Source organism: Siphonobacter sp. BAB-5385, from assembly GCF_002261125.1.
In the GTDB taxonomy this organism is placed as follows: Bacteria; Bacteroidota; Bacteroidia; order Cytophagales; family Spirosomataceae; genus Siphonobacter.
The window spans coordinates 1-57671 of record NZ_NMPS01000252.1; the positions used below are offsets into that span (position 1 = coordinate 1).

The 57671-nt window shown below is 49.3% G+C and carries 44 protein-coding genes, 3 tRNA genes and 1 pseudogene (1 of these 48 running past the window's edge); 27 read left to right on the forward strand and 21 right to left on the reverse strand.

Annotation, left to right across the window (positions count from 1 at the left end; genetic code table 11):
* The first annotated feature begins 118 nt into the window (after positions 1–118).
* Entirely contained in the window at positions 119–328 is a 210-nt protein-coding gene (locus BWI93_RS26295; RefSeq protein WP_094816915.1) for a PhnA domain-containing protein, read from the forward strand.
* 66 nt (positions 329–394) lie between these two features.
* On the opposite strand, the pseudogene BWI93_RS26300 reads toward BWI93_RS26295, so the two are convergent.
* Positions 395–1185, reverse strand: a pseudogene (locus BWI93_RS26300) (queuosine precursor transporter).
* 106 nt (positions 1186–1291) lie between these two features.
* Positions 1292–2542: a pyridoxal phosphate-dependent aminotransferase gene (locus BWI93_RS26305; RefSeq protein WP_094816916.1), complete on the reverse strand. Its 1251-nt coding sequence runs from the start codon at positions 2540–2542 to the stop codon at positions 1292–1294.
* A gap of 263 nt (positions 2543–2805) precedes the next feature.
* Between BWI93_RS26305 and BWI93_RS26310 the strand changes: the two genes are divergently transcribed.
* Positions 2806–3888, forward strand: coding sequence for a Gfo/Idh/MocA family protein (locus tag BWI93_RS26310; protein ID WP_094816917.1), 1083 nt, complete (start codon positions 2806–2808; stop codon positions 3886–3888).
* 68 nt (positions 3889–3956) lie between these two features.
* Here BWI93_RS26310 and BWI93_RS26315 read toward each other — a convergent pair whose 3' ends face one another.
* Positions 3957–4754, reverse strand: coding sequence for an AraC family transcriptional regulator (locus BWI93_RS26315; protein ID WP_094816918.1), 798 nt, complete (start codon positions 4752–4754; stop codon positions 3957–3959).
* 101 nt (positions 4755–4855) lie between these two features.
* On the opposite strand from BWI93_RS26315, the gene BWI93_RS26320 reads away from it, so the two are divergent.
* From BWI93_RS26320 to BWI93_RS26330, 3 genes are read left to right on the forward strand one after another with little or no spacing between them, the layout of a single operon-like run.
* Positions 4856–6178 (forward strand): TolC family protein, encoded by a 1323-nt coding sequence (locus BWI93_RS26320; protein ID WP_094816919.1) that lies wholly within the window; start codon positions 4856–4858, stop codon positions 6176–6178.
* A gap of 3 nt (positions 6179–6181) precedes the next feature.
* Complete coding sequence (locus BWI93_RS26325) at positions 6182–7243, forward strand: HlyD family secretion protein (RefSeq protein ID WP_094816920.1); 1062 nt, start codon at positions 6182–6184, stop codon at positions 7241–7243.
* Positions 7244–7245: 2 nt separating this feature from the next.
* Positions 7246–8829 carry an MFS transporter gene (locus BWI93_RS26330; protein ID WP_094816921.1) on the forward strand — a complete coding sequence of 528 codons (1584 nt, stop codon included), beginning with the start codon at positions 7246–7248 and terminating at the stop codon, positions 8827–8829.
* 58 nt (positions 8830–8887) lie between these two features.
* Here BWI93_RS26330 and BWI93_RS26335 read toward each other — a convergent pair whose 3' ends face one another.
* The 9 genes from BWI93_RS26335 to BWI93_RS26375 all read right to left on the reverse strand — a co-directional run bounded on the left by BWI93_RS26335 (position 8888) and on the right by BWI93_RS26375 (position 22626).
* Entirely contained in the window at positions 8888–9787 is a 900-nt protein-coding gene (locus tag BWI93_RS26335; protein WP_094816922.1) for a hypothetical protein, read from the reverse strand.
* Between the two features lie 130 nt (positions 9788–9917).
* Complete coding sequence (locus BWI93_RS26340; RefSeq protein WP_094816923.1) at positions 9918–11447, reverse strand: glutamate synthase subunit beta; 1530 nt, start codon at positions 11445–11447, stop codon at positions 9918–9920.
* Between the two features lie 106 nt (positions 11448–11553).
* Positions 11554–16158 carry a glutamate synthase large subunit gene (gene gltB, locus BWI93_RS26345; RefSeq protein ID WP_094816924.1) on the reverse strand — a complete coding sequence of 1535 codons (4605 nt, stop codon included), beginning with the start codon at positions 16156–16158 and terminating at the stop codon, positions 11554–11556.
* A 557-nt stretch (positions 16159–16715) separates the two neighbouring features.
* Positions 16716–18128: a glycoside hydrolase family 28 protein gene (locus BWI93_RS26350; protein ID WP_094816925.1), complete on the reverse strand. Its 1413-nt coding sequence runs from the start codon at positions 18126–18128 to the stop codon at positions 16716–16718.
* Positions 18129–18242: 114 nt separating this feature from the next.
* Complete coding sequence (locus BWI93_RS26355; protein WP_094816993.1) at positions 18243–19190, reverse strand: ribonuclease Z; 948 nt, start codon at positions 19188–19190, stop codon at positions 18243–18245.
* 85 nt (positions 19191–19275) lie between these two features.
* Positions 19276–19719, reverse strand: coding sequence for an STAS domain-containing protein (locus BWI93_RS26360; protein WP_094816926.1), 444 nt, complete (start codon positions 19717–19719; stop codon positions 19276–19278).
* A 185-nt stretch (positions 19720–19904) separates the two neighbouring features.
* On the reverse strand, positions 19905–20849 hold the full coding sequence (locus tag BWI93_RS26365; protein WP_094816927.1) for a phosphoribosylaminoimidazolesuccinocarboxamide synthase: 945 nt from the start codon (positions 20847–20849) through the stop codon (positions 19905–19907).
* 116 nt (positions 20850–20965) lie between these two features.
* Positions 20966–21640, reverse strand: coding sequence for a hypothetical protein (locus tag BWI93_RS26370; RefSeq protein WP_094816928.1), 675 nt, complete (start codon positions 21638–21640; stop codon positions 20966–20968).
* Between the two features lie 23 nt (positions 21641–21663).
* Positions 21664–22626: a VWA domain-containing protein gene (locus BWI93_RS26375; protein ID WP_094816929.1), complete on the reverse strand. Its 963-nt coding sequence runs from the start codon at positions 22624–22626 to the stop codon at positions 21664–21666.
* A 100-nt stretch (positions 22627–22726) separates the two neighbouring features.
* On the opposite strand from BWI93_RS26375, the gene BWI93_RS26380 reads away from it, so the two are divergent.
* The 5 genes from BWI93_RS26380 (at position 22727) to BWI93_RS26400 (ending at position 23907) form a co-directional block, all read left to right on the forward strand.
* Positions 22727–22814: transfer RNA gene (locus tag BWI93_RS26380), tRNA-Ser, on the forward strand.
* A 17-nt stretch (positions 22815–22831) separates the two neighbouring features.
* Positions 22832–22905: transfer RNA gene (locus tag BWI93_RS26385), tRNA-Pro, on the forward strand.
* Between the two features lie 63 nt (positions 22906–22968).
* A tRNA-Arg gene (locus tag BWI93_RS26390) sits at positions 22969–23042 on the forward strand.
* Between the two features lie 251 nt (positions 23043–23293).
* On the forward strand, positions 23294–23473 hold the full coding sequence (locus tag BWI93_RS26395) for an Arm DNA-binding domain-containing protein (protein WP_094816930.1): 180 nt from the start codon (positions 23294–23296) through the stop codon (positions 23471–23473).
* Positions 23474–23646: 173 nt separating this feature from the next.
* A complete protein-coding gene (locus BWI93_RS26400; RefSeq protein WP_176454348.1) occupies positions 23647–23907 on the forward strand; it encodes a tyrosine-type recombinase/integrase in 261 nt (86 codons plus the stop codon).
* Here the strand turns inward: BWI93_RS26400 and BWI93_RS26405 are convergent.
* From BWI93_RS26405 to BWI93_RS26430, 7 genes are all read right to left on the reverse strand, one after another.
* Positions 23888–25084, reverse strand: a complete 1197-nt coding sequence (locus BWI93_RS26405; RefSeq protein WP_094816932.1) for a PQQ-binding-like beta-propeller repeat protein — start codon at positions 25082–25084, stop codon at positions 23888–23890. The genes BWI93_RS26400 and BWI93_RS26405 overlap by 20 nt on opposite strands.
* Positions 25085–25502: 418 nt before the next feature.
* Positions 25503–26270, reverse strand: coding sequence for a ferritin-like domain-containing protein (locus BWI93_RS26410; protein ID WP_094816933.1), 768 nt, complete (start codon positions 26268–26270; stop codon positions 25503–25505).
* A gap of 58 nt (positions 26271–26328) precedes the next feature.
* Complete coding sequence (locus tag BWI93_RS26415) at positions 26329–27060, reverse strand: ferritin-like domain-containing protein (protein ID WP_094816934.1); 732 nt, start codon at positions 27058–27060, stop codon at positions 26329–26331.
* Positions 27061–27454: 394 nt separating this feature from the next.
* A complete protein-coding gene (locus BWI93_RS26420) occupies positions 27455–28627 on the reverse strand; it encodes a Pycsar system effector family protein (protein WP_094816935.1) in 1173 nt (390 codons plus the stop codon).
* A gap of 50 nt (positions 28628–28677) precedes the next feature.
* Complete coding sequence (locus BWI93_RS29255; RefSeq protein WP_255158084.1) at positions 28678–29151, reverse strand: BamA/TamA family outer membrane protein; 474 nt, start codon at positions 29149–29151, stop codon at positions 28678–28680.
* Positions 29148–32408 (reverse strand): hypothetical protein, encoded by a 3261-nt coding sequence (locus tag BWI93_RS26425; RefSeq protein WP_255158085.1) that lies wholly within the window; start codon positions 32406–32408, stop codon positions 29148–29150. Before BWI93_RS26425 ends, BWI93_RS29255 begins: the two co-directional genes overlap by 4 nt.
* 17 nt (positions 32409–32425) lie before the next feature.
* Complete coding sequence (locus BWI93_RS26430) at positions 32426–34807, reverse strand: GAF domain-containing protein (protein ID WP_094816936.1); 2382 nt, start codon at positions 34805–34807, stop codon at positions 32426–32428.
* 1117 nt (positions 34808–35924) lie between these two features.
* Between BWI93_RS26430 and BWI93_RS26435 the strand changes: the two genes are divergently transcribed.
* From BWI93_RS26435 to BWI93_RS26460, 5 genes are all read left to right on the forward strand, one after another.
* Positions 35925–37787, forward strand: coding sequence for an HAD-IIIA family hydrolase (locus BWI93_RS26435; RefSeq protein ID WP_141217612.1), 1863 nt, complete (start codon positions 35925–35927; stop codon positions 37785–37787).
* 9 nt (positions 37788–37796) lie between these two features.
* Positions 37797–38879, forward strand: a complete 1083-nt coding sequence (locus BWI93_RS26440) for a glycosyltransferase family 9 protein (RefSeq protein WP_094816938.1) — start codon at positions 37797–37799, stop codon at positions 38877–38879.
* Positions 38880–38917: 38 nt separating this feature from the next.
* Positions 38918–40681: a carbamoyltransferase C-terminal domain-containing protein gene (locus BWI93_RS26445; protein ID WP_094816939.1), complete on the forward strand. Its 1764-nt coding sequence runs from the start codon at positions 38918–38920 to the stop codon at positions 40679–40681.
* A 96-nt stretch (positions 40682–40777) separates the two neighbouring features.
* On the forward strand, positions 40778–41746 hold the full coding sequence (locus BWI93_RS26450) for a glycosyltransferase family 2 protein (RefSeq protein ID WP_094816940.1): 969 nt from the start codon (positions 40778–40780) through the stop codon (positions 41744–41746).
* 204 nt (positions 41747–41950) lie between these two features.
* The gene (locus BWI93_RS26460; RefSeq protein WP_094816942.1) at positions 41951–42976 is read left to right on the forward strand and encodes a glycosyltransferase family 9 protein; all 1026 of its coding nucleotides are present in this window, start codon (positions 41951–41953) and stop codon (positions 42974–42976) included.
* A 249-nt stretch (positions 42977–43225) separates the two neighbouring features.
* Here BWI93_RS26460 and BWI93_RS26465 read toward each other — a convergent pair whose 3' ends face one another.
* Entirely contained in the window at positions 43226–44170 is a 945-nt protein-coding gene (locus BWI93_RS26465; RefSeq protein ID WP_094816943.1) for a glycosyltransferase, read from the reverse strand.
* Between the two features lie 231 nt (positions 44171–44401).
* On the opposite strand from BWI93_RS26465, the gene BWI93_RS26470 reads away from it, so the two are divergent.
* The 12 genes from BWI93_RS26470 to BWI93_RS26520 all read left to right on the forward strand — a co-directional run bounded on the left by BWI93_RS26470 (position 44402) and on the right by BWI93_RS26520 (position 56775).
* Positions 44402–45118 (forward strand): hypothetical protein, encoded by a 717-nt coding sequence (locus tag BWI93_RS26470; RefSeq protein WP_094816994.1) that lies wholly within the window; start codon positions 44402–44404, stop codon positions 45116–45118.
* Positions 45119–45488: 370 nt separating this feature from the next.
* Positions 45489–46280 (forward strand): SRPBCC family protein, encoded by a 792-nt coding sequence (locus tag BWI93_RS26475; protein ID WP_094816944.1) that lies wholly within the window; start codon positions 45489–45491, stop codon positions 46278–46280.
* Positions 46261–46722, forward strand: a complete 462-nt coding sequence (locus tag BWI93_RS29260) for an alcohol dehydrogenase catalytic domain-containing protein (protein WP_255158086.1) — start codon at positions 46261–46263, stop codon at positions 46720–46722. Before BWI93_RS26475 ends, BWI93_RS29260 begins: the two co-directional genes overlap by 20 nt.
* Entirely contained in the window at positions 46608–47495 is an 888-nt protein-coding gene (locus BWI93_RS26480; protein ID WP_255158087.1) for a zinc-binding dehydrogenase, read from the forward strand. The genes BWI93_RS29260 and BWI93_RS26480 overlap by 115 nt, the downstream gene beginning before the upstream one ends.
* A gap of 48 nt (positions 47496–47543) precedes the next feature.
* The gene (locus BWI93_RS26485) at positions 47544–47846 is read left to right on the forward strand and encodes a hypothetical protein (RefSeq protein WP_094816945.1); all 303 of its coding nucleotides are present in this window, start codon (positions 47544–47546) and stop codon (positions 47844–47846) included.
* Between the two features lie 44 nt (positions 47847–47890).
* Positions 47891–48469 (forward strand): fasciclin domain-containing protein, encoded by a 579-nt coding sequence (locus tag BWI93_RS26490; RefSeq protein WP_176454349.1) that lies wholly within the window; start codon positions 47891–47893, stop codon positions 48467–48469.
* 380 nt (positions 48470–48849) lie between these two features.
* Positions 48850–50391 (forward strand): response regulator, encoded by a 1542-nt coding sequence (locus tag BWI93_RS26495; protein WP_369679230.1) that lies wholly within the window; start codon positions 48850–48852, stop codon positions 50389–50391.
* 52 nt (positions 50392–50443) lie between these two features.
* Complete coding sequence (locus tag BWI93_RS26500; RefSeq protein ID WP_094816947.1) at positions 50444–54055, forward strand: response regulator; 3612 nt, start codon at positions 50444–50446, stop codon at positions 54053–54055.
* A 44-nt stretch (positions 54056–54099) separates the two neighbouring features.
* Positions 54100–54465 (forward strand): response regulator, encoded by a 366-nt coding sequence (locus BWI93_RS26505; protein WP_094816948.1) that lies wholly within the window; start codon positions 54100–54102, stop codon positions 54463–54465.
* Positions 54466–54479: 14 nt separating this feature from the next.
* A complete protein-coding gene (locus tag BWI93_RS26510; protein WP_094816995.1) occupies positions 54480–55289 on the forward strand; it encodes a protein-glutamate O-methyltransferase CheR in 810 nt (269 codons plus the stop codon).
* Positions 55271–55852, forward strand: coding sequence for a chemotaxis protein CheB (locus BWI93_RS26515; protein ID WP_094816949.1), 582 nt, complete (start codon positions 55271–55273; stop codon positions 55850–55852). Before BWI93_RS26510 ends, BWI93_RS26515 begins: the two co-directional genes overlap by 19 nt.
* Before the next feature lie 98 nt (positions 55853–55950).
* Positions 55951–56775 (forward strand): alpha/beta hydrolase family protein, encoded by an 825-nt coding sequence (locus tag BWI93_RS26520; RefSeq protein ID WP_094816950.1) that lies wholly within the window; start codon positions 55951–55953, stop codon positions 56773–56775.
* 57 nt (positions 56776–56832) lie between these two features.
* Here the strand turns inward: BWI93_RS26520 and BWI93_RS26525 are convergent, their stop codons facing one another.
* Positions 56833–57671, reverse strand: the 3' portion of a protein-coding gene (locus BWI93_RS26525; protein ID WP_094816951.1) for an MraY family glycosyltransferase. Its footprint extends 337 nt past the window's final position; the window shows 839 of its 1176 coding nt (coding positions 338–1176); its start codon lies off the right edge, out of view; the stop codon is at positions 56833–56835.

Genomic DNA, 57671 nt, shown 5'->3' on the forward strand with positions numbered 1-57671 from the left:
GCGATGCCCGGCATGGAATGCATACGGACTAAAAGACCAGCCGTCTCAGCAAGACGAATAACGAACCTGTGATTGAATAAAACAAATAACATTTTACCTAACTTAAACAACAAATCCTATGAGTGCAGTTGACAGTAATGGCAACGAATTAAAAGATGGCGATTCAGTAGTCGTGATTAAAAGTTTGAAAGTAAAGGGTACCTCCATGACGCTGAAACAGGGAACCGCTATCAAAAATATTCGCCTGACCGATGATGAGGAAGAAGTGGAATGTAAAGTGGAGAAAACCAAACTGGTCCTGAAGACCTGCTTTTTGAAGAAATCTTAACGAAAGCACCTCATACAAGAGCCCGCCCGGCATTTCTACCGGGCGCTCTTGTATAAAGCAGTAATCTTACAACGATACCGGTAATTCCGTTGCGGCGTCGTCCGCAATCTGGCGGGCATTTTCCGTACCTAGCCAGCGATCAATCAGATAATGGACGAGGTACAAAATGGGGATAGTCAGGAGTGAGATAATGAATTTGTACAAGTAATTATTCAGGGCTACCGAAAGAGCCTGTCCCGCCGACCAGTTACCAAAAATATAAAAGGCTACAAACACCACCACAAAGCTGTCAATGAGTTGCGATACTATCGTGGAACCCGTCGCCCGAATCCAGATGTACTTGTGACCGGTATGCTTGCGGAGGTACTGAAAAACGGTAACGTCTAGAAACTGAGCTAACAAAAAGGCCGTAATCGAACCAATGATGATGCCTAAGCCCTGACGGAAAATGACTTTGTAGGCGTAGTCGATGTTGAAATTGGTGGTACCCCTGTTAACATCAAGCCAGAACTGGGCCGGAGGTAAGGTCGTAGCCGCGTAGATGATGAAGAAGGAATAGACAATGAGTCCCGCCGTCAGAAACGACAACCAGCGAACCCCTTTCGGCCGAAATACTCATTGATCATATCGCCAATGATGAACACCAGTGGCCAGTTAAGAGCCCCCGCTGCCTGGTTGAACGACCACTTGTCGCCCCAGGGGGTCGGGATGTTAGCGGAGGGTAAGCCCAGTACGCCTTCCACGGAAAAAATTTTACCGCCAATGATCTCGGCTACCAGGGCATTCGCAATAAAAAAGCCAGACAATACAAAAAACAGAATCTGCCGTTTGGAGGCAAATAAAGGTTGATCATTCATACGGAAAGGTACGGTTTTGAGTGAAGGAGCGGCACCCAAACATATGTATTCAAAGGGGGAATAGACGAAAAAGTCAGATGCTTTGCGAAACATCTGACTTTCGGTTTTATTGCGGCAGAACCACCAGGGGTTCTTCAACGGTTTTCTTTTCAGTACCCTGCTCCAGGAACGTTTCGATCCGGTCAATCGCCACGTTGAGCTGCTCGACGGGCGGGAGGGTTACGATGCGGAAGTGGTCGTCTTTGGCGTAGTTGAAGCCGGTACCGGGAACCAGCAGTACCCGCTGTTCCACGAGCAGTTCGTACACGAACTGTTCATCGTTTGCGAAGCGGAATTTTTTCAGATCCAGTTTCGGAAACAGGTACAACGCTCCTTTGGGCTTCACGCAGGTAATACCCGGAATGGCCGTAATCCGGTCGTAGGTAAGTTGCATTTGTTTGTACAGCCGTCCGGTAGGAATCACCAGGTCGTTGATACTCTGATAACCGCCCAACGCCGTTTGAATAGCAAATTGAGCCGGAACGTTGCCGCACAGCCGCAGACTGGCCAGCAGGTTCAACCCTTCAATGTAGGATTTGGCCCGGTGCTTGGCTCCACTCAGAATCAGCCAGCCGCCGCGAAATCCGGCTGCCCGGTAGTTTTTAGAAAGCCCGCCGAACGTCAAACAAAGCGTATCCGTGGCCAGGGTACCCATGGGGTAGTGAATGGCTCCGTCGTACAGAATCTTATCGTAAATCTCGTCCGAAAACAGCATCAACTGGTGCTCTTCGGCAATCCGGGCAATGCGGGCCAGTACGTCCTTGGAATATACCGCTCCCGTTGGATTGTTGGGATTGATCAGGACAATGGCCTTGGTACGACGCGTGATTTTGCGTTCAATGTCCTGAATATCGGGATTCCAGTCCGAAGCTTCGTCGCAGATGTAGTGAACGGGCTTACCACCCGCCAAAGCTACCGAGGTCGTCCAGAGCGGATAATCGGGTGAGGGGATCAGTACTTCATCCTCATCGTCGAGCAGGGCCTGCATGGTCAGTAGAATCAGCTCACTCACGCCATTGCCAATGTACACGTCGTCGATGGTAACCCCCGGGATACCAATGCTCTGCGTGTAGTGCATGACCGCCTTGCGGGCCGCGAACAAACCCCGGGAATCGGAATAGCCCTGAGCATCCCGAATATTTACGATCATGTCGTGGATGATTTCGTCGGGAGCATCAAAGCCAAACGGAGCCGGATTGCCAATATTTAACTTGATGATTTTATAGCCCTGAGCTTCAAGTTCCAGAGCTTTTTCGTAAACGGGACCACGAATTTCGTACCGTAAACTGTCCAGTCGCGTCGATTTGTAAAAGGCCATAGGCGTCGGTCACCCCTAATTTTTTATAAGCAAAAAACTACCCCTTCGAGAAACTAAAAAATTTTAAAATATGTCATGGTATCCTCGGTTGGGGTTTGCAATTTCGCGTTATTTGGGAAAAGATGGAGTGATTTCAGCAGATTATTCTGTTTCCGAACAAAAATCAGATTCTTTTCGCGGGGGAATCACCCCTTTTTTCAACCGATTCAATTATTAATCAAACCGGAGAGCTTGGGTCTCAACGGATTACCTCTACCATTTTCATGACACTTACATCCAACAAGGTACGCGTTCTGGTCGTAGGCTGTGGCAATATGGGAGCCTCCCACGCCCTGGCTTACCAAAATCTGGACGGGTTCGAAATCTGCGGGATTGTTTCACCCGGAAAAAGCAAGGAAGTGCTTAACGAGAAATTAGGCGGCGGTTATACGCTGTTTAACGATTATGCAACGGCTTTGACCGAAACCCAGCCCGATGCCGTTTGTATTTCTACGTATCCCGATACACACGAGCCGTACGCGATCATGGCCCTGGAACAAGGAGCCCATGTGTTTATCGAAAAACCCCTGGCGGATACCGTTGAAGGTGCCAAACGCGTTGTAGCGGCGGCCGAAAAAGCGGGTAAGAAAGTGGTGGTAGGGTATATTCTGCGGCACCATCCGAGCTGGGAGAAATTCGTGGAAATCGCTCAGGACATGGGTAAGCCACTGGTAATGCGGATGAACCTCAACCAGCAGAGCCACGGTACCATGTGGACGGTACACCGGAATCTGATGAAGAGCCTAAGTCCGATTGTGGACTGCGGCGTACACTATATCGACGTCATGTGTCAGATGACGCGTTCGAAGCCCGTTCAGGTAAACGCCATCGGGGCTCGACTTACCGACGAAATCCCGGATTCAAATTACAATTACGGTCAACTGCAAATCCGTTTTGAGGACGGTTCGGTAGGCTGGTACGAAGCGGGTTGGGGACCGATGATGAGCGAGACGGCCTTCTTTGTGAAAGATGTGATCGGACCGAAAGGTTGCGTATCCATTGTGGCTAAGGAAGCCGGAGCGGCGGGTAAATCCGATAATGTTGATTCGCATACGAAAACGGAATCCTTACGAGTACACCGGGCTAAACTCAATCAGGACGACCAGTTCGTACAGGCCGATGAGTGGATTAACCTAACCGACGAACCTGATCATAATGAGCTGTGTCAGCGGGAACAGCAGTTTTTCCTGAAAGCCATTCAGGAAGATACGGACCTGACGGATCACTTACAGGATGCCGTAAATAGTCTGCAAATTGCCTTCGCCTGTGACGAGTCCGTACGGACGGGGCAGCCGGTGATGCTGTAGATTTATGGATAACAACGGATAGATAATAGAGATTTTGACTGCCAGCTCGAAAGCTGGCAGTTTTTGTTTTATACGGATTTGGCCGTTCGAAACTCCGCAGGCCGTCGGTTGACCAGTTGCAGAAAGGTATTACTAAACGTCGATAAGCTGGTGTACCCCACGTCATAAGCGATTTCAGTAATGGATTTATCCGTTTGTAGCAACTCCTCAATAGCTCGTACAATCCGGTACATCTTGACGTATTGTAAGAATGAAAGTTCCATTTCCTGCTGAAAAAGCCGCGATAGGGTACGGGCACTCAGCCCGAATTCGTGGGCAACTTCCGGTAAGTGCAGAGGCTTGGATACGTGCTGTTGCAAATGCGTGATGATGGGTAGCAAACGCTCGTTGTGCGTCGTGGGAATGGCAATCGGCAAGGGATGCTGACCGATTTCGGGCAACAGGTACTTGAGCGTACGCAGAAAATCATAAGCGTAGACGCCGGGTCGAACCATACCCTGCCAACGTTCGGAAAAGAGAATCATTTCCAGCAATAAATCCGTAACGGGGTAAATGCCCATTTTACTAAAAAACGGATGCGTCAAATCGTTTTCCGAAGGCAGGTACAGATTGGTTACGCGTAACGTTGACGAGGTATGGAGTACATAGTGCTCCAGCTCGGGCGGAATCCAGATGAAATGGCGGGCGGGAAGAAAATAGGCTTTGTCGCGGGTATATAGATAGGAGATACCACCTTCAATATACGTAAATTGTCCTTTTTGGTGAAAGTGGTACGGAAACGTCTCTTCCTGCTTTTTATGAATAATGAATATTGAATCTTGAAATTGATCAATAGTCTGCAAATACTCCCTTGTATACGAATTCATAAAAATAACGTATGGCTGAAATTGACAAATAATTGGCAATTTATATAAAATGGCTCAATTTGTATTATTCTAATTTTGTGTTTGTCAACGAGTAACGCAAAATGAAACGATGCATACGGGCTATACTGCTCGGAATCAACCTGATCGGAGTAACGCAGGCCCAAACCATTCCACCAGAAACCCATCAGACGCTTACGCTAACAGAAGCCTGGCAAAAGGCCGAACAGTTTAACAAAACGCTTCAGGAACAAAACCTTCGCATTCAGATCAGTCACGAAAAAGTGCAGGATACGAAAAGCGAACGGCTGCCCGAAATCGGAGCCAGTACGCAGTACGCCCGCATCACGAATCTCCCGATTTACGAACGGGGTATCCTGAATACGCCAACGCAGTATCCGGTTTTGCACAACATGTTTCAGTTGAAGACCGAAGCCTACTTCAACCTGTACGAAGGAAAGAAACTGCAAACGAAAATCAAAAGCGAGGAGACCGAGCACGAACGGGTTGAGATTCAGAAAGAAGAAAACGTATCGCAGGTAAAGCTACGCGTTGCGGCGGTGTACCTGGATTTGCAACGAAGTTTGATATTCAAAGATTTAACGCTGAAAAATATAGAAGAAGCCGAAAAACGGCTGACGGAAATCCGTGAACTGCACAAAAACGGGGTCGTCATCCGGAGTGACCTCTTACGGGCCGAGCTTCAGTTATCCCGCCAGAAGATGGCCTTACGGGAAATCGAAAATTCCATCGCCATCACCAGTCAGAAATTGAATCTGATGATCGGGCTGTCCGAGACCATAACAATCCAGCCCGTAGCTCTGGTAGAGGGAGATTCGCTCAATCGGAGCTATGATTCGTACCTGGATGATGCCTTCGACCATGCCCACCTGCTGCGGATTTCGGAGAAAGAACAGGAATTAACCGGTTTACGCTTGAAAGAAATACAAGCCGAGAATAAACCTAAAGTGGGGCTTTTCGCCGAGTATCAGTACGGCTACCCGCAGATTACTTTTTTTCCCTACACCGGAGCTTTATACGGTTTTGGCATGGGTGGCCTGAAGGCTTCGTACGCACTTTCGTCGCTCTACCACAACAAGCATAAAATTCAGGCCGCGGCTATTGACGTGCAACGTCAGGAGGTGATTACCTCCGATCGCCAGGATCAGGTCAAACAGGCCGTGAAGGAAGCGTACGTGCGATACGGCGAATCCCTCCAACGGATTCAGGTGGCCGAGCTAAGTATCAAGCAGGCTGCCGAAAACTACCGGATTGTGAAGAATACCTATTTCAATCAACTGGCCTTACTCACGGATCTGATCGATGCCGATACCCAACTGCTGCAAAGTCAGTACGATCTGGCGGCGGCCCGATTGATGGCTCGACTTCAATACTATCAACTCTTACATACGACTGGAAATTTATAAGCCATGAACCCCTCATCCAAACAAACGCGAACCGATCGACTCATCACCCGGGTAACGGCCTGGGTGGCTTTAGTGATTCTGCTGGGATTAGCCGTCTGGGGCGGACAATCGCTCTGGGATCTGTACCATTTTGAAGCAACCAACGATGCCCAGATCGACGAATACATCAACCCCGTGACGAGCCGCGTGACGGGTTACGTACGGGAAGTCTACTACAAAGACGATCAGGAAGTGAAAAAAGGCGATACGCTGGTAGTCATCGATGACGACGAATACCAGATTCAGAAAGCCGAGGCCGAAGCGGCCCTGATGACGGCAAAGGCTCAGATTGGCGTGCTGCACAGTAATACGATTACGTCCGATAAAAACGCGGTGGTCAATCAATTACAGATCGGAGCGGCCAAGGCCAAGCTCGTCAAACAACAGCAGGATTATGACCGGTACGAGAAATTGCTCGCCACGGAATCCGTCACCCGGCAGCAATTTGAGAACGTGAAGATGGCCCTTGACGTAGCGAAATCGGAGTACGAGGCTTTACAGAAATCATACGAAACATCCTTGTCCAAAACCGATGACATTACGGCTCAGAAGGCCGTCGCTCTGGCGGAAATTAAACGCCGTCAGGCCGTGCTGGATGAGATCAAACTGAAGATTTCCTACGCCGTCATTCGGGCTCCGTACGACGGAAAAATGGGCAAGAAAAGCATTCAAAAGGGCCAGTTAATTCAGGCGGGGCAAACGCTTGCTTTCATGGTGGATTCCGAAGAAGGAAAGTGGGTCGTTGCAAACTACAAGGAAACCCAGTTACAGCACATGCACATCGGTCAGCCCGTGAACATCGAAACGGATGCCTTTCCCGGACAAGTTTTTCACGGTGAAATTGTCTCGCTGTCGGCCGCCACGGGTTCCCGCTTTTCGTTACTGCCGCCCGATAATGCCACGGGAAACTTCGTGAAAATCATTCAACGCGTGCCAATCCGGATCAAACTCACCGACGACGCGAATACAACCAAAGGATTACGGGCGGGTATGAACGCCGTTGTAACCCTTAAGAAAGGAGCCTAACGATGGAAACCCTGCCCATATTCAAACGCTGGGTACCCGAGTGGTTCATTCGGGCTACGCTGTTCATCGTACTGATGCCGGGGCTATTTCTGCTGGGTCTATATGCCGGAAACGTCAATGAAACCGTCGGCTATTACGGCATTGAGCCTGCCGACGTGCAGTTTTCCATTCTGGTGTATTACGTGGCACTAGCGAGTTTCTTTTCGCTCGAACAACGGCTGGTCAGCTATTTTGCGGCGAAACATTACTTTCTGCTTGGCCTTCTGCTAACGATCCTGATTAACCTGGCCTTATACCACGTGCGTCAGCCACACATTCTGTTTGTCCTTCGGTTTTTCCAGGGAATCTGTATCAGTGGGATTATCGCTACTTCCATGAACCTGATTTTCTCGCGGATGCGTACGGAACGGGTTCGTATCATGGGCTACACCGTGTTTTACGGACTGCTGCTGGTCTCGGCTCCCTTGTCGTCGCTGGTGGTTTCCTGGGCCTTGCAGTACCTGGAATTCAATGCCTTGTATATGCTCATGATTTATATGCAGCTGCCCGGAGCCATCCTGCTGTTGCTGATCATGAATCACGTACGGTTGAAACGCCACATACCCCTGTATCAGGTGGAATGGATCAGTTTCGTACTGATGGTTCCGGCCTTGCTGATGTGGGCGTACATGATGGTATACGGACAACAGGAAAATGGCTTGGATTCACCCAGGATCTGGTTCTGTTTGCTCGGGAGTCTGGCTTTGGCGACCTTGTTTATCTTACGGCAGCGGTCCTTGAAACGTCCGTATATCAATCTGAGCGTCTTTAAAAGTTCGTCGTTCGTGCTGGGACTGCTGATCCTGCTGGTGTTTTACGTATGCCGGGGGGCCTTGGGGTTAAGCTCAACGTACTTTGCCACGGTATTAAAAATGGACCCGATTCACGTTTCTGAACTGATGCTGGTCAATATGGCAGGCATTGCCGTGGGGTCACTGGTCGTATCCCGATTCGTCATTCTTAAAAAAAGCCTGCGACTGATTTTACTGACGGGCTTTGCCTTTCTGGGGATATTTCACGTCTGGATGTACAGTTTGTTTTCCAACCAGGCCGAACCGGTCTATTACGTCATTCCGCTGTTTTTTCAGGGACTAGGGGCTGCCACCCTGATGGTCCCAATCATTAACTTCTACGTATCGGCCGTACCGGCGTCGATCAGTAGTTCAGCTTCGGCGGTGGGGATTCTCGTGCGATTTACGGGTTTTAGTTTAAGTATGGGGATTTTGAATTTCACCCGCCTGTTTTCAAAAAGTCTGCACTACCATCATTTACAGGATGAGGTAACTGCCACCAACCCGTACACGCTGCAACGCTTAGCCCAGTACAGGGAAATGCTGATGCACCAAGGTATGGCGGGGGATCAGGCCAGTCTGGCGGCGAACAAGTGGTTGAGTCAAACGGTAGATCTGCAAACCCAGCTTCGCTACTCGATGGATTATTACCTGATCGTGGCCGCTGTCATTGGCGTAACCATGCTGGCGATTGCCTTGGTACCTTACCTGCGGACGAAGCTTCTCTTTACGCGACAACCGCCGATACCGTTTTGATATACAAAAAGCCCTTTCAGTTTTACTGGAAGGGTTTTTCGTTGAATGAATAACGGTTCTATTGTTTAGCTTCTAGCTTTTCTAGTCGTTTTTGCATCAATGCAAGCAACGTTTTTAACGCTGCATTTTCCTTTTGCAAGGCATCGGTTTGCTTTTGCTGTTCAATCGCGTGTAACGTAAGTTCTTCAATTTTTCGTAGTAAGGTAGCGTCTATTTGGGCGGCATCAATGCCATTGGCGACTACTTCTTCCGCTGAGGGTACATGGGGTAAATGGCCATTTTTACGAATGAAGCGTTCCGTCTCTACCAAAGACATCGGCTGGTAGGAAGGAAGAAATACGTAATCGGCCCATTCATTAGTAGAGGCAATTGGGTACCGCAGACTGGAAGAAATTTCTACTGGGAAACGATGACCGTTATCACCACCCAAGGTTAATTTCTCTTCATTGATATTTAGAAAAGGATCGTTTTGAAAACGAAAGGTACTGGCGGATAAAAGGTTTAAATGACCTCGAACAGTAAGCCGATGATTAGGAAAAGCAGTACCAATGCCGACTAATACATTGCTGGTGTCGCCCAGAACCATACCATAACTTACACCAACCATAGCGTTAGCTCCGAGGGCCGTAGCACTTTCGTAACGCTTACTTCGATTGCTTACAAATCCTGCTTGGTGTCCTAGAAAGGTATTGTTGTCACCAAAACCATTGACTCCCGTTACGGCACCATAATAACTATTACCACCACCTATAACAGGATAGTTTGCATAAGTACCTGTAATGGTATTTAACAAATCAGCATTTGCTCGCAACTGGGTAGGCTTTTGTGTAGAATTAGAAGCTGGCGTATCGTTTCTGGCGAACAGTACGGGCTGGGTAAGGTCCTGACTTAATACAGGGAAAATAGTAAGGGTAGCTAAGGCTAGAAAGCTTAGGTAAAAACGTAAAGAAAGGATCATAAATGAGGGGGATAAAATTCGGTCAAAAGTAAACGTTGGTATGATAAAACAAAGCAAAGAAACCGAACATATATTCAAAAAAGCCTTCTGATTGATTTCAGAAGCTTTTTGAATATATTAATGCAAGTACTTAAACCACCGCAAACATCGACTTGGCTTTTGCCTCCAGTTTCGAAGTTCCACCGTTGAGGTAGCAGTCAGCAGCCCGGGCGGCTTCGCGACCTTCACTGATGGCCCATACCACCAGCGATTGTCCGCGACGCATATCACCTGCTACGAATACTTTGTCGATACCCGTCTGGTAATCATCCGAAAGTACGTTGCCGCGGTTGTCAAATTCCAGTCCCTGTTCAGCCAGTTGCGACAACAGGCCTTCGCGTTGGGGGTGGAGGAAGCCAGCGGCAATCAGAGCGAGATCGCAGGGAACCACGCGTTCGTTCTGTTCTACGTTCTGAGCTTTGCCATCCACTACTGTCAAGACGATATCGGCAATACGCAGGTGCGTCAGTTTGTCACCGTCACCGATAAATTCTTTCACGGAAATACTCCAGAAACGTTCGCAACCTTCATCGTGTGAGGTGCTGGTCCGTTTCATGTTCGGCCATAAGGGCCAGGGCGTACCCGGGTGACGTTCTTTCGGAGGTTCGGGCATTACTTCTACCTGCGTAACCGAAGCCGCCGAATGACGATTGGATGTACCGATACAGTCAGAACCCGTATCGCCACCACCAATAACCACCACGTGTTTACCCGTCGCGAGCAGTTCACCGTTTTTATAAGCCATACCGCGATGATCGTGTACGCGATCAATGTTGGCATTCCGCTTGTTTTGCTGACTCAGGAATTCCATCGCCGGGTGTACGCCTTTGTTCAGATACGTATCCCAACCAATCACGTCTTTTCCATCCCAGGTTTTATTGATACCCCGGGCCACGGTCGAACCACCCGAAAGCATGACCAGATCATACTGATCGAGCAGTTCCGAGCCGGAAATTGCTTCGCCCACGTTAACGCCCGTTTTAAAGGTGATGCCTTCAGCTTTCATCACTTCCACGCGGCGGTCGATGGTCCATTTTTCCAGTTTGAAATCGGGGATGCCGTAGCGTAACAAGCCACCCACCTGATCGGCCCGTTCGTAAACGGTGACCCAGTGACCCGCTTTGTTGAGCTGAGCCGCCGCGGCCAGACCCGCAGGTCCGCCACCGATGACGGCTACTTTCTTCCCCGTACGGTCTTTCTCATCGATTTGCAGGGGCTTCACGTAACCGTTCAGAAAGGCGTACTCGATGATGGATTTCTCGATGTACTCAATCGTAACGGGGGGCTTGTTGATACCCAGGACGCAGGAAGCCTCGCAGGGAGCCGGACAGATACGACCCGTAAATTCCGGGAAGTTGTTGGTCGAGCTCAGAATTTCGTAAGCCAGACCCCAGTTGTTTTCGTAGACGGCGTCGTTGAATTCCGGGATGATGTTTCCCAGCGGACAACCGTTGTGACAGAAAGGAATACCGCAATCCATGCAGCGGGCGGCATTGTGGGTCTGTACTTGTTCAAAAGACAGATCAATGTCAATTTCCTTGTAATCGAGTTTACGCTCAGCTACCGGACGTTTGCTAGGTAATTCTCGCGTAAATTCCAGAAAACCAGTTGGTTTGCCCATTGTACGTATGAATAGTGACTACCCGAAGGCAGTACAAATGATCGAATTGGAAAACTTGAAAGGGAGAGTGGAGAGGATTCCCAGGGGCGGGAATCCTCCCGAATCATTATTTTGCCAGCACGTCTGCTACAAAGTCACCGTATACGACTTCTTTGTTCGCAATCTGATCGCTCAGGGCAATGCCTTTGTTGGCCAGAGCCTGCTTAAAGTCGGTCGGCATCACCTTCACAAACTGATCGGCAATGGTATCCCAGTTATCGAGTACGATGGTTGCTACTTTCGATTTCGTGTACGACTGGTGTTTCTCAACGTACATCCGAACGATGTTGTGATCTTCGCTGCTGAGTTTTTCCAGAGCAATCATTTCCGGATTGACCTTGTCAGCAAAATCACCGTTTTTATCCCAGATGTACGCGACACCGCCACTCATACCCGCACCGAAGTTACGTCCGGTATTACCCAGAATGATTACTAAACCACCCGTCATGTACTCGCAACCGTGATCGCCAATACCTTCGACGACTACTTTGGCACCCGAGTTCCGAACGCCGAAACGTTCGCCGGCCATACCCCGGATATAGGCTTCACCGGAAGTGGCTCCGTAGAAGCACACGTTACCGACGATACTATTCTGGGAAGGGATAAAGTCTGGTTTGATGTTACGGTCGGGGTAAATGATCAGCTCCGTACCGCAAAGGCCCTTGCCTACGTAATCGTTGGCATCGCCTTCGAGTTCCAGTCGCATCCCGTGGGTACCAAACGCTCCGAAGCTTTGTCCGGCCGTACCCCGGAATTTGAAGTGAATCGTTCCGGCGGGCAAACCTTTGGCCTTGTACACCTTCGTGATTTCGTTGGAAAGCATGGTACCTACCGTCCGGTTCACGTTGATGATGGGGAATTCGCCCGTTACTTTTTCCTGATTTTCCAGAGCCGCTTTGGCCTTTTCAATCATGGCCCAGTCGAGCTGTACGTCCAGTCCGTGATCCTGCTCTTCTACTTTCACCATCGGCTCGGTATCGTACATCGGATCGCGGTACAGAATGGCTCCCAGGTTTACCGACTTAGCTTTCCAGTTCTGAACGCCTTCGCGTACTTTCAGACGCTCGACGTGACCCACCATTTCGTTGATGGTCCGGAAACCAAGCTTCCGCATGTACTCACGCACTTCGTTTGCCAGGAATTGGAACAGGTTCACCACGTGATCGGCATCGCCCGTGAACAGAGCCCGTAAGTCCGGATTCTGCGTGGCAACGCCCACCGGGCAGGTATTCAGGTGACACTTCCGCATCATGATACAACCCATCGTGACCAGAGCTGCCGTGGCTACGCCAAATTCTTCGGCTCCAAGCAGGGCTGCAATGACAATATCACGACCCGTTTTCAGCTGACCATCCGTCTGAATGGTGACGCGACCCCGTAAGCGGTTACGTACCAGCGTCTGGTGCGTTTCGGCCAGACCCAGTTCCCAGGGCAGACCCGCGTGACGAATCGACGACAGGGGAGAGGCTCCCGTACCGCCATCGTGACCAGCAATCAGGATATGATCAGCATGGGCTTTCGCTACACCCGTAGCTACCGTACCCACACCCGCTTCTGATACCAGTTTTACCGAGATACGAGCCTGACGGTTCGCATTCTTCAAATCAAAAATCAGCTGGGCTAAATCTTCAATCGAGTAAATATCGTGGTGGGGCGGGGGCGAAATCAGACCTACGCCGGGCGTCGAGTGACGCGTTTTTCCAATCCAGGCATCTACTTTATGACCGGGCAGCTGACCACCCTCGCCGGGCTTGGCTCCCTGAGCCATTTTAATCTGTAACTCCTGAGCGTTCGTCAGGTATTCCATCGTCACCCCGAAACGTCCGGAAGCTACCTGCTTGATGGCCGAGTTCATCGAATCACCATTGGGCAGTACCGTATAGAAACGCTTCGGATCTTCACCGCCTTCGCCCGTATTCGACTTACCGCCGATCCGGTTCATGGCAATGGCCAGCGTGGAGTGAGCTTCCCAGGAAATGGAACCAAAGGACATGGCACCCGTCGCAAATCGCGTCATGATGCTCTGGATGGACTCCACTTCTTCGTCTTTCAGCCACTCCGATTGGGGCAACAGTTTCAGATCCAGCAGGCCGCGTAAAGTGGCCGTTTTCTGGGTCTGGTCGTCGATGGCTTTGCTATATTTCTTGAACAGCTCGAAATCGTTCTTCTTCGTCGATTGCTGAAGGGCGTGAACCGTTTCAGGATTGAAGAGGTGGAATTCACCCCGGTGCTTCCACTGGTACACGCCACCCACTTCCAGACGCGGATTGCCCACGTGAGCCTCCGGGAAGGCCTGATGGTGACGAATCAGTACTTCAGTTTGAATACCGTCCAGGTTCAGACCGCCAATCCGCGTAACCGTTCCGGTGAAGTATTCATCCACCACTTCTTTCGTAATACCCAGAGCTTCGAAAATCTGAGCTCCCTGGTAACTCTGAAGCGTGGAAATGCCCATTTTCGAGAAGATCTTGAGCAACTCACCGTTGACCGCCTTGATGTAATTCTGGCAAAGTTTATCGAAATCGTAGGGAACCGATACGAGGTTTTTATCCCGCATGTTCGAAATCGTTTCGAAGGCCATGTACGGGTTCACCGCTGCCGCTCCGAAACCGATCAGGGTAGCAAAGTGATGCGTTTCCCAAACATCACCCGCTTCTACGATCAGACCCACTTTGGCCCGTAAACCTTTGCGGCTCAGGTGCTGGTGGACGGCTGAGGTAGCCAGCAATGAAGGGATTGGAGCGTGGTTGGAATCCACGCCACGGTCGGAAAGCGTAATGATCTGGTAATCGTCATTGACGGCGTATTCCGCGTCCTCGCAAATCCGTTTGAGGGCTTTTTTCAGAGCACCCACGCCGCCGCTAGCCCGGAAGGTCGTGTATACCGTCTTATTGGTGAAATGCCGGGTGTCAATGTTCCGGATTTTTTCCAGTTGTGTATTGTCCAGCACGGGCTGACGTAATTCCAGCACTTTGCAGTGTTCCGGTGATTCCGTCAGAATGTTTCCGTAACCACCCACGTAGCTGATCAAGGACATGATCGTACGCTCCCGAATCGGGTCAATGGGCGGGTTGGTTACCTGGGCAAACAATTGCTTGAAGTAATGGCTCAGGTGCTGGCTCTGGTCGGACAGAATCGCCAGTGGCGTATCTACCCCCATCGAACCGAGTGCTTCCTTACCAGTTTCCACCATCTGCGTCAGGATCATCCGGATGTCTTCCGACGTCATGCCGAATACCTGTTGCTTGGTGATGAGTTCCTTATCGTAAGGCGTATTCCACTCCGTTTTGGGTTCGGGCAGATCGTTCAGCGTGATTTTATACTTGTTCAGCCATTTCTGATAGGGCTGAGCCGCACAAATTTCGGATTTCAGTTCTTCGTCAGGAATGATGCGACCCTGCTCCATGTCCACTACGAACATACGACCGGGTTGCAGACGACCTTTCGAAACTACTTTCGACTGATCGATGTCGAGTACCCCTGCTTCCGAAGACAGGATCACGGTATCGTCGTCGAGTACCCAGAAACGGCTTGGACGCAGACCATTCCGGTCGAGCGTAGCACCGATGATTTTTCCGTCAGTAAACGAAATTGACGCCGGACCATCCCAGGGTTCCATCAGGGCCGCATGGTATTCGTAGAATGCTTTCCGTTGCAGATCCATTTCCGTGTTACCATCCCAGGCCTCGGGAATGAGCATCATCATCACATGGGGCAACGAGCGACCTGCCAGGTACAGTAATTCGATGGCGTTGTCGAGGCTCGCCGAATCGGACTGACCCGCCGGGCAAAGAGCCTCACGAATGATCTTCAGTTCCTCGTCGGAGAAAACATCCGATTTAAACAGGGCTGACGTGGCTTTGAACCAGCTTACGTTTCCTTTAACCGTATTGATCTCACCGTTGTGAGCAATGAAACGGAAAGGCTGAGCCAGTTTCCACTCGGGGAAGGTATTGGTAGAGAATCGGCTGTGAACGATGGCAAAAGCCGAGGTCACCGATTCATTCTGTAAATCGAGGAAATAAGGCAGGGTTTGCATCGTCGTGAGCATCCCCTTGTAAATGATGGTACGCGTCGAAAGCGACGAGAAATAGAACTTCTCGTTCACGCCCCGTACGGCTTCGTTCACGACCCGCGTTACGAGTTGACGGAATACGTACAGCTTCCGTTCGAAATCCAGTTCACCCGTCAGGTGGGCCGGACGGCGAATGAACAACTGTTCCATCTGAGGTTCAGAGTTGCCGGAATCGGCTCCCTGAATATCCGCATTGTTCACGGGAACGACGCGGTAGCCCAGAATTTCCAGGCCCAGTTCCAGGGCCTGACGATGAATGACTTCCTTGCATTCCTGACGTACGGCGGAATCTTTCGGGAAGAACGTCATTCCTACACCGTAATCCCCGGCGGCGGGCAGACTAATGCCTTCCTTGGCACATACTTTCAGGAAAAACTCGTGGGGAATTTGCAGCAGAATGCCGGCTCCGTCACCGGAGTTCGGATCGCATCCACAGGCACCGCGGTGATCCATGCGTTCCAGAATCTGGATGGCATCGCGGACGGTACGGTGCGACTTGCGGCCTTTCATATTGGCAATGAAGCCAATGCCACAGGCATCGTGCTCAAATTCAGGGCGGTAGAGGCCCAGAGGTTGCTGGTTAGGCTGGTCAGACATATTCCTAACGGTTTGCTCGGTAAAAATTCAAAATTCGGTAATGCAATCAGATGGAAAATCTCAGAACAAAACCTGTATCAAGGGAGAAAAGAACAACAGATTTTAAACTGGTCTGCTAAGATACTACAAAAAATAATTGGTTAAAAATCGTATTAGCCATAGAATATTTGGAATCCTTAAGATTTAAAGAAATAATTAAATTTAGTGTTAACTTTTTTATATTCCTAATAAAAGACAATTAATCTTGAAAATTTAATAATTAACTAACTAGGTTTCTATTTCGCTGATTCAGAAAAGAAAATTTCAGGAACCGTCTGTTGAAGGTTTCAAAAATCGTTCATCGCTTGTGGAAAATGTAAAAAAACCGGTTTTAAGGTTTTGTTAAGTTTCAAAATGAATTTTTAATAAAAAAAAGATGAAACCTGCTGGGAAATGCTAAAACGGAAAACAAAATCTAGGCAAACCGGCCTGAATGGCGAACAAATGGGGTATTCACAGAAAAACCGTACAGCTTTCGGGCCATACGGTTTGGGAAAAGGGCAGGGAGGGCAGATTACTTATTTGAGTCGTTCCTCGTCTTCAACTCCACCTGTTTTCTTTTTAGGCTGTTTTTTACCGATTGATAGTTTCAACTGATCGAAATGCCAGTCGCTCGTGTACTCCATCACGCCTAGTTCCTGGGCCTGGATGCTGCTCTCGGTGAAGACAAAATTCTTCAGGGATGATTGCTCCAGTCCGGTAGCGACGAAAGCCGTCTGGGCGTTGGTTACTTTGACGTTCTTCACGTAGATATTTTTAGCGTAGGGAATTCCCTTTTCCGCCGGAGTTACTTTCTGAAGCATTGCTTTCCAGTGAGCGGGGATCGTTTCATGGGTATAGCCCGCGGGAAGCGTGGAGTAGCTGTAGGCCGGATACCAGTTGAGGTTAAACTGGAAAGCCGTATTCAGCGAATCCATTTCCGTATTCTGAAAGTAAATGTCCTCAATGGTACCGCCGCGGGTCGTGGCTGACTTGATGCGTAAGCCGTTATCGGTGTGTTTGGCGTAAAGATCGGTCGCCAGTACGTGGCGGATGCCGCCGGAGGTTTCGCTACCCAGCGTGACTAGTCCGGCCCCGCGGCGGGCAATGCACTTGCGAATGACCACGTATTCCGTGGGCTTATTCACCCGCAGACCATCCCAGTCGCGACCGGCCTTCAGGCAGAAATTATCGTCATTACAATCAATGTCACAGTTTTCGATCAGTACCCAGGTCGAGGAATCCACGTCCACGCCGTCGGTACTTGGACCGCTGCCGTCTTCATTATTCCGAATTACGACGCCATCCACGGTCAGGTGATCCGAATACAGGAGTTGTACCGTCCAGAAACCCGCGTTTTTGAACGTAAGCCCTTTCAGCGTAATGTCGCTGGAATTTTGCACCAGAAAGGTACGGACGCGTTTCACATCGTAATCCACGATCCAGCGTAGGCCTTTGGTATCGTATTCCTTGCGGGTTTTCCAGTATAGATCCCAGTTAAATTTTCCCCGGGCATTCACTACGCCTTCACCCGTAACGGCTGCATTTTTGGCGTCCATCACATTGAACAAGGCGGCGGGCCACTTCATTTCAATCCCGGCCACGCGGGTATCGATGTCGGGGTAATCTTCCAGCTTCTCACTGCCCAGAATCAGGACGTCTTTATTGATCTTTAAATGTACGTTCGATTTTACAAACAAAGCCCCCGTTACGTAGCTGCCCGGCTTGAACGTGACGATACCGCCGCCTTTTTGAGCACAGGCATCAATGGCTTTTTGAATGGCTTTGGTGGCGAGCGTTTTGCCGTCGGCTTTGGCTCCGTAGGCATTTACGCTAAATTCCTGGGAAGCCTCGGGGAAACGGCGGGCACCCGTCTTGGTAACCCAGTCCAGGTTTTGAGCCTTCGTATGCAGGCTCAACAGCAGAAAAAAGAGAAGCAAGTGTTTCGTCATAGTGTATTAGGTCGTGTGTTAGTAAAGAACCACGGCTTGTAAACCAATGACGAAAGAACCACATTTCTTTCAGAAACGAGGTTCCGGGCAGGAAGCTACAGGATAGTGTGAGCCCTAGAAAGGCTGATGCTCGATGCTCTGGGGATTGATCCCGACGGCATACGTATGTCCTTCTTCGGCCAGAAACGTGTTCGCAAACACTGCACGGGCTTCGGGCAAGAGGTGGTCTACTTCCCGGTACCGCGACGAGAAATGTCCCAACAGCAACTGACCCACCTGAGCATCGCGGGCAACCTGAGCCGCCTGTCGGGCCGTGGAATGGTTGGTCCGTACAGCTCGCTCAAGCAAATTGTCCGCAAATGTGGCTTCGTGGTACAGCAAATCCACTTCCTGTACGTACTGATACAGTTCGGGCAGATAAATAGTGTCCGAACAAAACGCGTAGCTGCGGGGCGTGGGCGGCGGAGTAGTCAGATCCTCGAAACGGTATTTTACCTGGCCGTTTTCATCCAGTACGTCTTTTCCGTGTTTCAGCTGAATCAACTCGTTCGGATGAGCCTCGGGGGGCACCAGCCCACGAATCAGATTCCGATCCCGGGGTTTTTCCCGGAAGATAAAACCGGTACAGGGGATGCGGTGCTGCAACGGAACAGTATCGACGGTCAGGTGCGGGTGATCCAGAATGCGTTCAACCTGGGTTGGATTGGTGGTGCGAAATTCCAGCGGATAGGTCAGTAACGTATTGGAGTATTTGAAATGCGTGGTAATGATTTCATCCAGACCGTGCGGACCGTAAATCACGAGCGGTTCCAGCCGCTGGGCCAGACTCATACTCGTCAGAAGTCCAAACAGTCCAAAGTAATGGTCACCGTGTAAGTGGGAAATAAAAATGTGGTGCAGCTTACTCAGCCGCAGTTTATACCGCAGAATCTGTAGCTGTGTACCTTCGCCGCAATCCAGCAAAAAATGCTCATTGTCATACGTAATCCACTGAGCCGTAGGATTTCTTTGCAGGGTTGGCGTAGCGGAACCCGTACCTAAAATGGTGACTTGAAATTGCAAAGCTTTGTAAGGTTTGTGTTTACGTGGGAACGGAAAAGAATTATTCCTCATCCAAAAAAAGCCAGCCCTTAGGCCAGCTTTTCGTTTAATATTCTTCGTCTTTGCTGGAAGAGCTGCCGCCTTCTTCATCGGCACTTCCGCCGTAATCGTATTCATCGTCTTCTTCTTCGCGGAATTCGCCTTCGAGTTCGTTCATGAATACGGCGTCCACGGCTTCTTCGACGGTCGGCAGAATCGTCAGATCCCGGATTTTGGCTTCATCCAAGCTTTCGATTAAGTCCTCGTCCTTGCTTACCAGTACCAGCAGACCGCCGTCCCGCAGACACAGTTCGTTGGCTTTACGCAGTACCGAAAAACCATCCTGCTCGATCGTTTGTACCTTTTCCAGATCAAACACCATGTTCGTGTAGCCTTCTTTCCAGAGGGAGGCTACGGACTTGGAAATGCCCTGGGAAACTTCCGTATCAATAGTCGCCGTATTCACGTCGATCAATACGTACTGCTGGCTTTTTTCTATTTTAAACTCCATACGTTTACAGTGGTCCTTTATGATTTTTAGTTTCGGTTGATAGTCTATGCAGTGTTGTTGGTTGATAGTTGTTGGGGTTACTGGTCAGGAGATTGCTGAAGCTCTACAAATGTTCAGCTGATTAATCTAATGGAACTAGTGGCACCATTTTCAACTAAAAATCTATTTGTAAAAACAACAAACAACTAGCTATTTCTCGCCGCCAGCAAGGCCTGCACATTGGCTTCAATACGGGCCAGAGCGTTGGGATCGGGGGTTGGAGCAAACGTACGGCCCGTCACTTTTTCAAACAGCTCGATGTATCTATGCGATATTTCCTGCGTCCATTCTTCCGACATGGCGGGAACAGTCTGACCTTCTTTTCCCTGGAATCCATTAGCAATGAGCCACTCCCGCACAAACTCTTTGGAGAGTTGCCGCTGGGTTTCGCCCGCCGCCTGCCGTTCGGCGTATCCGTCGGCGTAAAAATAGCGGCTCGAATCGGGCGTATGAATTTCATCGATCAGGTAAATCTCCGTACCACGCTTCCCAAATTCGTACTTTGTGTCAACCAGAATAAGTCCCTGATCGGCGGCCATTTGGGTCCCCCGTTCGAACAAAGCCAGGGTATACTGCTCCAGTTGCGTATATTCTTCTTCAGAAATCAATCCCTGCCGGAGGATTTCCTCGCGGGAAATATCCTCATCGTGCCCTTCGTGAGCCTTCGTCGTGGGTGTAATGATGGGTTGAGGCAGTCGGTCATTTTCCTTCAGTCCTTCGGGCAGGGTTACGCCGCAAAGCTCCCGTAATCCGGAACGATACGTACGCCAGGCGTGACCTGCCAGATAGCCTCGAACGACCATCTCAACGGGATACGCTTCACATTTCCAGCCGAAACTAACGTTGGGGTCGGGTACTTCCAGTAACCAGTTGGGAACCAGGTCTGACGTCGCCTGCAGGAAGTGAGCGGCAATCTGATTAAGCACCTGTCCTTTGTAAGGGATAGGACTGGGCAATATCACGTCAAATGCTGAAATACGGTCGGAGGCAATGGCCAGCATCGTATCGTCAAAAAAGTATACGTCACGAACCTTGCCGTGATACAGGCCGGTCTGACCGGGAAATTGAAATTCGGTACGGGAGATAGGCATGAACCTTTGTATAAGTTGCGGGTGGCAAAATTAACGAGCTTCCGTACAAATGCCAACTTCTGGCTTCAATGAGTACGCACAAGCGGAAAGACCGTTCGAAGTTGAAAGATGAAGGGTTACCATTTTTCCTTCGTCTCTACCGTATTCTCGGCCCGGTGCGGGTGTTGCTGGAGGTACTGAATCTCCTGGTTGCGGGAAGATTCCAGCAGGCGTAAGGCCTGTTCTTCCGAAAGATTGACCTGATTCAGGGACTTTAGAATTTCTTCTTTCCGGGTGGAAGCCTGTACTTCGGCAGCCTGGGGTGGGGGCGTACTGGACGAGGAGTTGGGGGGCGGAGGCGTCGTGGGCATGTCAGGGCGGTCAATGTGCCGACGGCGAACAAATTCGTAATTAAAACGGGCCTGTTCGTTTTCAGAATTCCGCTCCAGGGCTCGCTGAAATTGTTCCTCCGCTCGTAGTGTATCGCCCGAAGAGCAGGCCAGAATCCCCAACTGATTGAGGGCAGCGGACGCAATCCAGGCATCAGATACGCGAATCAGCCGACTATACTGTTCCAAAGCCAAAGCCGTGTCTTTTTGAGCAAAGGCCGCGTGAGCCATGTTCAGAATGATGTACGGATCGGGTACGAGTTGCGTCCGCTCCAGGTATTCGTAGTATTGAATGGCCTGATCGTATTTTTTCTGACGATAGGCCTCTTCGGCCATGCGTTTGGCCTGATTTCGCTGGATAATTTGACTGGGCCAGCCCAGAGTTGTCAGCCAGATGGCAATTTTTAACCAGAAAATATTCATACACAAGCTCGACTCGGAGCGGATTACAAACGAAACGTACGCACCGTGATCAAAATATCCAGACTCAGTAATACCAGACCCAGAATGACGAAATAATAGTAGCGATTGGACGTAATGGCTATTTTCCGCTGGTCAATCAGCCGCCCGGCTACCTGCTGGATGCTTTGGGTCAGTTGCGGGAAATCGTTGCGTACGGTGGTGATTTCGTAATAGTCGCCGCCGGTGGTCGCAGCCATTTTCTCCAGCGACTCGGATTGCAGATACGTACGTACAAAGGTACCGTCCTCGCCTTTGATGAACCCATTACCCGAGGGAATGCGGCTACCCTCGCGGGTACCAATGCCCAGACAAAAGAGCTGAATCCCCTGTCGGCGAATGGACCGGAGCGTTTTGGTAGCGACGCCGTTAAAATCTTCACCATCGCTGATGAACACAATGACTTTCGAAGCATTAGCTCGCGTATGCTCGCCCGACTGTTTATCCAGGGCCATTTGTAGGGCCGGTTCGAAGGCGGTCCCTTGGTCGGTCAGCATGCGGGTATTGAGTGATTCAATAAAAACGGTCAGGGCGTTGCGGTCAAAAGTCAGCGGGCACTGTAGGTAAGTGCCCGAGGAAAAAACGATGAGGCCGAAGCGATCGTTGGGAAACTGCGTAATGAGTCGATTCAGTTCAAACTTGATGCGTTGCAGGCGGGAGGGCTGAATGTCCGTCGCATCCATGGAGCTAGAGACATCGACTACCAGAAAAATATCCTTGCCCACGGCCTGCACATCCCGTTCGGGATCGCCGAAGGAAGGCTCCAACAACCCAATGACCAGAGCACCCATGGCCGCCGAGCGAAGAAAAAACTTCAGGGCGACGGAGCGGGCAGAGGTATTGAGCCGGTGAGCGTACCAAAAAGTTCGACCCAAATAGATGAGGTATAGAATACCGAATAAAGCAATGAAAATCAGCTCCGTTCGTCCCCAATCACGATTAAAAATCATACTGCTATCAACGGTGAAAACTGCAAAAAACGAATTTTTTTTCGAAAAAACTTGTGTTTGGGGTTTTTAAGAGCCTATATTTGCGAACCGAAACGGAGAAGGAGAGGTGCCTGAGTGGCCGAAAGGAGCAGTTTGCTAAACTGTCGTACGTCTAAAGCGTACCGCGGGTTCGAATCCCGCCCTCTCCGCACAGTTTTGAATTTTTCGGGGTGTAGCGTAGCCCGGTATCGCGTCTGCTTTGGGAGCAGAAGGCCGTCAGTTCGAATCTGGCCACCCCGACTACTAAATTGACCAGTGCCCGTTCTCAGAATTCTGTGAACCACGCTGAAACCGGCTGAGTCTGGTCCTATAGCTCAACCGGATAGAGCAACTGCCTTCTAAGCAGTAGGTTGCAGGTTCGAGTCCTGCTGGGATCACTTATCAACACGCTGGCAATGGCTGGCAATCTATAACGCCCTAGAAATCACGTTTCTAGGGCGTTTTGCTTTTATCTGCGTTCGTCAGCGTTTGCCACAGTTTGGAAAAAGTTACACCCTAGTCTTACACCCAAACCTGCAATCTTCATGAGGGATATATCCATCACACCCGAATCTTAAATTACGAATTTCTTAAAGACCACACTCAACAGATTCAGCTTCGAATTACGCAGAATAAATAGCATCGCCGTGTGGCTACGGAATACAGTGTACACGAAAATTTCTGGAACACTGATAAACACAAGGTGCGTAAGGAGCATCCCATCGCGACAGCTATTAACGCCGCTATTCGGGAGAAGGTCAGCAAGCTCATGTCCGAAATAAGTAAGGCGAATGTGCAAAACACCAGCCTATCGGCTCGCGATCTTTAGCGGAAAGCTCGTAAAGAGGTAGTAAGGGAACTTCTTTGATTTGCAGATAAGCACATCAAACGTATTACAATTCTTTCCAGAACAAAGTAATTTCCGTAGTGAATAAGCTCCGAAAGGACCGGCAAGGAATAAGATATCCTTATTAGAGCTGGCCCGCTGAAATCAATGGTTTATTGAAAGAATCAGTCAGGCAAGCCGGTATAGACAAACCCATCAGTACGCATGTTGCCCGACATAACTTTGCTGAAATGACTCGTGAACTGACGGGCAATGATATTTATTTCATCTCGGCGGGTTTAGGTCATAGCTCTGTGAGTATCACCGAAGGGTATTTCAATAAAGAATTGAAAACGGGAGCTGACAAACTATCGCAGATTGTCGCTTCCATTGCTAATCGTAACGAATCGGATTCATCTACTTCATGGGAGAGATAGATGGATAATGTCCCTTACTTTCTGAATCAAGAACTATGGAATACTTTGAAACAGAAATAGTATGCTGTTTGAATGAAGTGGACCAGTTCAAATGACCATTTAGGGCATTTATTGAATGGAGGGAATCATAACTGAGGAAATAAAGTGTCCCGTTCGCTGAAGTAGGTATCTTTTCTCCTCTAAAATCCTTATTATCTATCTCCCATTTAAGTGTTCCATCACTTCTGTTATAAGCAGATAATTTTTCACCTACGGTATAAATTAGATTCTTATCCATATTAAGGGAAATAGACCATTCAGAAGCTTTGACTTGCCAAATTACCTTCCCGGTATTAGCTTGTAAAGCAAAGAGATTACCTCTCATATCTCCTGCATAGAGTATATCGTCGACTACTTCTAGCGTTGTGCTATTTTTTATTTGATCATTCGCCCAGGCTTTACGTCCCGTCCGGGCATCGTAAGCTATAACTGATGAATTATAATTAGAATCATGCCGGGATGTATAGATATACTGTTGATAGCTCGCTGGTTTAGGTCCTCCAATTTCAGAATAGGGAAAATCTATTTCCCATAATTTGTTGCCTGTAGAAGCATCTAAAGCTAAAAAACCTAGGGAAGTTTCTATGTACAAGGCATTTCTATGAAATTGAGGATGACCCAGAGGAATATAGTCTTTTGTTGTCCCATCATAAGAACGGGGTGACATTTCATAAGACCATCTAATCTGACCATTGCTTATATCAATAGCTAGAATACTAAAGTTGGTGTTGTTGTAACCGAATCTTTCTAAGTGGTCCTTGCGTTGAAAAGCCCCATAGATAAGTCCATCTCTAATAACGAGAGAGTTGAAATTAGTAAAAAGGTTAACGTAAGGCGTCTGGTTCTGATAGGGAGAAGTCAACTGACTTTCCCATACCTTTTTACCCGAATGCACATGGTATCCGTAGATTTTGTTGCGAGCCGTACGAACATAAATAGTCGAGTCAGCTAATACTGGACCTGCAAAAAGGCTATCATTTTCTGTAACCCATACAATCTTACCCGTTTGTGTATCAATAGCATATAAATTAAGATCGCTCAAGACCATAAACGCTTTATCGTTTCGAACAGAATTTTGTTTTTGAGCATATCCCAGAAAGCTGTACAACAAAAAGAACAAGAGGGGAAGTCGTTTCATAAAGAGGAGTACTCAATCAAGAAGGCTTATTGTTGGTAAAAGTAGATCAGTTGCTTAGTATCCTAAGCAACTGATCTACAATAATTAATCAAACGTACTCTAGCCAGCCATAGCCCCGTTCCGGCTAATCGCGTCTGCGAATACACTCGGCTTGGCATTGATACTCCAGAGAGCACTGTTGCTTTCACCCTATAGTTACAATAAGCGGCGATCAAATACCGCTAGCATTGCTGATCCAATAACCCCTCGTTAAAATTGAAGCGAATTATAATCGTTGGGACCTGACAAAGCCAGCGTTTACGGTTTTGGCTGTATTGGACACCCTCTAAATGATATAAGAAAACAAACTCGATCCCTATAAAACCAAAAAACCCAAGCCCTAAGACCCAGGTTTTTTGATAAACGGATACTTTCGAATCTACATTACAATCAACGGAGACACAATCGCGAGTACCTGCTCTTTCGTTAGGGGCTCGTCGAATGCTTCGGAGACCACGATGTCCGAGAATCCGGGGCCCAGTTTGGTTACGTCCACTTTCTGTACCACGTTTTCCTCGCCGGCGTATACGGCAGCAGGGGCTCCGTCCGGTTCGTTTTTGGTGATCCAGACGCGGCCTTCGCGAATGCGACGCACTTCGGCGGCATGACGGGCTTCAACCGCGTGAATTTGCAGGGCCGTGGTCAGTACCGCCTGTTTGTACAGTTTCGGAGCCTGTCCTTTGTAGGCCCGAACGCCCGTATCTTCAAAGGCCTGCGAAACGATCAGGAAGGTTTGGTAGTCCGAGAATACGTTCGGAAATACTTCTTCGAATTTGAACATCTTGGGTTTGGCTACCGCAGCACTGCCCAGGACTGATTTCAACAACTTGACGTGGGCGTCCTCGTGCTTGCTGATTTGCTCAAATACGGGTCGATCCCCACCAAACGACAGGCTAGTGCTCAATGCTTTTTTGTAGAATTCGTCTTCCAGGTATTCCAGCGTCAGAGCAAAGTTCAGCACTTCCTGTACTTCAGTGGACTGAGCAAAGGCTTCCTGTGTGACGCTGGCCAGGGCGAGAGGTAGGGCGGCCGCTGTCGCTGCCTTCGTGCCCTTGCGGAGAAAATAACGACGCGAGTAGAAGGATAAACGCTCCGTAGCGTCGCCATCTATCTTTTCAATATCGGAAAAAATCTGAAAAATATTCATGGATTGAATCGAAGTTCGAGAGAGAGTCAAGTAGTAAGTAGATAGAAAAAGGCCGATGCTATTGAACGGGAATCCGCTCCGCCGTGATTCGCTCTTTGATGTAGGGCTGAGCCAGTACGACCACTTGTTGCGGGTACAGGGCCCGATCCAGACCCGTATCGGGCGTGATGATGTCATCGCCGGCAAAACTGCCTGGCATGTTGGATCGTGGATGCAGCAGATCGCGGAGCAGAGCCGCATGGCGAGCTTCTACGGATACGATTTTACCCGAAAGATTCAACAGTTCCATATCCGTTACGAAACGGCCCGCTCCGTTCAGAGCGGCAACGCCCAGGTCTTCGAACGTATGACCCGTTTTCAGAATTTCTTCACGCGATCCAATCTTGATGTTGTCGAAGTTCGGCGTCAGCATTGGAATGGCTTTGTCTCCCAGCAGATACCGGAACAGCTCCAGGTGCGTACGTTCCCGGTCACGGAGGTCCACAAACAGGGCTTTTTCTTCCGCCGACAGTTGATTAAACGCGGGACTTTCAATCACGGTTGAATAAAACGCTACTTCCAGTTGCTCCTGGGCATACGACAGGTTCATAATGCCCACATCGCCAAATCCTAAATCAATGAAGTTAGGATCATATACGATGGGTTTGTGGTCTTCACAGGCTAACGTGGTTAACGTAAGAGCTGAAATAGAGGACAAGCCGGCAAAACGGAGAAAGGTGCGGCGACCTACAGCAGTGGTACCGTTGTTCGAGCCGCCCGATGCGGCTGAACCCTTAGAAAGTTGATTCATAGAACGGTTAAAAAAAGATGAAAAAGGACAAATACTCAAGGTTCAGGCACATCTTTCAACTTCGTACGCGAAAACACCACCTCGGGTGGTTCGGGCACGACTGAACACATGCACAAGCATTCACTTTTATTAGAGTAACTGAGTAAAATGTGCTAATGGCGGTACGTCTACGGTGCGGTTTTTCCCTCCACAGTTTAGGGCTCGTAGAGGAAGCCTCGACGTACGGTTTTTTGTAAGGGGCAACAAAAAACGCTGGTATACTTCTAAAAAAAGGTATACCAGCGACCCAACGAAGGTGAATAAACGTTATTAACTATAGGTAAGCTGGAGCGTGCGAAATCTAGTACCGTAGGTTAACCATAGGAGACGAACCTATCAGGGATATACGCAAAGGCTAATCTTCCAGGAACGTGAATACAATCAGATACGATAAAATGGATACCACAAACCCGAACATAAAAATGTTATAGGCGATGCGGAGGAGCTTGTATTTCTTGCCCAGTACTACGCCCAGGTGGTAAATGTCGCGGGTCATGCTGCCGTAGAGAAATTCGCTGTCCTTCATCATGGCGTCGATGCCACGTTCGTAGTCTTCCAGGGTCATGTTGTAAAAATTACCGAAAAAGAGCAGGTTGGCTTTCTTCTGCCGAATGTCATCCATACTCACCGTGCCCCGGGTAATGTTCGGTCGCGTGGCCAGTACGGCAAAAATGATGGTCAGGACAGCCGTAAGCAGAAAGATGGCCGTAGGCGGAATCAATTGCGGGTGATTTTCCAGCCGGTGCGACAAGACCGATACCACCACCGAAACCATGATGGAATTGACCGAAATCATGATGTTGGCTTTGCTGTCGGCAATTTCACTCAGGCGTAAATGGTTGGTGGACGTCGTCCGAAACATGGTTTCGATCCCGCGTTCGGGGTCTTTCTTTTTCTTTTCCGCGACGAGTGGCTGCGTAGGTGCGTCGGTTTTTTCGGCCTGCTTATCCAGGAGTCGCCGCAGGTTTTCCGCTTTCGTTGCGTCAAACATTTTTCGGGCCATCGGTGTGAAATACTGATGCGACTGGATGAATTCAATATTGCCCATTCGCCAGAGGTTTCCCGAAATCTGGATGCCTTTCATGGCCTCTATTTCTTTCCGCAAAAGTTTGGTTTTGTCCTTGTAATCGACGCTACCCAGGTGCGACAGATCCGCATCGCAGACAATTTCCTCCAGTAAATTGTGGGGCTTTTGGGGCATGCGAGTGGCCAAAATGCAACCTTCTACCTGTGAAATTAGCTCGGCGGACTGGCCTTCACTTTGCAGGAACTCCGTCGCCAGCTCGGCACTTTTTTCCTCGTGTTGCATCTTCGGGCTGAATAAATAGCCCGCATCATGAAACCAGGCGGCCACGAGTACCGTCCGGTACTGCATGTCGTTCAACTGATACTGATGACTCAGGGCCTCAGCAGCCTGCACGACCTCCTGTGTGTGGGTAAGCGTATGGTACGCCAGTGAAGGCGTGGGATGTTCGTCGTACAGACGCAGCACATGAGCTTCCGCTTTCGATACTAAGGGATCAGTCATTACGACTCGGTTTAGAAAAATACGGGCTGGTAATATAAGTCAACTTTTGCTTAAAAGCGGAATCCTACGGAAACGTAGGGTAGGGTTCCTTCCCTCGAAAATGCTACAGATGCGTTGAAAATGAGTAGACTGGCTGGCGAAACGTACAGCCCCGCCCCGTACCCATCGTGCCAGCGTTGGGAGTTTTCGTTTTTCACCCAGACGCGTCCGAGGTCGTTGAAAAGCGTGAGTCCAACAGTGCCCGGAAACAGGTAGGAGTTGAAATTAAACAGCTTCGTCCGGATTTCGAGGTTATGATAGACCTGTTTTTCCCCCGCAAAACGGTACTTCCGGAAGCCCCGCAGGTTGTCCTGTCCACCCAGGTACTGCAACTGATAAAAGGCCGGGTTGCCGTAGGTTAGTCCCCCGCCAATCCGATTGACAATGACGATACGAGCGGCGTTCGAGAAACTGGCATGAACGGTCAGGTCGGTACTCAACTGCGTCATGTGGTTTCGCTGGTCGCCAAAACCCTGTAGAGTCATCGCCGTCGTATTCCAGTACAGGCTCGGGTAGGAAGGGTAAGATTATTCCGGTTGTCGATGACGACACTCGCCTGCAAACCGCCGTAAAACTGTCGCCGTAAAAAGGGTGCATTGGTTTCAGCCAGATACCGTTCGAGGAACCGTCCCTGATTATCCTGCATATCTACGTTGAAGTACTGAAAAACCGGACCCGCCATGACTTGCAGGTGCTGACCCAACCGACGTTTGAGTAGGGCCGATACCGTACTTAAATCGTAGCGGGTGCGGTAATAACGAATTTTCCGCCCTTTTTCGTAGACCGTTTCGTTACCAATGCCGAAAAAGTTGGTCACGTTGTCAGGAGCCCGCAGATACGCGTTGATCCAGAGGTCGTTTTTGCCCAGCAAATGCGTAAAAATACCGTCGTACTTGATGGCCGTCGCTTCCGTAGCCAGGGCGTGGCTGATGAGCAGCCGGTTCATGGACGCGTAGGGCGACTTACGGAAGCCGTGTTTGGTAAACTGAAATCCGGCTCCAAGCAGGATACCGTCGTCCAGGTTAAAGCCCGCCGAGGCCAGCGGAGCCAGGCGGTTGTACTGGAAGGCGTGGTTGTCGTAAGCGTTAATGGTGGGATCGCTGGAGGCGTGTATTTGAGCCGTTTGGGGCTCGGGCCAGACATTGGCTTCCGTACGAAGGTCGTACACCTGGGTCTGCCTTTTTCGCGTATCCTGAAGGGCAAATCGGTCGATGCCTTCGCCACCGATGAGGCGTATTTTTATACCGGAAGAAGCCGTACCCCGCACGACAAACTGGTCGGTACCCGCCTGACCGTACAAGCGGATTTCCTTCGTCTCGGCGGGATCAAATACGCGGTGGTACAGTTGCTGTTTCAGCGTACTATCCTTGCCGATTTTGTACACCCGGACCGACACGTGGCCATCCGGCTGATGGTCTACCTCGAAACGCTCGGCTTTGTTACTGCCGGGAATATCGACCGCCCGGGCCAGGAAACGGTAATAGGTGAGGCCTTCACTGAGCAGATTGGCCCGACGGGCTTTGAGGGTCGCTAGAATGTCGGCTCCGAAATTTTTCTGAATTGGATCGGGAAACTGCCGGACGGCGGCTTCGAGTACGGCATCGGTCAGCTTGCCCTGCAGAGCGGTGATTTCTTCCTGCCAGTCCTGCTGACTAAGCTCCTGTAAGAACATCCGGTCGAAGTACCGGGCGTTGTACATAAATCCATTCACATTATGCAGGTGGTCGCGAAAACCTTGGAATTTGGGCTGTAACCATGAACGGGCAGCAATGTAGGGAAACAGTCCACCCGACTTGAAAAAGACCTGATCGCGATCGCGGGGAATGGGTTCGTACACCTTGCCGTTTTTGGTTTTTCGACTGCTCCACCGCCACTGATCTTCGTGTCGATCCCAGTCGCCCATCACTAAATCCAGCATACGGGCCCGAACGACGGCCCGCTGATTAACGCGGTCATCGTTGTCTTTTTGCAGAGCATCGATCACCTTGGGCGTACTGAGACTTTTTTCGGTAACGGGATTGCGTTCTTCGAGCAAACAGACGGTCCCGGCAAAATCAACGCCATATACCCCCAGAGCCGGATCGTCGGGTACATAGACTATTTTGGGGTTGGCATGCGGTACGTCAGCGGCTTCCGCCAGCGTGGATACCGCCAGGGGGGCGAAGGGGAAGGCCGCCGAAATCTGATCCTGAATAATGTCTTTCGCCACGGTTTGCCGCAGGTACGCAGGCAGGGCTTTTTCGGGAGCCTTCTGAATGGTACGGAGCACCCACTCTTTTCCCGAAGCATCTTCCAGCCGTAGGGATTTGGTTTGTTGCCCACCGCCGCGTTGGAGAATCTTAAAGCCTCCTTTTTCTTTGGTAATGTCGAATACCGGCAGGGTGACGGGGGTCGCCCAGACTTTGCGATAGTTTTCTCCGAACAGTCGGCGGTGCAGGGTACTCACGCTATCGTAATCCGGAGCAATGGCTACGGTCACGGAATCAGGCCAGGATTTTTCCCGAATTCGGGCATGATCTGGCGTGGTCTTGCGGTCAATTTTGTAGATCGGGGCTGTATGGGCCAGGGTGGCCTGAGCCGCTTCATCGACGGTGTAGAACGCGGCCTGTACCCGACCGTCCCGTAGTTCGTCGAGGACTACGTACCCCCATTCACCACTAACGAAACGAGCCTTCTTGCCCTTTTTGACCCGTTCCCGATTGATACCTGATCCACTGACAATAAAATTCCGGTTCCCATCTACAATATGCTGTAAAGCATGGTCGTGTCCCGAGACAAAGACGACGTTAGGGGCAGGCTGGGTTGCTTTCTCCAGTACCCGAGCCATGTGTTTGTAAATCGGATTGGGCAAGTCCTGTACGGTACCGAATACACCCCGGGCGATGGGATAAATCGATCCAATGACCGGTAGTGGAATATACAGGTGAGGGTTAATATCGGTAAAGGGAAAAATATGCTGCTTGAGCGTATAATAGCCCCCGTGAATGCCGTAGCTGCGGAAGGGTTGGTGCGTCGCCAGAATGATTCCTTTGTCACGGTTGAGGTATACCAACTCCGAGAGTCGCGTGACGACTTCATCTTCGGTTTTGCAGGCACAGTCTGAATCTCTGCCGGGTTTATCGTTGGGATGTAGCCACCACTGCGTATCAACGATGATCAGAACCAGATGATCGTTTAGCTCCACCAGTTCAGGACCAGGACAGCCGCCCGCGGGAAGCAAACGGATGTTGGGCGAATTCAGACTGTCGAGCCATCGACCCTGGCGTTTGATTTTCTCCCAGCCGTCGGGATGGTCCTTGCTCCAATCATGATTCCCCGGTATGAACAGTACCTGAGACGCTTTCCCAATGCCAAGCTGGGCCTGGTAACGCAGAATGGTCGTCAGGGAGTCGTAATCCGGACTAGCTTCGTCGGACAATCCGTGCGGGTACACGTTATCGCCGAGGTACAGCATCGTTGTCTGCGGATCGTCGAAGGAATATCGGGCCCGTACCGCATCTACCACCGGATTTTTGCCCTTGTACAGGCGTCCGGCGTCCCCAATGAGTACGAGTCGATGCACGACGGAGTCGGGTCGGGCCTGCTGGGCCCGTATCGGAAGTATTCCACCAAAAACCAGCAGCAGAATCAGGCTTCGGCGGAGGAAGAAGAACGTACGCATAAAAGAATGACAGGTGAAACACAAGAGCGGCACCGCTTCGTTGTCAGCAATGAAGGGCCGTCCCGAACCCGGAACGGCCAAAGCTACGGTTTATCTATTTAGGATTGAGCGACCAGCAGTTCCTGCTCAGGTACCCCCAGGGGTTCCGCGTATTGAATGGCCAGCCGAATGGCTTTTAGTCCAACAACGCCCTGCAAAGGCTCCAGATCGAGGTATTCCAACGTAGGGCTAATCCGGTTCTGTTCCTGTAATAAAGTGATTAAAGGAAGATAATCCGCGATTTCCTGCTGATGGGTATACACCAGGGCAATGTGGTCGGGTTGCGTCAGGCGTTCGTTGGTACCACGCACCAGGGCCTTGTCGATCCGTTTTTTAATGACTTCATACCGGATGCTGTAGGAGCCTTCCACGTCAAAGCGGTGTTCATCCTCCCGGAAACTGATGTTCACGGGCTGGGAATGAGCCAGAATCAATTGCGTCGTTTGCAGGGGCCGCGGCAGGTGCGGTAACAGACGATGCGTGAGTTGAGCCAGATCCACCATCGACGTCAATTGCCAGAGTCTCAACCGCCGTAAGTCATTGGCTACGAAAGGATTTTGCGGGGAAATCGACTGTCCTACGTAGATATTGTACTCCATACCGTCGGTCCGGTACTTCTCAAAATAGTGCGGATAAACGGCCTGTAATTGCTGTTCTTCCTGCTCAATGTACCCGTTAACGGCCGCGTTGATCCAGTCCAGACTGCGTTCATAATTCCGGGAAGCCTGGTGGAAATGGCCCGTTTGTGGATCGGTTTGCTGAAAATAATACTCAAGGGATGGTTCCAGTGCTTTGGAATCGAGCTGCAAACGGCGGAAGTAAGGCGTAACCTGCTGCGACAAAAACAGGAGAATACTTTCTTCGGTATCGGGCGTCAGATCGTCGAGCAATAACTCCTGCCAGTACCGGGTTTCCACCTGCAATTGCTGCGATCGCTCCGAAGCTACACTAGGTTCCTGCAACAGCGAAGCAGCGGCAGCCAATTGATGGCTCAGGTCCGTACGGATGGCCCAGTGCCGTTCCAGCGACGAATTCCGAATGTCGATGGCTCCGTATAAGGGATACACCTGCGGAAAACGAATGCGGGCAGTTTCCCGGTCCGCCGGTTTTTTGCCACCAGCCCGCAGATACTGCCAGGCTACTTCGTTGAATTTCCATTCAACGGCCGGTTGCAGGGTCGTGAATTTTTGCCGAATCAGTCGTTGAATACGTTTATTGAATTCACTGATCTGGAAGAGTAATAATTCCCGAACGAGCGGAATGACGCGTTCGACCTTGAAGAGAATTTCGTCGTCCAGAGCGTCGGCGTTGGGGCTGCCAATTTCGAGTACACCCACGACCTGATCCGCCGCTTTAATGGGATACAGAATAAAACTTTGCAGGCCGTTAGAAACCAGCCGCTGTAACTCGGGCTCCGAAAACTTGTTCAGGTTACAGAAAACGTGCGGGTAATCGTGTTGAGCGAGTCGCTCGGCAATGCGTTCCTGCATGGTCTGCTGACTGCCTTCCACCCAGGCTTCGCCGCAGGTTTTCTCAAAATCGGCCATCGCCAGTACCACACTACGACTACCAAAATCGGGGTGAAAAACGTACTGCTGATTGATTTTGATGAAGGGCATCAGACCAATCCGGATGTCGGGTTGTCCGCACAAATCCCGCATGGCTTTCTCGAAGCGGCGGTAGATCATCTCCTCCGAATCACTCTGCAAGTGTACAAACACCTCTTTGAGCTGCTGAATGGTCTTGTCCTCGGTAATGTCTTCAATCAGAAAAACGCAAAATCCTTTGAGAACAAACTCGCCGAGGGGCAGGGGCGAAGGCACGCGATCCAGGGTACGATGACCTTTAGCGAATTCCGTCCATTCGGGCTGTAGAGGCGGCAAGGCAGAGCCCTGATGTTGTGGCTCAACGAAATTGACGTTTATCGTTAAACGATAGAATTTCGTAACGCCATTGACGACCCGCTGAAACGACAGCGAAGGCGTAAGTTCCTTGATAAAATGAACGCCGTAGCACTTATTCAGAATCAGCTGGTACAGAAACCGTAGTTTCTCTTTGTGATTATGAGCCTCGTCCACTTCCAGCCCTTCGTACGTATGCAGGAGAGCGTTGAACGAATCCGAAGCGTGAAATAAGTCCAGCGGAATCGGCAATCCAAAGCCATAGGGTATTTCCTTTTCGTTACTCAGTAAGGGTAATACGCTCAGCTTGAGTAGCTGAGCCATGTCTTCCAATTGCTGTGGCGTATACGTTTCATCAATAGAGTCTTCGGAAATGAGTGGCGTAAATTGTTGAAGTAAGTAATCAAATACGTGCGAGCGGGCAGCACCCGTGGACGTAGAACCCTTTTGCTGCTGTAAGTACGCAATAAAGGGTTTAAAGGATAACCTGAACTGTACCGGGAACTCGGCTACTTCAGGGGGTATAGCGATGGTATCCATGCGATATGGATGATTAGTACGTAAACAAGGAGTTAATCTTGAAGTATATAATCTAAACTTTTGACTTTGGGTTCAAATATTTCCAAAATATCGTGTGGATCGTGCGAAAGGAGGGTTGAACGGTTTGTACTGCCAGGGAATGGAAAAGGTGGAATAACAAAGGTAGGAGCATTTTCAAAATCCGTTTATGCACTTTAAAATTTCTTTGCTATAGAAAAGTTGAAAGTTTATCTTGAAATTATCTTATATCAAAGTAGTAGGTTGAAGTGAGGGATCTATTTAAGTACTAAAATAGCGTTTATTACGTAGTTGAATGCCCCTAATTTTAACGGGTTTATTTCAATTAAAATCAATACTATTTATTGATAAGAATGCTGTTTAGTAGGTATTTAAAAATGCATGATTTGATGAATTGAACAAATACATCATTGTTTTAAAGTATTGAGGAAGTTTAATGCGTTTTGAGTAATTAAAATCTCTTTATACGCCTTTGATTCCTCATTCTGTTGACGGTAGTCTACATTCAATAAAAGCCAGTTATGCAATAACCCTAAAATTTGTGGGTGTATGAGCTGCTTAGATTGACCAACACGAATGAGTAGCCTTTAAGATAAATACCAATGTATTGTGAACTTATAAAATGAGTTAGTGTCAGGTTGATTGTGTTTCCAGGGGTTGGGAAGCTATAAATCTAAAATTGAGATTAAAATTTAATTTTGATCCTAAGGCGGTAGTGGATTTATGTATAAACAGAAAATACATGAACAGCCAAGAGTTTTAGCTGTCGTGATCCATGAGTAATGCTAGCTAAGGAGAGTTGAGGAAAGCCTTAATTTTGTGTCTGTCAATCCTTTTTGATCGGGATAATGGATGCATGTATTTACTTATATTAGTCTGGTTTTTGTATAAATGAGAAAATAATTTTCATGTTTTAATGAAGTGAAAATGAATCGTAATGAGAAGTAAATACGAGAAGTAATTCCGGAATTGGTATGGGTCTTTTCCGAAGTAAATCCTGTCTGATAAAGTCGTTTTTCATGTCAGTAATTCTAAGAAGTAAGTCGCCCGCCGGAATTTGCTTTTGGAAGGTTTTGCGTACCAATCTCTGCTCGCATTTATGGAACTCAAGTACAAAATTGCACTCATCAGTGACCATGCTTCTCCATTGGCCATTTGCGGCGGCGTCGATGCCGGCGGGCAGAATATAGCCGTAGCCGAGCTGGCTCAGCACCTGGCGGATCTGGGTTATTCCATCGACATCTTTACCCGCTGGGCGGATGAAAAGCTGCCGCAGGTGATTCAGTGGCAACCGCAAATTCGGGTCGTGCACGTAAAAGCGGGCCCGAAGACCTTTCTGCCGAAAGAAGAATTTTTACCCTATATGCCGGAATTCACAGCGGATGTACTGCGTTTTTCTAAACGCGAAGGGCATCCGTACCGACTCGTGCACGCTCATTTCTTTCTCTCGGCAATGGTCGCCGCTGATTTGAAGAAAATGCTCGGTATTCCCTTTGTCATTACTTTCCATGCCCTGGGAAAAGTCCGGCGACTGATCCAGGGTGATAGCGATACATTTCCCGCTCTACGGTTTGATCTGGAAGACCGGGTCATTCGTGAAGCCGATCAGGTGATTGCTCTCTGCCCACAGGACCGCGACGATCTGCTGACGCTGTACAACGCCGATCCGAACAAGCTAACGATTATCCCGAATGGCTTTAATCCCGGCGAATTTTTTATTACCGATCAAAAGCGGGCACGGGCTAAAGTAGGCCTCCCCGCCGACGAGAAAATCATTTTACAATTAGGGCGTATGGTACCACGCAAGGGGGTGGCTACCGTCATCGAAGCGTTGGCTCGCCTGAAAAAGCAGTACGGTCAACAGGCTCGTCTGGTGATTGTGGGCGGGGAATCGGATGTGCCTGATCCGGTCATCACGCCCGAAATGGGTCGGTTACAGCAACTGGCGGAAACCGAAGGAATTGCCGATTCAGTAACCTTTGTGGGCCGGAGAGACCGGGCTCTGCTTCGGTATTACTACAGTGCCTCGGATGTCTTCGTAACCACGCCCTGGTACGAACCCTTCGGTATTACGCCGCTGGAAGCCATGGCCTCGGGTGCTCCGGTCATTGGAGCTAATGTGGGTGGCATCAAGTACACCATCACCGACGGCGAAACCGGCCTGCTGGTACCACCCAAAGATCCCGAGGCTCTGGCCGAAAAATTAAACGAGGTTTTGTCGGATAAAATGCTGGGTACTTCACTAAAAGAAAAGGCTTTACAAAACGTACACGCTCACTTTACCTGGGAGAAAGTAGCCCGGCAAACGGCTCAATTGTACGAACAATACGCTCTGCCGACCTTTCGTCCGTACCGTCATAGTCAGAAGGCTATATTTCTGGACAAAGACGGAACGCTCATTCCTGACATTCCTTACAACATCGATCCCCGGAAAATCCGCCTGTACTCTGACGCGGGAGAAGCTTTGGCTCGCCTCCAGCGGGCCGGATACCAGATTTTTGTAGTTTCAAATCAGTCGGGTGTGGCGAAGGGATTTTTTCAGGAAGAGGCCTTGACGGGCGTGGAAAGTCGCATTCGTGAACTGTTACTGCCCTGGGGCGTGCAACTGAGCGGATTTTACTATTGCCCGCATTCGCCGCAGGGTTCGGTACCTTCGTACGCCATTGACTGTACCTGCCGAAAACCCTTGCCAGGAATGATTCTGGAAGCGGCCCAGCAACACGGCATTCACCTGTCCGAATCCTGGATGGTGGGCGATATTCTCAACGACATTGAGGCGGGCCGCCGGGCGGGTTGCCGTACCGTGCTCCTCAATAACGGCAACGAAACCGAATGGGTGCCGGGGGAATTTCGGACGCCCACGCACACGGTTCAATCCCTGAAAGAAATGGCCGATACCATTCTGAATCCAGTCGTGATTCCGGTGGCACCGCGACCGCTGCAACGACCCATTCAAGCGTAGGACAAGGCTATGACAAAGACGTGGCAAAACGCTCGCAACTTGTTGTGCATCCGGCTGGATAACATGGGCGATGTACTGATGACGACGCCCGCGTTTCGGGCTCTGAAAGAAGGGCTCCCGCAGGTTCGGCTTACTTTGCTGACTTCCTCCGTAGGGGCGGCCATTGCTTCGTTCATTCCCGAGGTCGATGAGGTAATGACCTTCGATGTTCCGTGGATGAAAGGGGCTTTGGGAGAAGCTTCCACGGCTGTAAACGACCTGGTTGAGCAACTAAAAGCACGGAATTTCGACGGGGCCATTCTCTTTACCGTACAAAGTCAGAATCCCTTGCCGACCGCTCTGATCTGTTACCTGGCGGGTATCCCGCGATTGTTGGGCTACTGCCGGGAAAATCCCTACCAGCTGATGTCGGACTGGGTACCGGATCCTGAAGTGCTGTACGCCACGCGTCACGAAGTGGAACGGCAACTGCATCTGGTCGCCCGGATTGGTTGCATTACCGAAAATCAACGTTTATCGGTTAGCGTTAGTGAAAACGTCCGACCACGGGTTCGGGCGTATCTGGATCAAATCGGTCTGCAACGCGACGAACCCTGGCTGGTCCTGCACGCGGGTGTCAGTGAAGAGAAACGTCGCTATTCGGCTGAAGGCTATCTGGAAGCCTGTCAGGAACTCATGCAGGAGCAGGGTTTTCAGGTGGTGTTGACGGGAAATGCTTCCGAAAAAAGCTACGTCGCCACCTTACAACAAACCCTGGGTGACCGGGCTTTTGCCGTAGCGGGCGATCTATCGCTCGAATGGTTTCTCGCCTTGATTGCCGAGACTCCGGTGTTGGTTTCCAACAATACGGGGCCGGTACATATCGCCGCTGCCCTCGGGACACCGGTGGTGGTTTTGTACGCCATGACCAACCCGCAACATACCCCCTGGCTGGTCGAGAACCGGGTATTGTATTTCGAAGTGCCCGAAGCCCTTCGTTCCCGAAACGTGCTATTACAGGAATTCCCCGGCACGGCCGAGCCGAAGGCTTCGCCCCAACGCATTGTCGAGTCGGTACGGGCTGTAATGCGTCCCGTAGAAAAGGCGGTATAACCGCAGCGACTCAATCCATCTAAACCCATTTTTAATCCATGTACACACTAGGAATCAACGCTGCGTTTCACGATCCGGCTGCTGCTCTCGTCAAAGACGGAGTAGTGCTGGCCGCTGCCGAAGAAGAACGCTTTACGCACATCAAACACGGTAAACGGCCCATTCCTTTTTCTACCTACGAACTTCCGTATCATGCCATTGATTTTTGCCTGAAGAAAGCTGGAATCACGCTGGCCGAAGTGGATCACATCGCTTATTCGTTTGATCCGTATATTCAACTGGGCGAGCAGTCGCAGGCCGAAACGCTACTAATTCCGCTGAAACCTACGGCCTCGACGGGTGACTGGCATAATCCCTGGGATTCGCTATTTCTGGCGTCCATCGTCAATGCTCCGGGGCATTTGGTGGATGGCGTACCGCTGCACCTGGCGGCCCGATTTAAAGGAGCTTCCCGACTGGGACCGTACCAGTGGCATTTTACCAATCATCACTTATCCCACGCGGCGAGTGCCTTCCTGCCCAGCCCGTATACGAACGCGGCGGTACTGGTACTGGACGGTCGCGGGGAGGTGGCTACAACGAGTTACTGGCACGGGCAGGGCAATCAGATGACTCTGCTTGGGGAAGTAATCATGCCGCATTCCCTGGGACTGATGTACGAGCAGATGACGACTTATCTGGGCTTTTTGCACTCCTCGGATGAGTACAAGGTGATGGCTCTGGCCTCGTTCGGTAACCCCGTCTACAAAGATTATTTTAAAGGACTGATTCATTTAAAAGAAGAGGGTCAATACACCATCGATCCGCTCAACCTGGAAGCCACGTTTGGCCCGGCCCGCGAGAAGGGTGGTCCACTGGAGCAGATGCATTACGACATTGCTCATTCGGTGCAGGTGGTGCTGGAAGAAACGGTACTCGAATTGCTTCAGTTTTTGTACGAAAAAACGCAAGCGGATTCGGTATGTCTGGCCGGTGGCGTAGCTCTGAACTGCGTGATGAATGCTCGTCTGCGGGATCGCGGGCCATTCAAAAACATCTGGGTGCAACCCGCCGCCGGGGATGCCGGTACGGCTCTGGGAGCAGCAATGTGGATTGACGCCCAGCAACGCAAAACCGACGAGCGGAACTACGAAATGGAACACGTATACCTCGGTCCCAGCTATTCGGACGAGGAAATCGAGCAGTTTCTGCAATGGTCGAAACTGCCTTACCGCCGCCTGGACAACGTAGCGGAAGAGGTAGCCGAGTATCTGGCCGAAGGAAACATCATCGGCTGGTTCCAGCAGGGGATGGAATTTGGTCCGCGTGCCCTGGGGGCCCGGTCGTTGCTGGCGGCTCCGTTCCCGGCGGAAATGCAGGCTCGCCTCAATGACCTGAAAGACCGGGAAGATTTCCGTCCCGTAGCCCCGGTGGTACTGGAAGAAGAGGCCGCCGCCTGGTTTATCAATTCCCGAAAATCACCGTTTATGTTGTTCGTGAACGATGTCCGCGAGGAAAAAGTAGACGCCATTCCCGCCGTAACGCACACCGACGGCACGGCTCGGGTACAAACCATCAATCCGCAACAGAATCCGGCTTACTATAACTTAATCAAATCATTTTACGAAAAAACAGGGGTGCCCATTCTGGTCAATACTTCGTTCAATACGCGTGGAGAACCCGTAGTTTGCTCCCCCCGCGACGCTGTAGAATCGTTCTGGACGTCTCCGCTCGATGCTCTGATTATCGGCAGTTTCATGCTCGAAAAAAATCCCAAAACTGCGGAGGTGAGTTTTCAGTCCTCCGTTTACAATTTTCAGTAATGAGCCCCGCTCACCCCGATTTATAATCGGAACGAGCAGGTGAGTAAGCAAACAACTGTAAACTGAAGACCGAAAACTGCAAACTGAAAAACTGAGATGCAACTTTCCGTAATCATTCCCACGTTCCGTCGGCCCGAACTACTGAAGCGGTGCCTGCAAGCGTTGACCAACCAGACCCTGGACCCATCAACGTACGAAATTTTAGTCGTCGATGATGGCAACGACATTTCTACGCGGGTGCAGGTCGTGAGTATCGCTGCTCACACCAACGTACGGATTCGGTATTATGGACAGCCCCAGCGTCGCGGACCTGCCGCTGCCCGAAACCGGGGCTGGCAGCAGGCCCGGTCGCCCTATGTCGCCTTTACTGATGACGACTGTATTCCCGATTCCAACTGGCTGAACGTACTACTCGATGCCTTTGCTCAGGGAGCCCAGGTGATTACGGGCCGGGTAGTCGTACCGCTTTCGGAAACTCCCACGGATTACGATCGCACGACGGCTCTGCTGGAAACGGCTGAGTTCGTTACGGCTAACTGTGCCTGTATCCGTTCGTTGCTGGAGCAGGTCGGTGGACTGGAAGAACAGTTCGATCGGGCCTGGCGGGAAGACAGTGACCTGCAATTCAAGTTTATCCAGCACGGCATTCCGATTGTGAAATCCAATCAGGCCGTGATTATCCATCCCATTCGACGTGCGAAATGGTGGGGTTGCCTGAAAGACGAAAGCAAAAACCGCTACGATGCCCTCCTGTACAAACGGCATCCCCAATTGTTCCGCGAACGCATTCCAACGTACGCTCCGCTGGTGCGATTATACTATACCCTTGTGGTGAGTTTTCTGCTGGGACTAGGGAGTGGAATGGCGGGAGCGGGTACGGTCAGCACTGGAGCTTTTGCGATCTGGGCTCTTGGAACGCTAATTCTGGTGAGCTGGCGATTGCGAAATACGGCTCAGCCCCTGCGGCATTTGCCTACTACGCTCGTGTCGGCTCTGGCGACGCCCTTTTTATCCATTTACTGGCGACTCTACGGAGCCGTTCAATACCGGGTTTTGTATGCCTGATATCCGTATCGTAATTGTCACCCGCGATAATGTAGAGGTTTTCGTACAAAGGCTGAACATTTTACTGCAAGGGCTCGAAGCCATAGTGGATCGAGAGGCCCGAAAAGATTGGCGGGAAGCTTTCAGAGGTACTTCAAAAATCTGGTTAAAGAGGCGGAAAATGCTGCAGATAATTGAAAGTAGATCCGTTTACTCGATTAAACGATGGACAAATTCACTTCCCTATTAAGATACACGCCCGAACGCATTGCCGTTTTTCGGGCTTTGAAAGTCGGCGACCTGCTTTGTGCCGTACCCGCCTTCCGAGCCCTTCGACGGGCTTTTCCAAACGCTCACATCAGTCTGATCAGCTTACCCTGGGCCGAAGAATTTGTGGGAAGGTACGCTGCTTATTTCGATGAATTTATTCCCTTTCCGGGTTATCCTGGTTTGCCCGAACAAGCCCTGAACGCTTCGCGTACAATAGCTTTTTTACAGGAAATACAGGGCCGGAACTTCGATGTCGTGCTACAAATGCAGGGCAACGGTACGATTGTCAATGCCCTGGTACTGTTGCTGGGAGCGAAAGCGACGGCGGGGTATTATCCGACGCAGCACGCCGAGCAATTTTGTCCGGACGAACGGTTGTTCATGCCTTATCCGCCGGACGAACACGAAGTAAAACGACACGTGCGATTGATGGAATTTCTCGGGATTCCGACGCAGGACTTTTCGCTGGAATTCCCGCTGACCAAAGCCGATGCCCGGCGGGCGGAAGCTCTGTCCGCATGGTCCGAAATAATTCAGCAACCATTCGTTTGTATCCACCCCGGTGGTATATCCGCCCGCCGCTGGCCCGCTTCACACTTTGCCAAAGCCGCTGATGCACTGGCGGCTCAGGGCTATACGGTAGTGCTGACGGGTACGCAGCCCGAAGAACAAACGGTGGAGGAAGTACGGCAGCAGATGCATTATCCGGCATTATCAGTAGCAGGAGCCACGGATCTGGGGAGTCTTGGTTGGGTCCTGCGAAAATCCTCGCTGTTGTTGAGTAACGATACGGGAGTAGCTCACCTGGCTGTTGCCTTGCAGGTACCCAGCGTAGTGATCTACACGACGTCCCGCCCCGAAGAATGGGGACCCCTGAATCCACAACGGCACCGGACGATACGCGAAGCCGAGGCAACCGACCCCGAGCGAGTGATTGAAGAGGCTATGAAGCTGTTGGCATATCAGGGGTTTGAGGTGTAAGGTTTGAGGGTTTAAAGTTTAAGTGTTTAAAGTTTAAGGTGTGAATTAAAGTTTAATGTTTGAGCGAACGACGCTGGGATTTGAAATGTAAGGTTGTTATGGGTTAAGGTTTGCGTAATCGATAGTAAACCATGCTTATTCGAACTTTGTACCTGAAACGCTAATTCAAACCTCAATCCTAATTCAAACTCAAAACCCTAAACCCTAAACCCTAAACCCTAAACTCAACCCTCTAAATCCCATCACCGATCAACCGACTACCTCGGCAAATACCGCATTCCAGTCCCGAACAAATCGTTCTTTGCCAAAACGGTCCTGAGCCAGTTTTCGGGCATTGGCTCCCATACGTCGGGCTTCTTCCGGATGATCGATCAGGAACTGCATGCGTTCAATGAGAATCTTGGGGTCATTGGAGATAAAGCCCTGAACGCCATCTTCAAGCACCGTAGGAATCTCGGTAGTCGCCAGAGCCACCACGGGCATCCCAATCGTCAGGGCCTCGACCACCGCCAGCGGCAGACTCGTATACCGCATGGGACTAAACAGGAATCGGTATTCCGCCACCCGCTGGTGCAGGTAGCGGTAATGAATTTCACCGAGACCGCCGATTTCATCGGACTTCATTCCAACGGTCGTCAGCGGTACCTGCTGCCGAATCTGTTCGAACAGATCAAAACCGACCATGCGACCACGCCGCTTGAATTCGTTGAGTACGGTAATCCCCTGCGAAAGATGACCGGAATACCGAAGGTCAGGGTCAATGGCAACGTTGTGTTCAATGACCCGCGTCGGTAGTTTGCCGCAATCCCACATCAGACGATTGAAATGCGTGACGTGTACCACCAGCACATTCGGATCGTCCATGGGATGTTTTGAAAAGACCGGATGGGGTTCGGGAGCATTGTGCTCCAGATAAATGCGGGGTAACTGCCGCTGGGTTTCCGTCAGGATTTCGTACTGATCGTGCTGATAGTTCTGAGGTGTCTGAAAAATAATCAGATCGAGGGGAAGGTGGCGTACTTCCTCGGCGGGAACTTCCCGAACGTAATTCGGCATCGTAGAATCCTTTCCCCGGCCCGCGTACCCTTCCGGAGAACCGACTTTCGTAGGAACGTACCAGTTATGTTCGGTCTGCGTAATAGCGGTTAAATAACTCCCATGAATGTGCCAGATTAAAATGTTTAACGGTCGCATGAAGTTGAGGTTGATGGATCGATACGTATAGGGAAGTAAATACAGCTGTAAAAAAGATGAACCACTTCGTAAAAGGTTAACTGAAAAGATAAAAGGTGATAAAATTGAATTACTACTAATAGATTGTAGTAGCTACTGAATTTAAGTTGAACAGGTATGGTATTGGTTTTTATTCAATTTTTGAACGGATGAATAGATTACCTATCAAACTGACTTATCTGAATGAAAATTATGCGGAATAAAGTTTGCCTTCTGGGTGGACTATTGCTGGCTTCTTTTACATTGAAAGCCCAGCAAACGATTTTTAATGTACCCTCCTCGGACATTACTCCTAAACGAAAAATTTTAGCTCAGCAACAAGTAGATTTTAGCCGGGAAGAATTTCGTTCATCGACAACCTTTAACTACGGGTTAGGGAAAAATTGGGAAGTAGGAGCTAACCTGTACAATCTTGAATATATGCCTCAGGAAGGTAGCTGGCTTCATAACGACACGACGACGCAGATGCCCTACGCCCCATTGGTACTTTTGAATGCCCAAAAGGTATTTGATCTGACCGACGAAATTCATGTGGGTTTGGGCGGGCATACGGGCTTAAACGTAGCCGCCGAGCATCATACAAAATGGCTTGGGTTTGCGTACGCCAACCTGGGTGGAAGCTTTCAGGATGACCGTTACAAGCTAGTATTGGGGACGTATACGGGTACCCGTCGGTACCTCGGTGATGGGGCCCTGGTAGGGGCACATCTGGGTTTTGATATTGGAATCATCAACCAGAAATTCCACGTATTGGGCGATTGGGCATCGGGTACGCATGAGTATGGACAACTGATTGTAGGAGCGGAAGTATACCTGACCAAACACTTGCCCCTGGCGATCGGTTGGCGACGGAATAACGAAAATGGTGACCAGGGAGTAGTGGTACAATTGACCTATACGCCAAAGTAAACGAAAGCTAATCTACTGACTTTGAAAATTTATTGATTATTGATTTAATGATCAGATAAATACTAATGTAATGTTCCATTGACATGTATATAATTTATGAATAAAAACTTCTAGTCGTAATTTAAACTAGGAATAAATAATTAGAATACAAGTTTTTCAAAATCCTTTCAATGAAAGTATAAAATGAATACTGTTATCATTGGATAATGGAATTAGAGTACTATTGTTTATTGCTTTTTTTAAATGTGTTGAGGGGATTGCTCAGTCGATTAGTAGGTATGGATTTTTCGCAATTAATAGATACTTATTTTAATACGCTGTTTCATCGAATACAGCCTTATTTATTATCCATTTTAACCTGAAACAGAATATGGTATTTCAACGAAAGTATTCCGTTGAGGAAACGATTAGTCCTCAGCCTAGCGGATCAGGTCAGGTCAATATTGGCTCTACCGAACGCATGATTTCTGCCTTTAGTGGAGCTTTGTTAACCTTCTACGCCATTCGTCGTCCGGTCAAACACTGGGCTCTGCTATCGGCGGGTGGCTATATGCTATATCGCGGCCTTTCGGGTTACTGCCCCATGAATCAGGCCGTGGGGCGTAATACGGCTGATAAGGAAATTGAACCCCTGCAAATCAGTCGAACAATAACCGTAAACCGACCCCGCTCGGAGGTATACGCTTTCTGGCGACAACTCGATAACCTGCCCCGGTTTATGCAGCATTTAGCGAGTGTAACCCCCATCGATGCCAAACGTTCCCATTGGGTAGCGGCGGTTCCCAAAGGTTTAGGGACTATCGAGTGGGATGCTGAAATACTGGAAGAAGTGGAAAATGAACGATTGCTCTGGCGTTCGGTAGCGGAAGCCACCGTCGATAATGCGGGAGAGGTTTACTTTAAAGATGCCCCCGGTGGACGGGGTACTGAAATTCACGCCATCATTCGGTATCAGGCACCAGCGGGTTACGCCGGGCAGGCCCTCGCTTCGCTGTTTAATCCTGCCTTTGGTCAGATGGTCAAAGAAGACCTGCGTCGCTTTAAAAATTTGCTTGAAACGGGCGAATTGCCGGTGAGTGAAGCCCAGTATTCCGGCCAACGTGTATCCGATAAAGCCGAACCATCTAAAAAGCAAGAAACCTATGAGAGCCCTGTGTTATAATGGAATCCGCGATCTGCGGGTCGAAAACGTCCCCGATCCGGGCATTATCAATCCCCACGACGCCATTATTCGCGTTACCCTGTCGTCGGTATGTGGTTCTGATCTGCACTTAATTAACGGCTACGTTCCCACGGTTCAGTCGGGCGATATTTTGGGTCATGAGTTCATCGGTGAAGTGGTGGAAACGGGTCCACAAGTCAAGAAACTTAAAAAAGGTGACCGTGTAGTCGTCGCTTCAGTGATTGCCTGTGGGGAATGCCAGCATTGTCAGGAACAGTCGTATTCACTTTGTGACAACACCAATCCGAATGCGTACATAGCCGAAAAATGTTCGGTGATTCCGGAGCAGCGATTTTCGGATACTCGCACGCTTTTGGTGGATATGCGGGGAGTCATGCCGAATACATTCGGGTACCCTTTGCCGAAAAAGGCTGTTTCGTAATCCCTGAAGGCATTGCCAACGATTCTGCCGTATTCTGTTCGGATGCTTTTCCTACGGGATTCATGGCGGCGGATATGGCCGATATAAAACCCGGCCAGGTCGTTGCCGTCTGGGGTTGCGGTGGGGTAGGACAGATGGCCATCCAGAGTGCTCGCCTGCTCGGAGCCGAACGAGTCATCGCGATTGACGGTCACGAAGAACGCCTCCGAACCGCTCAACTGATCGGGGGAGCTACCGATATTTTGAATTACAAAAAAGTAAACATTCAGGATGCCCTCAAAGAGCTAACCGGTGGCCGTGGCCCCGATGTCTGCATTGATGCGGTGGGTATGGAAGCCTTCGGCGAAGGGATCGGCTACTACTACGATCGGGCCAAACAATATGTACGCCTGGAAAACGACCGTCCGGTGGTACTGCGGGAAGCCATCATGGCCTGCCGCAAAGGAGGGACCGTTTCTATTGTGGGCGTCTACAGCGGTTTTGCCGACAAAATTCCGATGGGGGCGGCCATGAATAAAGCTCTGACGTTTAAGATGGGTCAGATGCACGCCCAGAAGTACATTCCACGATTACTCGAATACGTACGGGATGGTAAGGTAGACCCTTCCTACCTAATTACGCACCGGGTAGGACTGGAGCAGGGACAACAGGCCTATGACCTGTTCTACGAGAGTCGTGACCACTGTATGCGAGCCGTTTTGTTCCCTGAAACAGGTTGGATCGGCCATGATTCAGGGAGCATGGCCCATGCAATTCTTTCTAGAAACGACTAGCCGAATTTTTGAAAGCTTTAACTAAACTCCTAACTAAATCTATTGCTTATGCGTACGTTATCAGTAGCGGGTCCAACGTTTCTGACCGATAAACGGAAAGTTACAACTACGGGTGAATTTTCGCAGCAGGCGTCCGACTTGCTGTCCAGCACAGGTGAGTTTACAAAAGCAGCCGTCGTTGGCGATGATTCCTGGACGGACCTCTTAGTCGATATCCATACGGGCCAGTTATACGCCGTCTATGTGGCCGGGCAGGGTACCCCCTTTTATTCAGAGGTTCAATACGTTGAGCTGTCCCGCGAGGATGTACCCGAAGCCTGGGAGGCTGCCCAGAGCGGAACGGCCTCTTAAGTAATCCTGATTAATCATCCATCCCACTTTATCCAATAATGAGAATGAAAACCGTCATGCTTGTCACGGGTTTGCTGCTGAGCTTTACGCTACAGGCTCAAAAAAATCGTCAGGAGCGAACCGAATCTACCTATGATACTACCATGCGGGTAACCAACCGGAAGCCCGTAAAAATGGATCCTACCAAGGATATCGTACAAAACATCAATAACTCGCACCTGTTTTACAGTTTCATGACTGCCATCCGGGGCGTAGGACTGGTCCAGACTTTGCAGGGACCGGGACCATTTACAGTATTCGCTCCCACCGATTCGGCTTTTCAGGGAGCCTCTCAAGTTCATCCTTTAATGGAAGACGATAATCACGGACAAGAGCTTAAGAAAATCATGTCTTTACACATTGTACCGGGTAAATGGACGGTACGTAGTTTGCAGGAAGCTTTGAAGAAAGGAAACGGTCAAGTCGCCCTGGTGACGTTGGACGGAGAGAAAATTATGGTCGTACAAAAAGGTAAACAACTGGCCATTCAGGATCGGAAAGGAACGTTGGCGTATTTGAGTCCGAAGGAGGAGCTACAGAAAAATGGTGTCGTTCACATGGTGAATTCAATTTTAAGACCCTGAACAAAGCCGTGTACAGAACATTCGTTTGTAAATGCTGAATTCTGATCAAACCAATCAATTCACCAGCTCTTCGTGCTCAAATGAATTGATATATGTTAGAATTTACGCCAAGTCAACGCTCACTTTCTCCAGAAAGTGAGCGTTTTCGTTAAAATTAAGCCTTAAGTATTTCGCTACAGCAAACATATTTTTATCGGAATGGTTATTCTCGTTGGGTAGAGATGCCCTTGTTTGGATAAACTAAACGAATTCTATTGTAAATTTACCAGACCTTATCCAGTGCTTTCTATGGACGTACGGTTCGCCTTTCTTAAATCGTATATAAACCCCGGTATGTGCTTAAGGCTCTATTATTTTGATTTAAAACAGTTTCGTTGGATATGATTCTTCTTGTGGATGATAGGCCTGAAAATATTCTTCCCCTCAAAAAGATCCTCGAACTGCATGAATTTTCCGTTGATACTGCAGTATCAGGAGAAGAGGCACTCAGAAAAGTCCTGAATCAGAGCTATTCAGTTATTATTCTGGATGTCCAAATGCCGGGTATGGATGGTTTTGAGGTGGCTCAGGCCGTTGCCGGATACAGTAAGGCGAAGGATACGTCCATTATTTTCCTCTCCGCAGTTAACAAAGAAAAGGAGTTCATTGCCAAGGGCTATACGTCTGGTGGAATGGATTACCTCACCAAACCCGTAGATCCCGATATTCTGCTACTCAAAGTCAAAACGCTCAATCGTTTGTACGAACAGCAGCAGGAATTAAGGGCCATTCAAAGTTCGCTGCTTACTGAAATCGAAGTGCGGAAACAGGCTCAGGAAGAACTCGCCGAACGCATGCAGGAGCTACGCTCGACGCTTGAGTCATTGCCCCAGATGGCCTTTACCGTTACGGGTGAGGGACAAATCGAATTCGTTAATGAACACTGGTTTCATTACTCGTCCGATTCGGGGACCTTTCCGGAAACGCATCCGGATGATGTCGCCTGGGAAGCCTGGAATCAGCAGCGAAATACAGGCGTTGAATTTACCTGCGAAGTGCGTTTAAAAGAGCTTCAATCAGAGGAATGCCGCTATCACCTGCTACGCATTACACCCATCAAGCGACAAGGCATCATCGTTCGCTGGGTGGGTACGCTGACCGATATTCATCAGCAAAAATTAGCAGCTGAATTATTGGAACAAAAAGTTGAATCGCGGACAAAAGAGCTGCTCATTAAAAATGTTGAACTGGAACGTACGAACCACGAATTACAACAATTTGCCTGGGTAGTTTCGCATGATTTAAAAGAACCGCTACGAAAAATTCAGATCTTTAATGACGTTATTAAAGAAAAATATCTGAAAGAAAACCAGGAAGCAGTGGCTTATCTGGAGCGTTCGATTCATTCCTCCGCCCGGATGTCACGCCTGATTAATGACGTATTGGAGTACTCCCAGCTTTCCGTATCGGCTGCCTTTCAGCCTACGAATTTAAATACGCTTATTCAGGAGCTGTTAAATGATTTTGAAGAAATTATTCGTAGCAAACAGGCTACTTTATTCATTGAAGAATTACCGGTAATTGATACCATTCCCAGTCGTATCCGACAGGTTTTTCAAAATCTGATTAGTAATGCTTTAAAATTTACGGCTGCGGGAAAACCACCCGTTATTCAGATACGGGCAGAACGAATTGAGGAGAAAAGTGTCGAAAGTAAAGTTTCTTCAAGCGGCGACTATTGCCGGATCGTCGTGGAGGATAATGGCATTGGGTTCGATGAAAAATTTCTGCAGCGTATTTTTATCATCTTCCAGCGGTTAAACGATCAAAGTAGTTACGAAGGTACCGGTATTGGTTTGGCAATTGCCAAGAAAACATGGACAAACATAACGGACTTATTTCCGCGAAAAGCCGACCAAACGAAGGTGCTAGTTTCATTTTGATTTTACCCATACATCAGACCAGCGAAACGCCGGAATCCCTATAATCGTTACCATGCCTAAAACAACGCATTCCGTAATACGACAATTGCAGGTCGTATTTTCCATTTCTACGGTATTACTGCTCATTAGTTTAGCGGCTTCTTTCTACAGTATTCAGGGGTTAATCGATAACTCGAAACTAGTCAATCATACCAATCAGGTGATTTTAGAGTCGGAGAATATCATCTCGTACATGAAAGACGCTGAAACCGGACAACGCGGTTTTCTGCTAACGCTGGATTCGGATTATCTGAATCCTTACAACGGAGCTTATGAGAAAGTCAATGCTACGTATGTCAAGTTAAAAGAGCTGACTCAGGAGAACGTAGCCCAGCAACAGAGTCTGAATCAGGTAAAGGAACTTTATACGGCCAAGTTCGACCAGATGCAGAAGATCATCAATCGGGCTCGGCGGGCTAAATACATGACGCGTGACACGGCCCAGCAAAACGAGGAAATGGCGGTTGGTAAGAAGATTATGGACAATCTTCGGGTTTCGGTAGAGCGTATTAAAAAGTACGAAACATCCATTCTGCAGAGTCGAATCGAGAAACAGCAATTCTACATCAATTTCACCCCTGTTTTATTAGGAATTGCTGCCATTATTTCAACGTTAATTACAGCCTATGCTTACGGTCGGATTAAAAAAGATTTAGACAATCGCCTGGTACAACAGCAATTGGCTCAGCAGCAATACGATGAATCGGTTCGGCGAATTGTTGCGATGGAAGGCGTGGCCGCCAGGATCTCCGCGGGAGATTATTCTATCCGTAGCGAGGACGAAAAAGAGGATGAACTCGGCCGGATTTCCAAAGCTCTAAACGGTATGGTAGAGTCTCTGGAAACTACCTTTAATGATCTGCAACGCCGGGATTGGCTACAAACCGGAGCAGTTGAACTAAGTACGGCCATTGCGGGCGAGCGTAATTTTAAAACGCTGGCTTCCCGTATGATTGAGACGATTACTAACTACGTTAAAGCTCCCGTAGGAACGGTATACTTCATTGATACCAGCTCTAAATTTAGTCTGGCGAGCAGTCAGGCCGTAGTAGAAGTACCGGAATTTGTATACATGGGTCAGGGGATTTTAGGACAGGCGATTGAGCAGAAAAAAATAAAAGTAATCGAAGATTTACCCACCGATTATCTACCTATCACTTCTTCCTTAGGAACGGCTCCAATTCAGGCCTTAGTCGTACTGCCTTTGCTTTACGCAGGAAGTTGTATTGGGGTGATTGAACTTGGATTTTTACAAAAGCCCAGTGAATTAGAACTGGAATTTTTAAGAAGCAATCAGGATGATCTGGCCATAGCTACGAACGCGGCTTTGGATTATATTAAATTGCAGAACTTCTTGGAGGAAACGCAGGCTCAGTCCGAAGAATTGCAGGCTCAACATAACGAACTTGAAAACCTCAATGCGGAGCTGGAAGCACAGGCTCAGAAGCTGCAGGCTTCGGAAGAAGAATTGCGGGTACAGCAGGAAGAATTACTGCAAACCAACACGGAATTAGAGGAGCGAAGTGTCTTGCTGGAAGAAAAGAACGACGAAATCCAGAAGAAGGCGGAAGAACTGGAATTAACGACTCGTTATAAATCGGAGTTTCTGGCGAATATGTCGCACGAGTTGCGTACCCCGCTCAACTCCATTCTTTTATTAAGTCGATTACTGGCCGAAAATTCTGAAGACAATTTATCGAACGACCAGATTGAATACGCGAAGGTCATTCAGTCTTCGGGCAATGGATTACTGGGGCTGATTGATGAGATTCTGGACCTGTCTAAAATTGAAGCAGGGCAGATGAAACTCGAATATTTGAATGTGGCTATCTCGGATATTCTGGAAGAACTCCGGGCCTTGTTTACGCCACTGGCGAAAGAAAAAAATCTGGAGTTTGCTATTGAAGTAGAACCCAATATTCCTAGCGTCATCGAAACAGACCGGATGCGACTGGGTCAGATTCTGAAAAATCTACTCTCGAATGCCATCAAGTTTACCGCCACGGGTTCGGTATCGATTATCGTGAAGAATGATGCGGAACGGCCCGGCATGATTGACTTTGTGGTGAAGGATACGGGTATTGGCATTCCTCGGGAGAAACAACAACTCATTTTTGAAGCCTTTCAGCAAGCTGATGGCTCTACGAAACGCAAGTATGGTGGAACGGGACTGGGATTATCGATCAGCCGCGAATTAGTGAAACTGCTGGGTGGAGAGTTGGTACTGGCTAGTGAAGCCAATCAGGGCAGTGAGTTCACGGTTCGGATTCCCGTTTCAAACGTGTATGCCCTTACGGTACATGAGCCCGTGGTACAAATCGTATCGCGGAAAGCCGAAGCAGAAACGCCAGCACCGATTCCGGTGAAAGAAGAGTCACCGCAGTTTATTAGCTCATCCATTCCCGAAAGTATTCCCGATGATCGGCAAAGTATTAAGGAAGATGATAAGAGCATACTGATTATCGAGGACGATACTGCTTTTGCCAAGTCCCTGCTGGAATACGCCCGGCGAAAAGGATACAAAGGAATTGTATCCGTTCGTGGGGATGAAGGATTGAAACTAGCCAGCCATTACAAGCCCATGGGCATTCTCCTAGATATTCAGTTGCCCGTCATGAGCGGCTGGGAGGTCATGGATGCGTTGAAGGCTAATCCGCAAACGCGTCACATCCCGGTACACATCATGTCGTCTCACAAGCTGAAAAACGAGAGCCTGATGAAAGGGGCTGTAGACTTCGTGGACAAGCCTATGGCTTACGAACAGATGCATGAGGTATTCAAGAAAATCGAGTATGTATTGAACCGGAATCCGAAGAAGGTACTCATCATTGAAGACAACCCCAAGCATGCGAAAGCCCTGGCGTACTTCCTGGAAACGTTCAATATTAATTCTGAACTGAAAAGCGATATTTCCCAGGGCGTTGAAGCGTTAAAACGAAACGAAGTCGACTGCGTCATCCTGGACATGGGCATTCCGGATACGAAATCCTACGAAATGCTCGAAGCAGCCAAGCGTAACCCGGGACTGGAGAACTTCCCAATCATTATTTTTACGGGGAAGAGCCTGTCCATGTCGGAAGAATTACGCATCAAAAAGTACGCAGATTCAATCATCGTCAAAACGGCCCATTCCTACCAGCGGATGCTCGACGAAGTGTCGCTATTCCTGCATTTGGTGGAAGACCAAAAACAGTCGGCTCAGGCCACGGGAGGTCCTAAAAAACTGGGTGAATTGAGTCAGATTTTGCATAACAAAACCGTACTGGTAGCCGATGATGATATTCGGAATATTTTCTCGCTGTCGAAAGCCCTGGAGAATTATAAAATGAACGTCATTACGGCCTTGGATGGTAAGGAAGCACTGGAGAAATTACAGGAAAATCCGACGATCGATGTGGTGCTGCTGGACATGATGATGCCGCAAATGGACGGGTACGAAACAGCCCGTAAAATTCGCGAAAATTACCAGTGGAAAGACTTGCCGGTCATTGCCGTTACGGCTAAAGCCATGACGGGCGATCGGGAGAAATGCATTCAGGCGGGAGCCTCTGATTATATCACCAAACCCGTGGATGTCGATCAGTTGCTGTCGTTGTTACGGGTCTGGTTGTACGAACGATCTTAAGGGTATCGGCTGGAACGATTTTGTTTTCTAACGAAGCATTCGCTATGGGTAAAAAACGCGTATTGATCATCGATGATGATGCCAAAAATATCTTTGCACTAACGGCTACCTTACGGTCCAAATCCTACGAATGCGTGTCGCGTATGAGTGCTCAGGAGGCCCTGGATTTACTGCGAACGGATGAACTCATTGATGCCATCTTAATAGACATGATGATGCCCGAAATGGATGGATACGAGGCTATGCCCCTGATACAGGCAATCGAACATCGACGGAATACGCCGATTTTTGCCGTAACGGCTCAGGCGATGGTGGGGGATCGGGAAAAATGCCTGCGTGCCGGAGCGACAGAATATATTTCTAAACCGATTGATGTAGACCGCTTATTAGCTCTGCTGGATCGGGTGTAACCGGATAGAGTATGATGATTGAAGAGGATGAAATAACTATTTTGTTGAGTGATTTATTTGAATTATACGGATACGATTTTACGAATTATTCAAAAGCTTCTCTCAAACGACGAATCTTACGGCTGTGTTCGTTAGACAAGTTTCCCAGCTTTGCGGAACTTCGCTACCGAATCAAGTCCGATCCTACTTACCTGCAACGATTTGTGGAAGAAATTACGGTTAATGTAACCGAAATGTTCCGCGATCCTCAGTTTTATAAAACGCTGCGAACCGAGGTATTACCCAGCCTGGGTTCGAAGCCTTTTCTCCGAATCTGGCACGCGGGTTGTTCGACGGGCGAAGAGGTGTATTCCATGGCGATTTTGCTGAAAGAGCTGAATCTTCTGCACAAATCTTTACTATACGCCACTGATCTCAATCCAACGGTACTTGAAAAAGCCCGTAAGGGAATTTTTCCGTTACCGCACCTGAAACTATACTCCGAAAACTACATTGCATCGGGAGGAATTCATGACTTTTCTTCGTACTATACCGCTCATTACGGACAGGTAAAATTCAGGGAAGAACTGAGTGAAAAGATGATCTTTTCCACCCATAACTTGGTGTCGGATCGTTCGTTTAATGAATTTGATTTAATTCTTTGCCGGAACGTCTTAATCTACTTCGATAAAGACTTGCAGGAGACGGTGTTACGCCTCTTTGATGAAAGTCTGGGATCGCTGGGGTATCTGGCTCTGGGCTCCAAGGAAACGCTGAAGTTTTCAAGCGTTGCTGCCCAGTACCGGCAGTTGAACCGAGAGAAAATATGGCGGAAAATTTATTAACTCCTGCGTATAAGCTCGTCGTCATTGGCGGATCAATGGGCAGCATTGATGCGTTGATGAAGCTATTGCCCAATGTAAAGGTTCCCATATCCTTTGCTCTGATCATCGTATTGCATCGGAAAAGTTCGGTGGATTCCACGCTGGCCGATTTGTTTGCGACCCGAACCCGCATTCCTATTCGCGAAGTAGAGGATAAGGACGTACTGGAAAAAGGGAATATTTACATTGCTCCAGCGGACTACCACCTGCTGATCGAACAGGAAATGATCTTTGCCCTGGATGCTTCGGAGAAAGTGAACTACAGTCGGCCTTCCCTCGATGTAACCTTCGAATCCGCAGCGGATACCTTTGGTTCGGCAACGGTGGGCGTGCTGCTTTCCGGGGCGAATGCTGACGGTACGGCTGGGCTGACGGCCATTAAAAAAGCGGGTGGCCTGACCATTGCCCAGCATCCGGAAACCGCACAGGCTCCATTTATGCCCCAGCACGCCATTACGCATACGGTCATTGATTACATTTTCTCGATGGACGAACTGGCTGCTTACCTCAATTCCCTCGGCTAGGCAGAGCAAACACATTCATGAAAAAATCAGGCACTACCGGAGAACTAGCCCGGAAAAGTTTCCGCATATTCGTCCCGTAAACTTTTCTTTCTTTTCGTATGCGTACCCTTTGTACTCTTCTCCTGTTTTGTGTGTGGTTGGGTAAGGCTGAACGTAGCCAGGCCGCCAAAGTAGACACTGTCAATACCTACAGTGCCTCCATGAAAAAATCGATTAAAGCAGTCGTGATTACGCCGGACGCGTATACCGCCGGGAAAGCCTTTCCGACGGTATACCTGTTGCATGGCTACAGCGGTAATTACAGCGACTGGGCCAAGAAAATGCCCACCATCGGGCAATGGGCTGATGCCTACCAGCAAATCATCGTGTGTCCAGATGGACAATTTTCGAGCTGGTATTTCGATAGCCCCGTGGATCCATCGTATAAGTACGAAACGTACGTAGCTACTGAATTAGTTAACTGGATTGATGAACATTACAAAACGCTAAAAGACCGTCAACACCGGGGTATTACGGGTCTGAGTATGGGTGGTCACGGAGCGTTGTATCTGGCCTTTCGGCATCAGGACGTGTTCGGTGTAGCGGGTAGTATGAGTGGCGGGGTCGATTTCAGGCCCTTTCCCAATAACTGGGACATTGCCAAACGCTTAGGCACCTACGCTCAGGCTCCTGAAAAATGGGAGCAAAACACCGTCATTAATCTGGTGCATCTGCTGACGCCAAATTCCCTAGCACTGATTATCGACTGTGGAAGTGAAGATTTCTTTTACCGGGTAAACTGTAATCTGCACGACAAACTGCTGGAGCGGAACATTCCCCATGACTTCATTAGTCGTCCCGGTGGTCACAATTGGCCGTACTGGAGCAATGCCCTGCCGTATCAGTTACTCTACATGCGGACGTACTTTGATCGGCAGAAGTAAGAACCCTGATAACAAAAAAAACACCGGTGATGAGCCGGTGTTTTCGTTTCTGGAAAGCTAGTTTTCGTATACTTTCCGAAGGCGTTTGATCTTTTTGAGCCGGGCCTTGGCTTCGCGTTTGATTTGCTTTTTCTGAGCCGTATCCGCCAGCGAAGGGTCAACGTAACCCACGCGGCGAATCAGCAGATAGCTCGCGTAGTTATAGGCAATAAACAAGCCTACTAAAATCAGCAGGCTTTGATTCGTCGTGATGGAATGACGAATGAGCAGGAAAAAGCCCGTTAAACTAATGGTCAACCCACAAAGGGCACAAGTGGCCTGAAAGTGGCTGAGTCCCTGAGCCAGCAGAATGTGGTGCGTATGGTTTTTATCCGGAGTAAACGGAGAACGACCGTCCATGATCCGAATGATAAACACGCGAAGTGTATCGAAAATCGGTACGACCAGTACGACGATTGCCAGAATAGGGGCATCGAGAATGGCTCCGGCTCCCGTATTCAAGTGAATAAACTTAACGGCAAATAGCGTCAATACAAAGCCCAGAATCAACGAGCCCGTATCACCCATGAAAATCTTACTGGTCCGGGAAAAGTTAAAGCGTATAAACCCGAGTAAAGACCCCGATAGAGAAGCCGCCAGAATGGCCAGCGGATACTGGGCATTCAACAGGAACCAGGATCCAAAAATCATCGAAGCAATCAATCCAATGCCGCCCGCTAGACCATCAATCCCATCAATCAAATTGATCGCATTTGTAAGGGCAATGAAGATAAAGACCGTGAGTAATACGCTAATCAGGTAAGGAATCTGGTGAATACCCAAAATTCCAAAGAAATCGTTGATTCGTAAATCCGCACCAATGATGACCAGAGCCGAGGCGAAAATCTGGGCCAGCA

Coding starts and splice junctions, on each gene's coding strand:
- BWI93_RS26295 (WP_094816915.1), top strand. CDS start 119: ATGAGTGCAGTTGACAGTAATGGCAACGAATTAAAAGATGGCGATTCA.
- BWI93_RS26305 (WP_094816916.1), bottom strand. CDS start 2,542: ATGGCCTTTTACAAATCGACGCGACTGGACAGTTTACGGTACGAAATT.
- BWI93_RS26310 (WP_094816917.1), top strand. CDS start 2,806: ATGACACTTACATCCAACAAGGTACGCGTTCTGGTCGTAGGCTGTGGC.
- BWI93_RS26315 (WP_094816918.1), bottom strand. CDS start 4,754: ATGAATTCGTATACAAGGGAGTATTTGCAGACTATTGATCAATTTCAA.
- BWI93_RS26320 (WP_094816919.1), top strand. CDS start 4,856: ATGAAACGATGCATACGGGCTATACTGCTCGGAATCAACCTGATCGGA.
- BWI93_RS26325 (WP_094816920.1), top strand. CDS start 6,182: ATGAACCCCTCATCCAAACAAACGCGAACCGATCGACTCATCACCCGG.
- BWI93_RS26330 (WP_094816921.1), top strand. CDS start 7,246: ATGGAAACCCTGCCCATATTCAAACGCTGGGTACCCGAGTGGTTCATT.
- BWI93_RS26335 (WP_094816922.1), bottom strand. CDS start 9,787: ATGATCCTTTCTTTACGTTTTTACCTAAGCTTTCTAGCCTTAGCTACC.
- BWI93_RS26340 (WP_094816923.1), bottom strand. CDS start 11,447: ATGGGCAAACCAACTGGTTTTCTGGAATTTACGCGAGAATTACCTAGC.
- gltB (WP_094816924.1), bottom strand. CDS start 16,158: ATGTCTGACCAGCCTAACCAGCAACCTCTGGGCCTCTACCGCCCTGAA.
- BWI93_RS26350 (WP_094816925.1), bottom strand. CDS start 18,128: ATGACGAAACACTTGCTTCTCTTTTTTCTGCTGTTGAGCCTGCATACG.
- BWI93_RS26360 (WP_094816926.1), bottom strand. CDS start 19,719: ATGGAGTTTAAAATAGAAAAAAGCCAGCAGTACGTATTGATCGACGTG.
- BWI93_RS26365 (WP_094816927.1), bottom strand. CDS start 20,849: ATGCCTATCTCCCGTACCGAATTTCAATTTCCCGGTCAGACCGGCCTG.
- BWI93_RS26370 (WP_094816928.1), bottom strand. CDS start 21,640: ATGAATATTTTCTGGTTAAAAATTGCCATCTGGCTGACAACTCTGGGC.
- BWI93_RS26375 (WP_094816929.1), bottom strand. CDS start 22,626: ATGATTTTTAATCGTGATTGGGGACGAACGGAGCTGATTTTCATTGCT.
- BWI93_RS26405 (WP_094816932.1), bottom strand. CDS start 25,084: ATGAAACGACTTCCCCTCTTGTTCTTTTTGTTGTACAGCTTTCTGGGA.
- BWI93_RS26410 (WP_094816933.1), bottom strand. CDS start 26,270: ATGAATATTTTTCAGATTTTTTCCGATATTGAAAAGATAGATGGCGAC.
- BWI93_RS26415 (WP_094816934.1), bottom strand. CDS start 27,060: ATGAATCAACTTTCTAAGGGTTCAGCCGCATCGGGCGGCTCGAACAAC.
- BWI93_RS26420 (WP_094816935.1), bottom strand. CDS start 28,627: ATGACTGATCCCTTAGTATCGAAAGCGGAAGCTCATGTGCTGCGTCTG.
- BWI93_RS29255 (WP_255158084.1), bottom strand. CDS start 29,151: ATGACTCTACAGGGTTTTGGCGACCAGCGAAACCACATGACGCAGTTG.
- BWI93_RS26430 (WP_094816936.1), bottom strand. CDS start 34,807: ATGGATACCATCGCTATACCCCCTGAAGTAGCCGAGTTCCCGGTACAG.
- BWI93_RS26435 (WP_141217612.1), top strand. CDS start 35,925: ATGGAACTCAAGTACAAAATTGCACTCATCAGTGACCATGCTTCTCCA.
- BWI93_RS26440 (WP_094816938.1), top strand. CDS start 37,797: ATGACAAAGACGTGGCAAAACGCTCGCAACTTGTTGTGCATCCGGCTG.
- BWI93_RS26445 (WP_094816939.1), top strand. CDS start 38,918: ATGTACACACTAGGAATCAACGCTGCGTTTCACGATCCGGCTGCTGCT.
- BWI93_RS26450 (WP_094816940.1), top strand. CDS start 40,778: ATGCAACTTTCCGTAATCATTCCCACGTTCCGTCGGCCCGAACTACTG.
- BWI93_RS26460 (WP_094816942.1), top strand. CDS start 41,951: ATGGACAAATTCACTTCCCTATTAAGATACACGCCCGAACGCATTGCC.
- BWI93_RS26465 (WP_094816943.1), bottom strand. CDS start 44,170: ATGCGACCGTTAAACATTTTAATCTGGCACATTCATGGGAGTTATTTA.
- BWI93_RS26470 (WP_094816994.1), top strand. CDS start 44,402: ATGCGGAATAAAGTTTGCCTTCTGGGTGGACTATTGCTGGCTTCTTTT.
- BWI93_RS26475 (WP_094816944.1), top strand. CDS start 45,489: ATGGTATTTCAACGAAAGTATTCCGTTGAGGAAACGATTAGTCCTCAG.
- BWI93_RS29260 (WP_255158086.1), top strand. CDS start 46,261: ATGAGAGCCCTGTGTTATAATGGAATCCGCGATCTGCGGGTCGAAAAC.
- BWI93_RS26480 (WP_255158087.1), top strand. CDS start 46,608: ATGTTCGGTGATTCCGGAGCAGCGATTTTCGGATACTCGCACGCTTTT.
- BWI93_RS26485 (WP_094816945.1), top strand. CDS start 47,544: ATGCGTACGTTATCAGTAGCGGGTCCAACGTTTCTGACCGATAAACGG.
- BWI93_RS26490 (WP_176454349.1), top strand. CDS start 47,891: ATGAAAACCGTCATGCTTGTCACGGGTTTGCTGCTGAGCTTTACGCTA.
- BWI93_RS26495 (WP_369679230.1), top strand. CDS start 48,850: ATGATTCTTCTTGTGGATGATAGGCCTGAAAATATTCTTCCCCTCAAA.
- BWI93_RS26500 (WP_094816947.1), top strand. CDS start 50,444: ATGCCTAAAACAACGCATTCCGTAATACGACAATTGCAGGTCGTATTT.
- BWI93_RS26505 (WP_094816948.1), top strand. CDS start 54,100: ATGGGTAAAAAACGCGTATTGATCATCGATGATGATGCCAAAAATATC.
- BWI93_RS26510 (WP_094816995.1), top strand. CDS start 54,480: ATGATTGAAGAGGATGAAATAACTATTTTGTTGAGTGATTTATTTGAA.
- BWI93_RS26515 (WP_094816949.1), top strand. CDS start 55,271: ATGGCGGAAAATTTATTAACTCCTGCGTATAAGCTCGTCGTCATTGGC.
- BWI93_RS26520 (WP_094816950.1), top strand. CDS start 55,951: ATGCGTACCCTTTGTACTCTTCTCCTGTTTTGTGTGTGGTTGGGTAAG.